This window comes from Acidimicrobiia bacterium (assembly GCA_040880805.1).
GTDB lineage: Bacteria > Actinomycetota > Acidimicrobiia > IMCC26256 > DASPTH01 > DASPTH01.
Map to the genome: position 1 here is coordinate 1 of JBBDHW010000009.1, position 46,647 is coordinate 46,647.

General features: G+C 67.8%; 42 protein-coding genes and 1 tRNA gene. 11 read left to right on the top strand and 32 right to left on the bottom strand.

All coding sequences use genetic code 11. From position 1 onward, the window contains the following. The 7 genes from secG to uvrC form a co-directional block, all read right to left on the bottom strand. A partial coding sequence (secG, locus tag WD271_01665) for a preprotein translocase subunit SecG (protein MEX1006534.1) occupies nucleotides 1–204 on the bottom strand: 204 nt, incomplete at its 3' end. Nucleotides 205–358: 154 nt separating this feature from the next. Next, complete coding sequence (gene tpiA, locus WD271_01670) at nucleotides 359–1,147, bottom strand: triose-phosphate isomerase (protein MEX1006535.1); 789 nt, start codon at nucleotides 1,145–1,147, stop codon at nucleotides 359–361. Next, nucleotides 1,147–2,331: a phosphoglycerate kinase gene (locus WD271_01675; GenBank protein MEX1006536.1), complete on the bottom strand. Its 1,185-nt coding sequence runs from the start codon at nucleotides 2,329–2,331 to the stop codon at nucleotides 1,147–1,149. Before WD271_01675 ends, tpiA begins: the two co-directional genes overlap by 1 nt. After that, on the bottom strand, nucleotides 2,328–3,356 hold the full coding sequence (gene gap, locus WD271_01680) for a type I glyceraldehyde-3-phosphate dehydrogenase (GenBank protein ID MEX1006537.1): 1,029 nt from the start codon (nucleotides 3,354–3,356) through the stop codon (nucleotides 2,328–2,330). The genes WD271_01675 and gap overlap by 4 nt, the downstream gene beginning before the upstream one ends. Before the next feature lie 25 nt (nucleotides 3,357–3,381). Continuing rightward, nucleotides 3,382–4,278: a gluconeogenesis factor YvcK family protein gene (locus tag WD271_01685; protein MEX1006538.1), complete on the bottom strand. Its 897-nt coding sequence runs from the start codon at nucleotides 4,276–4,278 to the stop codon at nucleotides 3,382–3,384. Continuing rightward, nucleotides 4,271–5,140 carry an RNase adapter RapZ gene (gene rapZ / locus WD271_01690; GenBank protein MEX1006539.1) on the bottom strand — a complete coding sequence of 290 codons (870 nt, stop codon included), beginning with the start codon at nucleotides 5,138–5,140 and terminating at the stop codon, nucleotides 4,271–4,273. Before rapZ ends, WD271_01685 begins: the two co-directional genes overlap by 8 nt. Then, the gene (gene uvrC, locus WD271_01695; GenBank protein ID MEX1006540.1) at nucleotides 5,137–6,996 is read right to left on the bottom strand and encodes an excinuclease ABC subunit UvrC; all 1,860 of its coding nucleotides are present in this window, start codon (nucleotides 6,994–6,996) and stop codon (nucleotides 5,137–5,139) included. Before uvrC ends, rapZ begins: the two co-directional genes overlap by 4 nt. Before the next feature lie 152 nt (nucleotides 6,997–7,148). Here uvrC and nadA point away from each other — a divergent pair, with 152 nt between their 5' ends. Both nadA and WD271_01705 read left to right on the top strand, forming a co-directional pair. Then, complete coding sequence (nadA, locus tag WD271_01700) at nucleotides 7,149–8,255, top strand: quinolinate synthase NadA (protein MEX1006541.1); 1,107 nt, start codon at nucleotides 7,149–7,151, stop codon at nucleotides 8,253–8,255. A gap of 68 nt (nucleotides 8,256–8,323) precedes the next feature. After that, nucleotides 8,324–9,166, top strand: a complete 843-nt coding sequence (locus WD271_01705) for a class I SAM-dependent methyltransferase (GenBank protein ID MEX1006542.1) — start codon at nucleotides 8,324–8,326, stop codon at nucleotides 9,164–9,166. A gap of 14 nt (nucleotides 9,167–9,180) precedes the next feature. Here the strand turns inward: WD271_01705 and WD271_01710 are convergent, their stop codons facing one another. From WD271_01710 to coaE, 9 genes are all read right to left on the bottom strand, one after another. After that, entirely contained in the window at nucleotides 9,181–10,068 is an 888-nt protein-coding gene (locus tag WD271_01710; protein ID MEX1006543.1) for a glycosyltransferase, read from the bottom strand. Next, nucleotides 10,065–11,321 (bottom strand): oligosaccharide flippase family protein, encoded by a 1,257-nt coding sequence (locus WD271_01715; GenBank protein MEX1006544.1) that lies wholly within the window; start codon nucleotides 11,319–11,321, stop codon nucleotides 10,065–10,067. The genes WD271_01710 and WD271_01715 overlap by 4 nt, the downstream gene beginning before the upstream one ends. Nucleotide 11,322: 1 nt before the next feature. Next, complete coding sequence (locus WD271_01720; GenBank protein MEX1006545.1) at nucleotides 11,323–12,321, bottom strand: glycosyltransferase; 999 nt, start codon at nucleotides 12,319–12,321, stop codon at nucleotides 11,323–11,325. Next, nucleotides 12,318–13,643, bottom strand: coding sequence for a sugar transferase (locus WD271_01725; protein MEX1006546.1), 1,326 nt, complete (start codon nucleotides 13,641–13,643; stop codon nucleotides 12,318–12,320). The genes WD271_01720 and WD271_01725 overlap by 4 nt, the downstream gene beginning before the upstream one ends. A 26-nt stretch (nucleotides 13,644–13,669) precedes the next feature. Continuing rightward, on the bottom strand, nucleotides 13,670–15,403 hold the full coding sequence (locus tag WD271_01730) for a hypothetical protein (GenBank protein ID MEX1006547.1): 1,734 nt from the start codon (nucleotides 15,401–15,403) through the stop codon (nucleotides 13,670–13,672). An 11-nt stretch (nucleotides 15,404–15,414) separates the two neighbouring features. Then, the gene (locus WD271_01735; protein ID MEX1006548.1) at nucleotides 15,415–16,137 is read right to left on the bottom strand and encodes a class I SAM-dependent methyltransferase; all 723 of its coding nucleotides are present in this window, start codon (nucleotides 16,135–16,137) and stop codon (nucleotides 15,415–15,417) included. A 643-nt stretch (nucleotides 16,138–16,780) separates the two neighbouring features. Next, nucleotides 16,781–19,708 carry an excinuclease ABC subunit UvrA gene (gene uvrA / locus WD271_01740; protein MEX1006549.1) on the bottom strand — a complete coding sequence of 976 codons (2,928 nt, stop codon included), beginning with the start codon at nucleotides 19,706–19,708 and terminating at the stop codon, nucleotides 16,781–16,783. A gap of 532 nt (nucleotides 19,709–20,240) precedes the next feature. After that, nucleotides 20,241–22,277 carry an excinuclease ABC subunit UvrB gene (uvrB, locus tag WD271_01745; protein MEX1006550.1) on the bottom strand — a complete coding sequence of 679 codons (2,037 nt, stop codon included), beginning with the start codon at nucleotides 22,275–22,277 and terminating at the stop codon, nucleotides 20,241–20,243. Between the two features lie 29 nt (nucleotides 22,278–22,306). Continuing rightward, nucleotides 22,307–22,921, bottom strand: a complete 615-nt coding sequence (gene coaE, locus WD271_01750) for a dephospho-CoA kinase (protein ID MEX1006551.1) — start codon at nucleotides 22,919–22,921, stop codon at nucleotides 22,307–22,309. Between the two features lie 139 nt (nucleotides 22,922–23,060). Here coaE and WD271_01755 point away from each other — a divergent pair, with 139 nt between their 5' ends. The 5 genes from WD271_01755 to WD271_01775 all read left to right on the top strand — a co-directional run bounded on the left by WD271_01755 (nucleotide 23,061) and on the right by WD271_01775 (nucleotide 25,641). Beyond that, nucleotides 23,061–23,255 (top strand): Flp family type IVb pilin, encoded by a 195-nt coding sequence (locus WD271_01755; protein MEX1006552.1) that lies wholly within the window; start codon nucleotides 23,061–23,063, stop codon nucleotides 23,253–23,255. Nucleotides 23,256–23,402: 147 nt separating this feature from the next. Continuing rightward, nucleotides 23,403–23,597: a Flp family type IVb pilin gene (locus WD271_01760; protein ID MEX1006553.1), complete on the top strand. Its 195-nt coding sequence runs from the start codon at nucleotides 23,403–23,405 to the stop codon at nucleotides 23,595–23,597. A 151-nt stretch (nucleotides 23,598–23,748) separates the two neighbouring features. Next, entirely contained in the window at nucleotides 23,749–23,946 is a 198-nt protein-coding gene (locus WD271_01765) for a Flp family type IVb pilin (GenBank protein MEX1006554.1), read from the top strand. 139 nt (nucleotides 23,947–24,085) lie between these two features. Further along, nucleotides 24,086–24,865 carry a GNAT family N-acetyltransferase gene (locus WD271_01770; GenBank protein MEX1006555.1) on the top strand — a complete coding sequence of 260 codons (780 nt, stop codon included), beginning with the start codon at nucleotides 24,086–24,088 and terminating at the stop codon, nucleotides 24,863–24,865. Nucleotides 24,866–24,870: 5 nt separating this feature from the next. After that, nucleotides 24,871–25,641, top strand: a complete 771-nt coding sequence (locus WD271_01775) for a phytanoyl-CoA dioxygenase family protein (protein MEX1006556.1) — start codon at nucleotides 24,871–24,873, stop codon at nucleotides 25,639–25,641. Nucleotides 25,642–25,645: 4 nt separating this feature from the next. Here WD271_01775 and WD271_01780 read toward each other — a convergent pair whose 3' ends face one another. From WD271_01780 to WD271_01825, 10 genes are all read right to left on the bottom strand, one after another. Then, entirely contained in the window at nucleotides 25,646–27,136 is a 1,491-nt protein-coding gene (locus tag WD271_01780) for a hypothetical protein (GenBank protein ID MEX1006557.1), read from the bottom strand. A gap of 4 nt (nucleotides 27,137–27,140) precedes the next feature. Further along, on the bottom strand, nucleotides 27,141–28,052 hold the full coding sequence (locus WD271_01785; GenBank protein ID MEX1006558.1) for a type II secretion system F family protein: 912 nt from the start codon (nucleotides 28,050–28,052) through the stop codon (nucleotides 27,141–27,143). Nucleotide 28,053: 1 nt separating this feature from the next. Further along, nucleotides 28,054–29,070, bottom strand: coding sequence for a type II secretion system F family protein (locus WD271_01790; GenBank protein MEX1006559.1), 1,017 nt, complete (start codon nucleotides 29,068–29,070; stop codon nucleotides 28,054–28,056). Further along, nucleotides 29,067–30,572, bottom strand: a complete 1,506-nt coding sequence (locus tag WD271_01795) for a CpaF family protein (GenBank protein ID MEX1006560.1) — start codon at nucleotides 30,570–30,572, stop codon at nucleotides 29,067–29,069. The genes WD271_01790 and WD271_01795 overlap by 4 nt, the downstream gene beginning before the upstream one ends. 19 nt (nucleotides 30,573–30,591) lie before the next feature. Next, complete coding sequence (locus WD271_01800; GenBank protein MEX1006561.1) at nucleotides 30,592–31,797, bottom strand: P-loop NTPase; 1,206 nt, start codon at nucleotides 31,795–31,797, stop codon at nucleotides 30,592–30,594. A 5-nt stretch (nucleotides 31,798–31,802) separates the two neighbouring features. After that, a complete protein-coding gene (gene cpaB / locus WD271_01805; protein ID MEX1006562.1) occupies nucleotides 31,803–32,555 on the bottom strand; it encodes a Flp pilus assembly protein CpaB in 753 nt (250 codons plus the stop codon). Nucleotides 32,556–32,658: 103 nt separating this feature from the next. Beyond that, on the bottom strand, nucleotides 32,659–34,002 hold the full coding sequence (gene rpsA / locus WD271_01810) for a 30S ribosomal protein S1 (protein MEX1006563.1): 1,344 nt from the start codon (nucleotides 34,000–34,002) through the stop codon (nucleotides 32,659–32,661). Between the two features lie 383 nt (nucleotides 34,003–34,385). Beyond that, nucleotides 34,386–37,064, bottom strand: coding sequence for a DNA polymerase I (gene polA / locus WD271_01815; GenBank protein ID MEX1006564.1), 2,679 nt, complete (start codon nucleotides 37,062–37,064; stop codon nucleotides 34,386–34,388). A 31-nt stretch (nucleotides 37,065–37,095) separates the two neighbouring features. After that, entirely contained in the window at nucleotides 37,096–37,692 is a 597-nt protein-coding gene (locus tag WD271_01820) for a response regulator (protein MEX1006565.1), read from the bottom strand. A 10-nt stretch (nucleotides 37,693–37,702) separates the two neighbouring features. Beyond that, entirely contained in the window at nucleotides 37,703–38,002 is a 300-nt protein-coding gene (locus tag WD271_01825) for a hypothetical protein (protein MEX1006566.1), read from the bottom strand. Nucleotides 38,003–38,120: 118 nt separating this feature from the next. On the opposite strand from WD271_01825, the gene WD271_01830 reads away from it, so the two are divergent. The 3 genes from WD271_01830 (at nucleotide 38,121) to WD271_01840 (ending at nucleotide 39,585) form a co-directional block, all read left to right on the top strand. After that, nucleotides 38,121–39,173 carry a peptidoglycan DD-metalloendopeptidase family protein gene (locus WD271_01830; GenBank protein MEX1006567.1) on the top strand — a complete coding sequence of 351 codons (1,053 nt, stop codon included), beginning with the start codon at nucleotides 38,121–38,123 and terminating at the stop codon, nucleotides 39,171–39,173. An 11-nt stretch (nucleotides 39,174–39,184) separates the two neighbouring features. Further along, nucleotides 39,185–39,268, top strand: a tRNA-Leu gene (locus WD271_01835). Continuing rightward, nucleotides 39,244–39,585 carry a PIN domain-containing protein gene (locus WD271_01840; GenBank protein ID MEX1006568.1) on the top strand — a complete coding sequence of 114 codons (342 nt, stop codon included), beginning with the start codon at nucleotides 39,244–39,246 and terminating at the stop codon, nucleotides 39,583–39,585. The genes WD271_01835 and WD271_01840 overlap by 25 nt, the downstream gene beginning before the upstream one ends. A 12-nt stretch (nucleotides 39,586–39,597) precedes the next feature. On the opposite strand, the gene WD271_01845 is transcribed toward WD271_01840, so the two are convergent. From WD271_01845 to WD271_01870, 6 genes are all read right to left on the bottom strand, one after another. Next, a complete protein-coding gene (locus tag WD271_01845; GenBank protein ID MEX1006569.1) occupies nucleotides 39,598–40,533 on the bottom strand; it encodes a sulfotransferase domain-containing protein in 936 nt (311 codons plus the stop codon). 11 nt (nucleotides 40,534–40,544) lie between these two features. Next, nucleotides 40,545–40,982: a MarR family transcriptional regulator gene (locus WD271_01850; protein MEX1006570.1), complete on the bottom strand. Its 438-nt coding sequence runs from the start codon at nucleotides 40,980–40,982 to the stop codon at nucleotides 40,545–40,547. A gap of 92 nt (nucleotides 40,983–41,074) precedes the next feature. After that, a complete protein-coding gene (locus tag WD271_01855) occupies nucleotides 41,075–41,530 on the bottom strand; it encodes a cyclic nucleotide-binding domain-containing protein (GenBank protein ID MEX1006571.1) in 456 nt (151 codons plus the stop codon). Nucleotides 41,531–41,543: 13 nt separating this feature from the next. Continuing rightward, entirely contained in the window at nucleotides 41,544–42,833 is a 1,290-nt protein-coding gene (locus tag WD271_01860) for a FecR family protein (protein ID MEX1006572.1), read from the bottom strand. Continuing rightward, on the bottom strand, nucleotides 42,775–44,745 hold the full coding sequence (locus WD271_01865; GenBank protein ID MEX1006573.1) for an adenylate/guanylate cyclase domain-containing protein: 1,971 nt from the start codon (nucleotides 44,743–44,745) through the stop codon (nucleotides 42,775–42,777). Before WD271_01865 ends, WD271_01860 begins: the two co-directional genes overlap by 59 nt. Nucleotides 44,746–44,755: 10 nt before the next feature. After that, the gene (locus tag WD271_01870; protein MEX1006574.1) at nucleotides 44,756–46,153 is read right to left on the bottom strand and encodes a hypothetical protein; all 1,398 of its coding nucleotides are present in this window, start codon (nucleotides 46,151–46,153) and stop codon (nucleotides 44,756–44,758) included. An 83-nt stretch (nucleotides 46,154–46,236) separates the two neighbouring features. Here WD271_01870 and WD271_01875 point away from each other — a divergent pair, with 83 nt between their 5' ends. Beyond that, nucleotides 46,237–46,551 (top strand): hypothetical protein, encoded by a 315-nt coding sequence (locus WD271_01875; GenBank protein ID MEX1006575.1) that lies wholly within the window; start codon nucleotides 46,237–46,239, stop codon nucleotides 46,549–46,551. The last annotated feature ends 96 nt before the right edge of the window (nucleotides 46,552–46,647 follow it).

The window sequence follows — 46,647 nt, forward strand, 5'->3', positions numbered from 1 at the left end:
CGTGAACAGGAAGATCGTGCAGGCAATCACCGTCAACCGGTCGAGGTTCCGCTCTACCACCGTGGAGCCCGCCATGGAGCCGCCCAGCGAGCCGCCTCCGAACATGTCCGAGAGGCCCCCGCCACGGCCTGAGTGCAGCAGGATCAGGAAGATCAGCATCAGTGCGACGGCGACGTCGATGACGACCAGGAGCGTATTGAGCATCGTGTCCCGTTTCTCCGGTTTTCGGCCTACTCGGGAGCAACCAGTGTACCCCCCACGCACCCACATTCCCGCTCACGGTGCTGCGCACCGGGCCGCTGGGCCACCCCTCGCTGCGCCCGCAGGATACCTGCGGCGCCGACGCTCGGGCCTGCTGTCAGCGGCGGTACTGCACGATGCGCGCGAAGTCGTCGGGGTCGAGGGAGGCGCCGCCCACCAGCGCCCCGTCGATCTCTGGCATGGCCATCAGATCGGCGGCGTTGCCGGGCTTCACGCTCCCCCCGTACTGGATGCGGACGGCCTGTGCAGTCGTGTCCCCGTAGAGATCGCGGAGCGCGCCACGGACCACGCCACAGGTCTCGTTCGCGTCGTCGGGCGTTGCGTTGCGACCTGTCCCGATCGCCCAGATCGGCTCGTACGCGACGACGCACTCGGCGGCCTCCGCGGCCTTCACCCCGGCGAACGCGGCACGCGCCTGCGAGCTCACGCGCTCCGAGGTCGCGCCGGCTTCTCGCTCGTCGAGCGTCTCGCCGACACAGACGATCGGCGTCATCCCGTGCTTCATCACCGCGCGCAGTTTCCGGTTGACCACCTCGTCGGTCTCCCCGAATAGCTGTCGTCGCTCGGAGTGTCCGACGATCACGTACCGCACGTTGAGCTTGGCCAGCATCACGGGGCTCACCTCACCCGTGAACGCGCCCTCGTTCTCCCAGTGGCAGTTCTGCGCGCCGAGCCGGATCGACAAGCGGTCGCTGTCGATCAACGTCTGGAGCGTGCGGAGGTCCGTGAACGGCGCGCACACCACTACCTCGTTCGCCTCGTAGTCGGCTTTGTCGAGCCGGTAGGAGAGCTTCTGCACAACCTGGATCGCGACGAGGTGGTCGTGGTGCATCTTCCAGTTGCCGGCAATCACCGGCATGCGTCCGACCGTCGATGACTGGCCCATCAGTCGCGTTCCTTCTCCCGCAGCGCGGCAAGCCCCGGCAGATCGCCGTGCTCGATGAACTCGATCGACGCGCCACCCCCCGTGCTCACGTGATCGATCTTGTCGGCGAGGCCCATCTGACGAATCGCGGCTGCGCTGTCCCCGCCGCCGACCACGGTGAAGCCGCGCGTCGCGGCGACCGCCTCGGCAACCGCGCGCGTCCCCGCCGCGAACGGGGCCACCTCGAACACTCCCATCGGTCCGTTCCAGAGCACCGTGGCCGCGCCGGCCAGCTCGTCGGAGTAGATCGCCGCGGTCTCGGGCCCGATGTCGAGGCCTTTCCACCCATCCGGGATCGCGCCGGCAGGGACGATGCGGATTTCGGCATCGGCGCTCGCGTCGCGGGCGATCACGATGTCGACGGGGATCCGCACGCGTCCGGTGTCGAGCACCCGACGACACTCGTCGACGAACTGCGGTTCAACGAGTGAGTCACCGAACCGCTTCCCCTGCGCGAGCAGGAACGTGAACGCCATCGCGCCGCCGACGAGAACGGTGTCGCAGCGGTCGAGCAACGCGTCGATCACGCCGAGCTTGTCACCTACCTTGGCTCCACCGAGCACCACTACGAAGGGGTGCTTTGCGCCGTCCAGCAGGCCCGACAGGACCTCCACTTCGCGGACAAGCAGACGACCTCCTGCGTGCGGCAACACACGGGGCGGCCCCACGATCGACGCATGCTCCCGGTGCGAGGCCCCGAACGCCTCGTTCACGTACACATCGGCGAGCCCGGCGAGGTTGGTGCAGAACGCGGGGTCGCACGCAGTCTCGCCGGGATCGAAGCGCAGGTTCTCGAGCATGACGACGTCACCCGCCGCCGACGACGCCACCAACGGCTCGACGCGCGGGCCGGTCACCCCGGGCGCGAGCAGCACCTCACACCGCAGCAGCTCGCCGAGCCGCGCCGCGACCGGTGCCAGCGAAAGGCGCGGGTCGGGTTTGCCGCCCGGCCGGCCGAGGTGACCGCATGTCACCACCACCGCATGCCGGTCACGTAGCCACTCGATGGTCGGGAGTGCGGTGGCGATGCGCAGATCGTCGTCGATCTGACCGTCGGTCAACGGAACGTTGAAATCGACGCGCACCAGCACCCGCGTCCCCCGCTCGATCGTGAGGTCTTCGAGGCGCGGGAGGTCGACGGTCACTCGCCGACGAAGGCGACGAGATCGACGAGTCGGTTCGAGTATCCCCACTCGTTGTCGTACCAACCGAGCACCTTCACCATGCGACCGTTCGCCATAGTGTCGACCGCGGAGAAGATGCACGACGCAGGGTTGCCGACGATGTCGGCCGACACGAGCTGCTCCTCGGTGTACTCGAGCACGCCACGGTACGACTTGTCGTTGGCCGCTTCCTCGAACGCGGCATTCACCGCATCGACCGATGCTTCCTCGGCGAGGTTCGCGGAGAGGTCGGTGATCGAGCCGGTGGGCGTGGGTACACGGAGTGCCGTGCCGTCGAGCCGCCCCTTGAGCTCCGGGAGCACGAGCCCGATCGCGCGCGCGGCGCCGGTGCTGCTCGGGATGATCGAGAGACCCGCGGCGCGCATGCGGCGCAGGTCGGGCTTGCCGCCTCCGCTCGGGCTGGCGAGGTCGACCAACGACTGGTCGCTCGTGTAGGCGTGGACCGTCGTCATGAGCCCCTGCTCGATCCCGAACTTGTCGTTCAGAACCTTGGCCAGCGGTGCGAGACAGTTCGTGGTGCACGACGCGTTCGAGATCACGACGTCTTTCGAGGGGTCGAACACGGCGTCGTTCACGCCCATGCAGATCGTCGCGTCGGCGTCACCGCTCGGCGCGGTGACGATCACGCGCTTCGCGCCACCCCTGAGGTGGCCTGCGGCTTTGTCCCGCGCTGTGAAATGGCGCGCCGACTCGATGACAACGTCCACGCCGTGCTCGGCCCACGGGATCTTGGTGGGATCGTCGTACTCGAGTTTGCGGACTTCGTGACCGCCGACGACGAAGCCGGTGCCGGTGACGGCGACTTCTTGAGCGAGGTTCCCGCCGATCGAGTCGTGCTTCAGGAGGAACGCCATGGTCTCGCTGTCACCGAACGGGTCGTTGACCGCGACGAGGTCGACGTTGGCGTCCGCTCGGCGGTCGAGCAGCGCCCGGTAAAACGAGCGTCCGATCCGCCCGAAGCCATTGATCCCGACACGAACCGCCATTGGTCCTCCCTTGGGTTCCAACCGACTACAGCAGAGCGTGCAGCGCCTGCGCCAACTGTCGCGGGCCGTGGGCGAGGCCATGGGGCCGCGCCACTCGGGCGCCAATCGGCTCGACACCGAGCGACCGCACCGCCTCGGTCGACACCGCAAGCGCGCCGTCCTGCGCGTACAGGAAGGTGTCCACCCGCGCGCCGTGGTCGAGGACGGCGCGTAAGTGGTCGGTACCGTCGAGACCGGCGGTCTCCGGGAGCTGCGGCCGCAGGTTGGCCACCTGGACGACCCGCGCCGGCGTAGCCGCGATCGCGCGACGCAGGTCGTCGACGCAGAGCACGGGCAGCAGGCTGGTGTACAGCGAGCCGGGCGCGAGCACCACCTGATCGGCACGGGCGATCGCGCTCACGGCGTCGACCGGTGCCGCCGCGTCGGCGGGCACGAGCTCGACCCGACGGATGTTGCTGCTGTTCTGTACCGCAACCTGCCCCTCGACCTCGTGGCCGCCGACCTCGGCCTTCAGCACGACGGGTTCCGTGGTGGCCGGCAGAACCCGGCCCACGGTGCGCAGCAGCCGGCCGGCCGCGTCGAGCGCGGCGGTGAAATCGCCGGTGGTGTCGGTGAGGCCGACGAGGACGAGATTGCCGAGCGCGTGACCGTCGAGCTCACCGGCGGCGAAGCGGTGCTCGAACGCGTTCGACCAGAGCTCGTCGTCCGCGAGGGCCACGAGGCACCGACGAAGGTCGCCCGGCGGAAGCACGCCCAAGTCGCGGCGCAGACGTCCCGACGAACCGCCGTCGTCGGCCACGCTCACGATCGCGGTGATCGACGACGCGTACTCGCGGATGCCGCGGAGCGCGGCCGCGAGTCCGTGCCCGCCTCCGAGCGCGACCACCGCAGGACCCCCCGAGTTGGTTGTGGTGTCAGTCACGATCGAGGTCCCGGTGATGGACGGTCGCCGGGAAGCCCAACTGCTCGAGCACGTCGGCAAACTCCGCCGCGATCACGACGCTGCGGTGCCGCCCACCGGTGCAGCCGATTCCGATCGACACGTAGGACTTCCCCTCCCGCACGTACGCGGGCAGGAGCAGCCGCATCATGCGCTCGAGCTCGCCGAGGAACTCGCGAGCCTCGGGTGCCTGCAACACGTACTCGCGCACCTTCGGGTCCGTGCCGGGAAGCGGCCGTAGCTCGTCGACCCAGTGCGGGTTCGGCAGGAATCGGCAGTCGAACACGAGGTCGACGTCGACGGGAAGTCCATGCTTGTACCCGAACGACACGACACTCGTTTGGAGCAAGTCGCCGGTGTTCGTGGAGTCGGCGAACAACTCGCGCAGCCGGTCGCGCAGCTCGTGCACGTTGAAGTCCGATGTGTCGACGACGATGTCGGCCTGACCCTTCAGGTCTTCCAGGAGCCGGCGTTCCTGCGCGATGCCATCCGACACGCGCTCTTCGGCGGCGAGCGGATGCTTCCGTCGAGTCGAAACGTAGCGCCGCACGAGCACGTCGTCGGACGCGTCGAGGAAGAGCACGCGCGTCCGTGCGCCGCGCTTGCGCACCTTGGCGAGCGCGGCCTCGAGATCGGCGACGAACTCACCCGAACGCACGTCGACGACAAGCGCGAGCCGCTGGAGTTCCTCTTGCCCGCGCGCAAGCTCACGCACGTTGGCGATGAGTGCCGGCGGCAGGTTGTCGATGACGAAGAAGCCGAGGTCTTCGAGCACGTCACCCGCGGCCGACCGCCCCGCGCCCGACATCCCCGTGATCACCGTGACGTCGAGCTGCTTCTTCACCGAAAGCCACCGTGCAGATGTTCGTGTACCGCGCGCGCCACCGGCTCGGGGAGCCACGGGATCGCGACGAGCTCGTCATCGGTGAGCTCGCGCAGCTTCTTCACGGACCCGAACTCTCTCAGCAACCGTGCCCGCCGCACCGGGCCGAGGCCAGGTACGTCGTCGAGCACCGACTTCGTCATCTTCTTGTCGCGGAGTTGGCGGTGGTACGTGATCGCGAACCGGTGTGCCTCGTCTCGGATCTGCTGGAGCAGGTAGAGCGCCTCCGAGTCGCGCGGGATGCGCACCGGCTCCGGCTCACCCGGCAGGTACACCTCTTCGAAGCGTTTCGCGAGCGACGCCACGCAGATGTCTTCCAGGCCGAGATCCTCGAGCACGCGGACCGCGACCCCGAGCTGCCCCTTCCCTCCGTCGACCAGCAGCAGGTTCGGTGGGTACGCGAACCGCTTGCCCGCACGCGCGCCTTCGTCGCGCTCGGCCAGGTAGCGGCGGAAACGCCGGCTGAGCGCTTCCTCCATGGCGGCGAAGTCGTCCTGGCCGGAAAGGTGGCGGATCTTGAACCGCCGGTAGTCGGAACGCTTCGCCAGACCGTCTTCCATCACGACCATCGACGCCACGATCTCGCTGCCTTGGAGGTTTGACACGTCGAAGCACTCGATGCGCAGCGGTGCCTCGGGCAGGTGCAGGGCGTCCTGGAGCGCGAGGAGCGTGCGTGCACGGGCGTTATGGTCGGACGCACGGCGCAGCTTGTGGTGCAGGAACGCCTCTTCGGCATTCTGCGTGACGGTCTGCAGCAGTTCGCGCTTCGCGCCGCGCTTCGGGACGCGGATCCGTACCTTCGCACGGCGCGCTTCCGTGAGGAACTGCTCGTACAGCGCCAGGTCGTCGGGCTCTACGGGGACGAGGACCTCGGGGGGGATGTCGGCCGGGTCGGCGCCACCGTAGAGCTGCTCCAGCAGGCGGCCGATCAACTCCGGCTGGCTGAGATCCTCGACCTTGTCGACGACGAGTCCCTTACGGCCGACCACCCGTCCCTTCCGCACGAGGAACACCTGCACCGAGGCTTCGAGCATGTCGTCGACCACGCCGATGGCGTCGTAGTCCTCTTCTTTGGCGTCGACCATCGTCTGGCGCTCGATGGCCTTGCGCACCGACACGATCTGGTCGCGCACGCGTGCCGCTCGCTCGAACTCGAGCGCGTCGCTCGACTCGTGCATCTGCTTGTCGAGTCGGTCGAGGATCGGAGAGCTGTCGCCGTCGAGGAACTGGAGCAGTTCGCGCACCAGCCCCTCGTACTCCTCGTGGGTGACCGCGCCGACGCAGGGCGCCGCGCACTTCTCGATGTGCGCGTAGAGGCAGGGCCGGCCGAGGCGCTGGTACCGGTCGAACTTGCCCTTCGTGCACGTGCGGATCGGGAACGTGCGGAGGAGCAGGTCGAGGGTCTCCCGGATCGCGTAGGCGTGTGCGTACGGCCCGAAGTAGCGGACGCCCTTGCGCTTCGCACCGCGGAGCACCATTGCACGGGGCCACTCTTCGTCGAGGGTGACCGCGAGGTACGGGTACGACTTGTCGTCGTTGTACCGGATGTTGAAGCGGGGGTGGTGCTTCTGGATGAGGTTGAACTCGAGGAACAGCGCCTCGACCTCGTTGCGCACCTGGATCCACTCGACGGCGTCGGCGGCGGCCACCATCTGCCGCGTGCGCTCCATGAGGCCGGTACCGAAGTACGACATCACCCGGCTCCGAAGACTCTTGGCCTTCCCGACGTAGAGCACGCGCCCGCGCTCGTCCTTGAACTGATAGGACCCCGGTGTTTCCGGGATCGTCGACGGTTCCGGCCGTTCCACGGGTCCCATTGTCGCAGGACACGCGCCGAGCGGCGTACAGTAGATAGGCCGGCCTGGAATTCCGGCGACATATCAAGCTCCGGGGCCGACAACCCCGCGGAGGGCGACCAGGCTGTCCCCGCCGGCCAACACCGGAGCCCATACCCCTCGGGGGAATCCACATGTTGCGAATGCAGGCCCCATTGCCGGACCGCTACACCCTCGCGTCCCCGGACGAGCTCGACGGCTGGATCGCCGCCGCGAAATCCGAGTTGGGTGAGCACCTCCTGATCCTCGGTCACCACTACCAACGCGACGAGGTCATCAAGTGGGCGGATGCCCGTGGCGACTCGTTCAAGCTGGCGCGGTTCGCGGCGGACAGCCACCAGGCCACCGACATCGTCTTCTGCGGCGTCCACTTCATGGCCGAATCCGCGGACGTGCTCACCGGCCCGCACCAGCGGGTCATCCTCCCCGACCTCAACGCAGGGTGCTCCATGGCGGACATGGCCGACATCGACCAGGTCGAGGAGTGCTGGGAGGGCCTCGCGTCGGTCACCGACGTGAGCAAGGTGGTGCCCGTCACCTACATGAACTCGTCCGCGGCGCTCAAGGCGTTCGTCGGTGAGCACGGCGGAGCGGTGTGCACGTCGTCGAACGCGCGGGCGATCCTCGAGTGGGCGCTCGCGAAAGGCATCCCCGGGGACATCAAGGTGCTGTTCTTCCCCGACCAGCACCTCGGTCGCAACACCGCCTACGACATGGGCTACGCCGAGGACGCGATGCGGGTCTGGAACCCGCGCTTCGAGCTCGGTGGGCTCGAGGAGCGCGATCTCAAGGAGTCGTCCCTCCTGCTCTGGAAGGGCCACTGCTCGGTGCACCAGCGCTTCCGGCCCGAACACGTCGAGGCGTTCCGGGCCGAGTACCCGAATGGCGAGGTGATCGTGCACCCCGAGTGCGCGCACGACCTCGTCGAGCTGGCCGACCGCGTCGGCTCCACGGAGCGGATCCTCGCCTGGGTCGAAGCGGCTGAACCGGGCTCGGTGATCGGCGTCGGTACCGAGATCCACATGGTGCAGCGCATGGCCGCCGAGCATCCGGACCTCACGGTGGTATCGCTCGATCCTTTGATCTGCCCGTGCTCCACGATGTTCCGCATCGACGGGCCGCATCTCGCGTGGGTGCTCGAGTCGCTCGTCGCGGGTGAGGTCGTGAATCAGATCACGGTCGACGAGCACACCGCCGAGTGGGCGCGAGTCGCGCTCCAGCGGATGCTCGACATCACTTGAGGCCCTGCCGAATCTGCGACTCGACGCGGTCGGCGCGCGCGCATGTCGCGACCGAGCGGATGTTCGGCATGGGCGGCACGTTCGTCTACGACGAGTGTGCAGGCTGCGAGAGCCTGAGCCTCCGCAGCGTTCCCGACGACCTCTCGGAGTATTACCCGGCCGGGTACTACAGCTACGGGACGAAGCCCGAGCTCTCAGTTGGTCGGCGGTTCGCCTTGCGCGCGTTGCTGTTCCGGGCCGGAGGCCGGCACCTGGCACCGCTGGCACCGGGGCGCTACCGCGCACTGGCGCGGGGCGGCGTGCACCGCGACAGTCGGATCCTCGACGTCGGCGGCGGCGACGGTCGGCTCGTCGACGAGCTTCGGTCAGCGGGACTCGAAGGCGACTCCACCGTGGTGGATCCCTACGCCACCGCCGATCGAACCGCGCTCGGATCACCCATCGTGCGCGACGAGTTAACGTCGGTCACCGGAACGTTCGACATCGTGATGTTTCATCATTCCCTGGAGCATCACGACGATCCGCGTGCGACGCTTCGCGCGGCGCACGGCCTCCTCGCTCACGACGGTGCGCTCGTCGTCCGAATGCCCACGGTCTCCTCCGAGTGTTGGAGACGGTACGGCGTGCACTGGATCGAGCTCGACGCGCCGCGGCACCTCGTCGTGCCGAGTGAACAGGGCCTCACACGACTGCTCGGCGACGTCGGGTTCCGCGTCGAACGAAGCTGGCGCGATGGCGAGAGCTTCCAGCTCTGGGGCAGCGAGCTATACCGGCGCGGCGTCGCATACGTCGGTGCCGACCCTCGCACCTACTTTTCTCCCAAGGAGTTACGACGCTTCGCACGAGAGACGCGCCGGCTGAACCGCATCGGCGAGGGTGGCCGCCTCGCGCTCATTGCACGCAAGGCATGAGCCTCGCTCAACCCTCAGTACGCGCGCTCGAGCAGCGTCCCTCGCGCCGCGCGCGCGACGACCGAAGGCGGTGCTCCGTCGCCCCACGCCCGGCGCACGATCGAGACGAGAGACGGGAGTGCCGCGACCCGTCGGAGAAGGGGACGGTGGACCGTTCGAAAGACGCGCCATCCGCATGCCAGATGGGTCTCGGCGAACAGCTCGACGCCCAGCCATCGGAGCAACTCCCGGGTTCCGCCGTCCATCTCGCTTCCCGCTGCGCCCGCGTGGGCCGCGACCACATCGGGTGCGAAAGCGTTGGAGTAGCCCGCGGCCCCGAGGCGATGCCACAAGTCCAGATCCTCTGCATACAGGAAGTAGCGCTCGTCGAAGCCGCCAATCGCGGCAAAGGCGTCGCGTGCGACGAGCAGCAGCGCCGCGGTGCCGAATCGACGGCCATGCCCGCGAACTCTTCGAGCCATGCCCTCAGAACCCAACGCGTTGTTTCGTGGCCCCCGACGGACAGACCGACGCGACAGGTATGCCTCCCGCGCGGGCGACGGGTAGTGAAAGCCGCGCTCACGGATGAAGCGACCGGTGGAGATGGCGGGCGCGAGCGCACCGGTACCGGGCGTCACGAGCTCGGCGAGGCTGACAATCGCCTCGGGCTCGATGTCAACGTCGGGATTGTGCAGGCAGACGGTTCGGACGGTCGACGGCAGCGCGGCGACTGCACTGTTGCAGGCAGCGCCGAAGCCGACGTTGCCTCCGGTCGGAACACTCGGGACGTGTGGCGCGTGGAATTCGCCACTGTTGTCCGCGACCAAGACCGGTACGCCTTTCGCCAGCAGGCGCGCCGCGCGCGGTTCGATCATCTCGCGGCATCGGTAGTTGACGAACACGACCGCCACGTCGTCTCTCATGCGAGCACCTGCCAGAGTGCCGTCGCGGCGACGGCAAGTACACACGCAAGGACGGCGGCCCGTTCGAGCCATGTCGGTGCAGCGATACCGTCGGTTCGCTCCGCGGTTCGGCGCAGCAACGTGATACCCACGATCCACGCGATGCTCACGCTGGCGACGAATGCCGAGAAGCCGAACCAGGCTGCGATCGAGTAGGCGACGCTGAATCCGAGCAGCCGCTCCAGCTCCCAGCCCACGAGCCGACGTGTGTTCCCTCCGGTGATCGCGAGCGCGCCCGCCTGACCGGCGATCATCCGCCACGGCAGCGCGATGGCGAGCACGGCCGCGGTAGGTCCCACCTGGGCCCACTGCTGCCCGAGCAGGTTGGCGAGCACCGGGGCGCACACGGCCACGGCGAGCCCCGCCGCGGCGCCGAGCACGAACAGCGGCCTGACATAGCGCCCGTAGCGCAGCTCCCGCGCGGCGGCGTCGTCAACACTTGCCAGTTCCGCGACCGCCGTTCGCGAAGCCACGTAGGCCACCGTCGCCGGTACGCCGACGGCCAATCGATATGCAATCGAGTAGACGGAGAATGCGCTGGGCCCGAGCATGATGGCGACGAGGAGATAGTCGACGTTGGCGATGGCGAACGCGAGTGCCTGCGTGACCCACAGCGCGCCGATCTCGCCGGCAACGCCATCGCGAGCAAACACATCTTCATGGCTCCGCGCGATTAGTGCCTCGAGCACGTGCTTGGTGACGAGCCCGCCGCCGATGACGGCCAAGGCGAGCGAGCCGTGTGCAAACGCCACGGCCAAGCCGGCGAAGCAGACGGAGCCGACCAATTCCGCGCTCGCTGCACGCGCCCCTCTCCCCCGATTGATCGCCGACGCCTTCTCCACGAACGCTTCCGAAGAGCTCCACCAGATCGCCGCGCTCGCGGCGATCAGCAATCCCGTGTCACCCGCAACTGCCGATCCGACGAGCACCCCGACGACGAGCACGACCCCGTTCAGCAATCGCATGCGGCGCCGAACCGCCGTTGCCACGTGCAGCTGAACCGGGCAACGCAGCGCGGCAAGCCCGACCCCGAAGTCCGACAGGGTCACTGCCGCCGAGTTGACGACGAACAGCACACCGATGGGCGCGAAGGCGAGCGTGCCGAGCCGCGCCGCGAGGAGCAGCGACACACCACCCAGTGCGCACTGCTCCACGACCCTGCTGACGAGAAGCGCGGGGAACCGCGTCGGGCGCGCGGCGGTCCGGGTCTTCATCTCATCGACCACTGCGACGCGGCCGCACCGCTTCCGTCCAGGCGCCCACGAGCCAGCCGGCCGCGACCGCGCCCATCGCGGCCACTGCGCACGTCCGAACGCGCGGCCCACCCGACGGCCCGCTCGTGCCGACTTCCTCGACGAGAAACGCCGCCGCCACCGCGACTGCGGCCACGCCCAGGCGCCGGGGGACGACAGCCAGCGCCGTGAGACCGCCCACTGCGAGGATCGGCGCGCCGACCATGAGCACAGCTTGTCGAGGCCGCGGCCGATCGTGCGCGTGTCGCCAGTACTGCACCTTCGATCGCCCGAATCGCAGGTATTGACGGAACAGCCCGGCCAGCGATACGCGCGGTACGTACTCGACCGGGATCTCCGCGTCGAACCACACCATGCCGTGCTTCGCCAACCTGCGGTTGAGGTCGAAGTCCTGGTTGGTGGCGAAGCGCGGTGCCCACGATCCCAGCGAGCGAAGGTCGGCGGTCCGGAAGGCGCCGAGATAGACGGTGTCACTCTCACCGCTCCGCGCCCCCCTTCGATAGCGCGACCATCCCATCGCGTAGCGATTGTTGAGTGCGCGGGCGATACCTCTCGCGACGACGCTCTCGTCGGGCGGCACCGCGACCTGTGCGCCGCCGGCGACGATCACGTCGGACCGCTCGAGAATCGACACACACCGGCGCACGTAACCACGAGGGATCCGACTGCGCGCGTCGACCCGGCACAGCACCTCGCCACGAGCCAGCGAGAGTCCCGCGTTCAGGTTTCCGGGCGTGCCGCCGTGAGGACTCCGCACAACCTCGGTGCGCGCGAAGTCGGACCGATCGAGGAACTCCTTCGCGCGGACGTCGGTGGCATCGGCGCTCATGCCGTCGACCACGACGATGACTTCGAGGAGATGGTGCGGATAGTCCTGCCCGAGGATCGACGCCAGGCAGTCGACGATCGAGCGCTCCTCGTCGCGCGCCGGAACGACAACGGTGACGAACGACGCGGTCATCGCCCCTCCCTGCCGATGACCGACCGAAGCGTGCGCCCGACGATGCGCAGGTCGAGACTCAGGCTCTGGCGCCGGAGGTAATAGAACTCGTACTGGAGCTTCTCGAGCGTCTCTTCCTCGCTCCCTGCGTATCCCAACTTCACCTGGGCCCAGCCGGTGAGACCCGGCCGCACAAGATGGCGGAGCCGGTAGAAGGGAAGCTTGTCGGCAAGCTCGCTCACGAGCTGCGGTTGCTCCGGCCGCGGGCCGACAACCGACAATTCGCCGCGCAGCACGTTGACGATCTGCGGGAGCTCGTCGAGGTGCGTTCGGCGCAGGACACGACCGAACGGCGTCACACGCGCGTCGTCCTCCGCGGTCCAGTTGCTGGCCTGCTCGTCGGGCACGCACCGCATCGTCCGAAATTTCAGGATCTCGAAGGTCGTCGCGTTGCGTCCCGTCCGCGGTTGCCGGAAGAGCAATGGCCCACGGTTGGCGATGAGATCACCGACGAGCACGATCGGCGTGAGAACCGCGAGTGCCACGAGCCCCAGGGTCGCGAGCGCGACGTCGAGCAGACGCTTCACCCGTGCGTAGCGCGCCGCGTGCAGCTCGCCGATGTCGAAGAGAAGCGAAACGCGTTCGAGCTCGCCGATCGGGAGCTTGCCGAGCCACTGCTCGTAGAACAACGACAGCGTGCGGATGCGCACCCCGTCTTCGTGGAGGATCGATGCCTGGGTGACGATGTCGTCGTCGGCCTGCGCAGCTCGACTGAGCACGACGACCGTCGCGTCCTCGGCGCGCGCAGCCTCCAACAACGGCCGCCGCGGCGGCATGCTCGTCGACGCCGCCGCACCGACGGGCAGGCATCCCAGGAGCACCGCCGCGCGCTCGGGCGCGCGCTCGAGCTCGGCTTCGAGGGTACTGACCTCGTCGGGCTCCGCCACCACGACGACCCGATCGCGCGCGCTCGCGCGTGTGTGCGCGTCGCGAGCGAGAAAGGAACACAGCACGTACCAGGGAACGAGAATCACGGCACTACCGAGCACGACGAACCGAGGGAGCAGCGCGTCTCCCGCGAACAGCTGGACCACCGATACCGTGATCGCCGCCGTCACGGTCGTGCCCACGGCCGCGACCAGCGCGGCCCGACGCGTGCGCGCCTGCTCGGGAAGACCGAACCCGTACGCGGTGATCGACAGGAGAAGCACATACCCGAGCGACCACGCGAACCGCGACGAACCGGACCACGAGTACGCATGCGCGACCGCGTGCGCCTTGCTCAGACCGGCGACGCAGACCGCCGTCCCGAGATAGAGCGCGATGCGTGCGGGTCGGCTCACCCCTGATTCATCGACGGCCAAGGCCTTCAGGGTGAGGTCAAATCGCGGTAGGTCACGACCTGGAGCCGCAGGATCCGGCGTATCTCGAGCGGTTGGGTGTCGACCCGTGAGAACCGACCGAGGCGGCCCGGCAGTTTCCGCCCGGTCGGCGCAACCACGGCCACCTCACGGTCACCCGCACCCTCGACGATGCGAGCGGCCCGGCGCAGTTGCTCGTCCGACACTGCCGTGAGCCAATGCCGGTTGGGCTCGTAGAAGGCGCCGCCTTCCCGGAGGAGATGTCCCTCGAGCGAGATCACCGCCTGGTCGTGCCGGTCGACCAACGTCTCGATCCCGTCGGCGACCGCATGCGACCTCTCGGAGAGCCAGCCGAGCCCAAATGCAGTGACCAGCACCGACATGGCGACGAGCGCCGCGAAGGCGAAACGGCTCCGAGCGACCACCACCGTCGCCACAACGGCCAACAACGCACCTGACAAGAGCTCGTAGCGGCCTCCCCATTGAGGCGCCGCGCCTCCTGAGTACTGAAATGCCCACACGAGAGGAAGTGCCGCGCACGCGACGACCATCGGAAATCCGCTGCGTCGTCGCCATCCGAGCGCGACACCGGCCGCGGCGAACGGTGACGCGGTCAGCACGCCCGGAACGAAGCCGAGCCCGGCACGGGCGCGCAGCAGCACGAATGCGCCCGCGACGGCAAGTGCAGCAATCCCGACCAGGTCGACGCGCTCGTTGCTGTTCAGCAGCCGCCACGCTCCGTACGCCACGAGCAGTACCACCAGCCCACCGATGATCCAGTCGAGCGGAGTGGCGAAGCCGTCGAGGCCAATGAGGGTCGTCAGTGCCTCGCGGCCTCGCGTGGCCAGTGCCCCCGCTGCTGCTCGAGCCGTGCCGGTCACTCGGTTCGAGCGGAGCCCGGTACCAATCGTCACGTGCTCGAGGATCTGGTTCAGGAGGAGTATGACCGCGGCACCTCCCACGATCGCGAACCCAAGCGCGGTACTCCGGGCTATCGAGCGACGACGCATCGCAACGGTCGCGCACGCGACGGCTGTGCCGACGCCCAGGTACACGAGGGCTTCGGTCCGCATCGTCGCGGCGGCGCCGAACAACGCTCCGGCGGCCAAAGCTCCCCAGCAGCCCGCACGCGCCTCGGTAATGTCGAAGAGCAGCACGACACCCCAGAGCATGAGCGCAAGACCGAGCGAATGCTCCCAGAAATCGAGCGCGTAGATCGCAACTGGGCTGGCGAGGCCGATCACCCAGAACGCCGTCCACCCACTCCCGGCGCCGAGCCGACGCGCCAGGGCACGCGCCGCGAAGGCGCTGAACACCGCACCCAGCATCGGCAGGAGCAGGATGGCACGGTCTCCCCCGATCCGGTACAACGGATATGCGGCGTACAGCATCGGCAAGGTTGTGACATTCACCCACTTCCCGCCGGTGCGGAACGTGTAGTAGAGCGGATGGAGCACGCCTGCCGGGTTTTCTCGCTCGGCCCAGTACCCGACCGCCGGATCGAGACCACCATGGCGTTCCATCATGTGAAGCGTCGCGAGCTTCCCGCCCGTGTCGGTCCCGAGCGTGCCGCGGGGATCGTTGAGCGTCAGCGACAAGCCGGCGTACACGACCAGGAGCAGGAGGCCGGCGATCACAGGGCGCTGCAACCAGTGCATCGAGTCGGGCCGCGGACGCGCAGCCCCTGGGGTCGCGACGTGTAACTGCTCGTTGGCCGAGGCCTTGCTCCGCGGTGTCTCCACCGCGGCGCCGGTCACTCCACGCGACGGGCGCGGATCAACATCAGCCGCGGGATTGCGGCCGCGTCGCGGTACTCCTGCGCCGAAGCGAGGAAGCCCGGCGGAGGCGGTGGTTCGTCCATGTCTTCGATCAGCAGACCCACCTCACCCATCACGTGTACGTATCGGCCTAATGGGCGGTGCATGAAGGGCAGATCGATTCCAGGAGCTACCTGCTCGAGGGTCCCGTCGTCATGGATGTACGGGCCCACCCGCCAGTACTGCTCCTCGAGGATGTGGTCGTCGATCCAGCCGCTGCCGGGGGTTTGGAGGAGCGGGTGGTTCAGCAGGAGGAGGAAACGGCCACCCGGGGCGAGAACCCGAGCGATCTCGTGGATGCAGGGTTCGATCGGATCGATGTGCTCGATCACGAGGCACATCACGACCGCGTCGAAGGCGCCCGACGGGCACGGCAGGTCGTCAGCGACGGCTCGGGCGTAGAAGGGCCCGCCCGCCCGTTGCTTGGCAACCGTGATCTGCGCGTGAGTGGGATCGACGCCGACGACCACCGCGCCGAGCGCCGCCGCGCGGCGCGCGACCTGTCCCTCACCACATCCGATGTCGAGCACCCGACGCGTGCCGGCCAGGTGCCGGTCGATCAGCGGGAGGATCTGCTCCTCGTACTCGGGGTCGGCGCCGTCGGTGAACTCGCGCTGCCACCACTCCGCGTGCTGCTCCCAGAGGGACGGGTCATCCACGTTCACCACGCCATTCTCATGCACGCAGGTACGGTTCACGGAACTCCGCAGTTCCGTACGCAGCGCGGCGTTCTTTTGGCCTTCAGTCGCCGCTGAGCACATTGACGGCCAAAAGAATCGAACCCGTCTGACCGAGCGGTTCTGGCGCGTGGTTCGGTGACCTACGAGTCGTCTCCGCTCCGGCAATCGCATGAGATCGACGCCGCAAGATCGATCTCTTGCTGAGATCAGATTGTCGCACCGCGGAATGAATCGGGTGAGGTCTGCGAGGTGAGCCTCGTTTCAGTCGCCGAGTTTCGCGACCACTCGGCTCGTGATCCATCCGGCAGCCGATACGTGCGTGTGACGATGGGCAAGTGGCCCGCGTAGCCATCGACTTCGCGAAGCAACTCCCATCGCGTGATAGCCCGTTCGCCGTCATCGGCCACGCGCACGTGATTGCCCGATCTGGAGCGGGCCTGCTGATCCACTGACATGGCGCTCCCGGGACGTCGGAGATTTGTGACGAAGGCGACGGTCGAGGTCGCGGAAGAGCGACTATGGAGGCGAACCTCACGCCGCCGCAGGCGGCCTTCTCGGCGAGCGGGACGACGTCGGAGCGATGAGGTGAGCTCGTGCCGGCGCCGTTGAGGCAGCAAGCGGGCTACGTGATCCCGAGCACCGGCGCGAGAAAACGGCCGGTGTGGCTCTCGGCCGTCTTCGCCACGTGCTCGGGGGTGCCCTCCACGACGACGGCGCCGCCGGCGTCGCCGCCTTCGGGGCCGAGATCGACGATCCAGTCGGCCGACTTCACCACGTCGAGGTTGTGCTCGATCACGATCACCGTGTTCCCCTGTTCGACGAGCCGTTGGAGAACACCGAGCAGCCGTCGAACGTCTTCGAAGTGCAACCCGGTGGTGGGCTCGTCGAGGATGTACAGCGTCCGCCCCGTCGCGCGCTTGCCCAACTCCGACGACAGCTTCACGCGCTGCGCTTCACCACCCGAGAGGGTGGGTGCGGGTTGGCCGAGACGCACGTAGCCGAGCCCGACGTCGACCAGCGTCTGCAGGTGCCGCGCGATGGTGGGCTGGTTGGCAAAGAACTCGAGGCCCTCCTCGATCGAGAGATCGAGCACCTCGGCGATGTTCTTGCCCTTGAACGTGACGTCGAGCGTGTCGCGGTTGTAACGGGCGCCCTTGCACACCTCGCACGGCACGTACACATCCGGGAGAAAGTGCATCTCGATCTTGATCGTCCCGTCACCGGCACACGCCTCGCACCGGCCGCCCTTCACGTTGAACGAGAACCGGCCGGGGAGGTAGCCGCGGACCTTCGATTCCTGCGTGGATGCGAACAGGGTGCGGATCTTGTCGAAGACACCGGTATACGTGGCGGGGTTCGAACGCGGCGTGCGACCGATCGGCGACTGGTCGATGTTGATGACCTTGTCGATGTGCTCGGTGCCCTCGATGCTCTTGTGCCGGCCCGGAACGTCACGCGAGCGGTAGATCTTCTGCATCAGCGACGGGTACAGGATGTCGCTCACGAGCGTGCTCTTGCCGCTGCCGCTCACACCGGTGACGGTAATGAAGCACCCGAGCGGGAACTCCACGTCGATGTGCTGGAGGTTGTGCTCGTGCGCGTCGCGCACGGTGATCCACGCGTCGCCCGGCGTGCGGCGGATCTCGGGAATCGGAATCGTGCGCTTCTTCGCGAGGTACTGGCCCGTGATCGACCGCGGCTCGGCGAGCATCTTTTTCAACGTGCCTGCTACGACGATCTCACCGCCGTGCTCGCCGGCGCCGGGGCCGATGTCGACGACGTGGTCGGCCACGCGGATCGTCTCTTCGTCGTGCTCGACGACGATCACGGTGTTGCCGATGTCGCGCAGCCGCACGAGCGTGTCGATGAGGCGCTGGTTGTCGCGCTGGTGGAGGCCGATCGACGGCTCGTCGAGCACGTAGAGCACACCGACGAGGCCGCTCCCGATCTGCGACGCCAAGCGGATGCGTTGTGCCTCACCCCCGGCGAGCGTGGCCGAGGAGCGGTTGAGCGTGAGGTAGTCGAGGCCGACGTCGAGCAGGAACCGCAGACGCTCGTTCACTTCCTTCTCGACGCGCTCGGCGATCATCCGATCGCGCTCGGACAGATCGAGCGAGCCCAGGAACTTCGAGGCCTTGCTGATCGAGAGCTCGCCGACCTCGTAGATGTTCATGTCGCCGATGGTCACCGCGAGCGACGCGGGGCGGAGTCGGGCACCGTTGCACGCCGCGCACGGGACCTCGCGCATATAGCCCTCGATCTGCTCGCGTGCGCGATCACTCTCGGATTCCTGGTGGCGCCGCTCGAGCCACGGGACGACGCCCTCGAACTGGGTGGTGTACGAGCGTTGCCGGCCGTAGCGATTGCGGTACGACACCTTGATCTGCGTGCCGCCGGTGCCGTGGAGCACTCCGTTCTTCGCGCTCTTCTTCAACTTCTTCCACGGCGTGTCGAGCGAAAAGCTGCTCTCCGCCGCCACCGACTCGAGCACCCGCTCGAAGTAGTGACTCCGGAACCCCGCCCACGCCGCGATCGCGCCCTCACTGATCGACAGGTCGTCGTTGGGCACGACGAGCTCCGGATCGACCTCGAAGCGCGTGCCCAGACCTGCGCACCGCTCGCACGCGCCGTACGGTGAGTTGAACGAGAAGTTGCGCGGCGCGAGCTCGTCGAAAGAGATCCCGCAGTGCGTGCACGCGAGATGCTCGGAGAACGTCATCCGCTCCTGCTCTTGGTCGCGCTCACTCGACGGGCGGGATACCCGCCCGTCGCCCTTCGGGCCGTTCGCTGCTCCGGCGAGCTCGTTCGCTTCCGCTCCCTCGCCGCTCTGCGTCGGGACGATCTCCACTTCGGCGACGCCTTCGGCGAGGCGCAGCGCGGTCTCGAGCGAGTCGGTGAGCCGGCGCTCGATTCCCGGTCGTCGTACGAGACGGTCGACCACGACCTCGATGGTGTGGTTCTCGTAACGGGCGAGGGGGCTGCCACTCCCGAGGTCGACGATCTCACCGTCGACGCGGGCGCGGGTGTAGCCCTGCTGCGCGAGCTCCTTGAGCATCCCTTCGTACTCGCCCTTGCGACCCCTCACCACCGGCGCGAGCACCTGGAACCTGGTGCCTTCGGGAAGTTGCAGCACGCGGTCGACGATTTGCTGGGGCGTCTGGCGCGTGATCACCCGTCCACAGGTCGGACAATGCGGCACGCCGATGCGCGCGTAGAGGAGGCGGAGGTAGTCGTAGATCTCGGTGATCGTGCCGACGGTGGACCGCGGGTTGCGCGAGGCCGACTTCTGGTCGATCGAGATCGCCGGCGAGAGGCCTTCGATGAAATCGACGTCGGGCTTGTCCATCTGGCCGAGGAACTGCCGCGCGTATGCCGACAGCGACTCGACGTAGCGTCGCTGGCCCTCCGCGTAGATCGTGTCGAACGCGAGCGACGACTTCCCCGATCCCGAGAGACCGGTGAAGACGATCAGCTTGTCGCGCGGCAGCTCGACGTCGACATTGCGGAGGTTGTGCTCACGCGCTCCCCGGATCCGGATCGACCCACCCACAGGCCGTCACAGTACCCGCTCCGGCAGCTCATCGAACGGATGTTCGGAGGCAGAGAAGCCACCCGTCGGTCCAGGTCGGCGCGCAACGTTCGAGGTGCTCCGCCGACAGTCCGCGATCCATCCACACGAGGACCCAGACGCGGCCACCGAATCCCCGACCGACCACGAACGCATCAACATCGTGAAGGCCGCTCGCGTTCACTGCCGTCGCGGGATATTCGCCGCGCACTCCGATACGCCAATCGACCAGCGCACCGAACCGCGCCGGGTACGACGCGACCACGGCGATCACCGCGAGCGTGACGCCAACGGGTCGCGTGTGCCCTGCGCACCGAGCTTGATCGGTAGCCGGCGGACCGCACCGGTCACTTCGAGAGGATGCGCCCGCCGGCGGAGACCCGGCTCGAAGAGCCGGCTTCCGACGCAGGAGGAAGCCGCAGGGGCTCCGCCGGATCCAAGGGCGCCCTCGAGAAGTGCAACCGGTGCGAGTGCGCCGGCGACAACCCCGACGAGGACACGCTCCGACAAGGAGTCAGGACACGGCGCGCAACTCGCGCTTCAACTCCTGGATCTCGTCGCGCAACCGGGCCGCCTCTTCGAACCGCAGATCCCGCGCGGCATCGGCCATCTCGTCTTGCAACGTCTGGATGAGCCGTCCGAGATCGTCCGGCGGCACGTCGGAGAGGTCGAACACAGCAGACCGCTGCCTTTGGTCACGACCGCCGCGTGCACGCCGGCCGCGACCGCGCGACGGCGCGGCGTCACCGTCGGAACCGCGCAACATCTCGAGGATGTCGGTGACCTTCTTGCGCACGGTCTGCGGGTCGATGCCGTGCGCAGCGTTGTACTCGAACTGCTTCTTGCGTCGCCGGTTCGTCTCCGAGATCGCGTGGCGCATCGAGTCGGTCATCTGGTCGGCGTACATGATCACTTGGCCGTCGACGTTGCGTGCGGCGCGTCCGATCATCTGGATGAGCGACGTGCCGGAGCGGAGGAACCCCTCTTTGTCGGCGTCGAGGATGGAGACGAGCGACACCTCGGGCAGGTCGAGCCCCTCACGGAGCAGGTTGATGCCGACCAGCACGTCGAACTCGCCGAGCCGGAGCGAACGCAGGATCTCGACGCGTTCGAGGGTGTCGACCTCGCTGTGCAGGTAGCGGACGCGCAGGCCGAGCTCGACGAGGTAGTCCGTAAGGTCCTCGGCCATCTTCTTGGTGAGCGTGGTGACGAGGACGCGCTGGTCGCGATCGGTGCGCGTGCGGATCTCGGCGACCAGGTCGTCGATCTGGCCACGCGTGGGGCGCACGACGACCTCGGGATCGATGAGCCCGGTGGGCCGCACGATCTGCTCTGCGACCTGCGTGGACACCTCGAGCTCGTACGGGCTCGGCGTGGCCGACAGGAAGACGACCTGGTTCACCACCTCCGTGAACTCCTCGAAGCGGAGGGGTCGGTTGTCCATGGCGGAGGGCAGCCGGAACCCGTGCTCGACCAATGTCTCCTTGCGGGAGCGGTCACCCTCGAACTGGCCGTGGAGTTGCGGCACCGTGACGTGCGACTCGTCGACGACACAGACGAAGTCGTCGGGGAAGTAGTCGAGGAGCGTGAACGGTCTCTGGCCGGGGCTGCGGCCGTCGAGGTGACGCGAGTAGTTCTCGATGCCGGAGCACACCCCGATCTCACGCATCATCTCGAGGTCGTAGGTAGTGCGCATCCGGAGCCGTTGCGCTTCGAGCAGCTTCCCGTGCCCCTCGAGATACGCAAGCCGTTCTGCGAGCTCCACCTCGATGCCCTCGATCGCGGCCCGCATGTGCTCGTCGTCGGTGACGTAGTGCGAAGCCGGGAAGAGGACGAGCCGGTCCACCTCCTCGACGACCTCGCCGGTGAGCGGGTCGACCGAAGCGATGCGTTCGACCTCGTCACCGAAGAGCTGGATACGGACGGCCCGCTCCTCGTACGCGGGGAACACCTCGATGGTGTCGCCCCGCACCCGGAACTTGTTGCGGGCGAAAGCGATGTCGTTGCGGTCGTACTGGAGCTCGACGAGCCGGGCGAGGATCGCGCGCTGGTCGCGCTCCTCCCCCACGTCGAGGATCAGCGACTGCTTCGCGTACTCGTCGGGACCGCCGAGCCCGTAGATCGCCGACACCGACGCGACGATCACGACGTCGCGCCGCGACATCAGCGCGCTGGTGGCGGAGTGGCGCAGCCGGTCGATCTCGTCGTTGATCGACGAGTCCTTCTCGATGTAGGTGTCGGTGGACGGCAGGTACGCCTCAGGCTGGTAGTAGTCGTAGTAGGACACGAAGTACTCGACGCGGTTCTTCGGGAAGAGCTCGCGGAACTCGCTGGTGAGCTGCGCCGCAAGGCTCTTGTTGGGCGCGAGGACCAGCGTGGGCCGGTTGACCTTCGCGATCACGCCGGCGGTGGTGAAGCTCTTGCCGGAGCCGGTGATGCCGAGCAGCGTCTGGAACTTGTCGCCGCGTTCGATTCCGACCGCGAGCGCGTCGATCGCTTCCGGCTGATCGCCGGCAGGTGACAGATCGGAGACCACTTCGAGCGCGGGCACGGGACGACTCTAAACGCGGGGTACGACGCTCACTCCCCGTGCTGTTCCTCGCGCAGGCGCTCGAGGTCCGCCCACACCTCGTCGACCTGCCGGGCGAGCGCCTCGACATCGCCGGAATTGTCGAGCACGTACGTGGCGAACACCCGCCGTTCGTCGTCGCCTGCCTGCGCGGCCATCCGGCGTTCGCCGTCGTCGCGGGCGATGCCACGTTCCTCGAGTCGAGCGAGGCGGATGTCGCGCGGTGACTCAACCACGATGACGGCCGCGAACTCGCGCTCGCGCCCGGGGCCGCCCTCGGCCAAGAGCGGGGCGTCGCAGACGACGATGGCGTCGGCGGGTGCCTCCGCGATGCGCTCCGAGAACTGTTCCACGATGGCCGGCCACGTGATCCCGTTGAGGGCGAGGCGGCTCTGCTCGTCGGTGAACGCGATCCGCGCGAGGCCGGCTCGGTCCAGACGACCGTCCAGGAGGAGGATCCCGCTGCCGAAGCGCTCGACCAGGGCCGCCAGGGCGGGCTGCCCGGGCTCTACGATCGCCCGGGCAGCCTCGTCGGCGTCCACCACCGTGGCGCCCTTGTCCTGCAGCATGCGGCCGACGGTCGACTTCCCGGACCCGATGCCCCCCGTCAGCCCCACCAGCAACATGCTGTGACGGATGCTACTTGACCGCGATTCGCGCGCAGAGTGCTCAACCCTCGGCCCATCGGTGCCGATAGCTCTCTCCAGCGGGCAGCCAAGCCCGTTCCCAGACCCGTACGGGGTTGAGACAAGAAGGGGCCAGTACATGAATCTGTTCGTGTTGCGGACCTGGCTGCAGGCCAAGTTCACCAAGGACGAGCGTGGCGCAAGCATGGTGGAGTACATCCTGCTCGTCGCGTTGATCGCACTCGCCGTGATCGCGGCGGTTGTGTTCCTGCGTGGCCAGGTGTCAAGCAAGTTCGACGACGCCGGCAGCAAGATCAGCTCGAACGGTAGCTGAACCGGCTACCAGCGAGACCGCTCTGCTTCGGCGGGATCCTTCCCAGGACTTTTTCAAGTCTCGGGAGGGTCCCGCCGATTCTTTGTGTGACAGACACCACAGTCCAGCCCCGGGCATGGCCTCGAAACGATCGGAAGGGGTCGGTTGATGAACATGTTCGTATTGCGGACCTGGCTGCAGGCCAAGTTCACCAAGGACGAGCGGGGCGCCAGCATGGTGGAGTACATCCTCCTGGTGGCCCTCATCGCCCTCGCGGTGATTGCAGCAGTGGTCTTCCTCCGTGATCAGGTGAGCACCAAGTTCGACGACGCCGGCAGCAAGCTCAGCTCGAACGGCAGCTGAACACCCGTCTTCGAAAAATGTGACGTTCGTCGGCGGATCCCAGCGGGGCTTCTTCAAGTCCCGACGGGATTCCGCCGATGTACTTGTGGGGCAAGACCACGGTGATGGCCGGGCAGCCGACACCGTTGACACGAGAAGAGGGGCAAACCGAATGGACCTGTTCGTAGTGCGGACTTGGCTTTCTGCCAGGTTTACGAAGAGTGAGCGCGGGGCCAGCATGGTCGAGTACATCCTGCTCGTCGCGTTGATCGCGCTCGCGGTCATCGCGGCGGTCGTGTTCCTCCGCGACCAGATGAGCACCAAGTTCGACGAGGCCGGCAGCACGGTCAGCCGGCTACCGAACCCGTAGTTCGCAAAGAAGCCAGTCGAGACGGAGAGGGCTTCGGACTCGGTCCGGGGCCCTCTCGTCGCGTCCGGACGAAATTCACGGCCGGCTGCTCGATGCCGAGCGCTGGCCAGATGATCCGCCGGTTCCGGCCGACGCAGTCATCGCCTTCCGACGCGCGCAGCCGGCGCGGGTCCGAGATCACGTCGTTCGGGCCCGGGATACGCGCGGCGAGCTCGTCGGGCACGCCTTCTGCCGGATCGATCCCGAAGACGACGAGACGCCCGATCTGCTCGGTGTCAGCGTGTGCGTGCACCCCGATCACCGTCGGCGAGGCGTGGGCACTTTGCTCCTCGAGCATCTCGTCGCCTTCGGGCGGGCGAACGGCCGCACGCGCCTGACGTCTTGGACCACGTCGCAGGTACCCGCGGGCTCGGCGTTCGCGGAGGCCCACGGCGCCCGGGCGGTCTCGCTCGGGCGCGTCAACCATCTGGCCGTAGCCGACGTCGACCGCGCCGAGCTCGAGCGCTGGGTCCGGGAGGGCCCCGCGCGTGCACCGGGCTACGAGCTCATCGGCTGGGACGGCCCGACCCCCGACGAACACCTCGCCGCGTTCGCCGATCTGTACCACGTCATGAACGACGCGCCACTGGACGACCTCGAGACCAACGACAGCATCTTCACGCCGGCGCTGATCCGCGACTGGGAGCAAGGAGTGGCCGCGCTCGGCGGCGAGGTCTGGACCCTGGTGGCGCGCGCGCCCGATGGCGGGCTCGCGGGTATGCACAGCATCCGCATCATGCACGACTGGCCGGAGGTCACCGACATCCGAACCGGGAACGCCGACAGCAACGCCGCGATGATGGGTATCAACACCGCGATGGGCTACGTACCCCTCATGGCGACCACTACGTTCGAGCTCGTCGTCAAACCCGGGGTGTAGCAACCGTGGCCAAGGTTCTCTCCACCGACGACATCGAGCGGTTCCTCGACGACGGCTACGTCGTGGTGCGCAACTGCTTCCCGCGTTCCGTCGCCGAAGCCGGACAGCAGGTCGTGTGGGATGCACTGGAGCTCGCTCTGGACCAACCCGAAGCCTGGACAGAGCCGACGGTCCATCTTCGCTACGGGTTCTCCGACGGACCCTTCGCGAGCGTCATGAACGATCGCCTCGTCGACGCGTTCGACGACATCCTTGGCGCCGAGCGATGGTCGTTCGACGAGGGCTACGGCTGGTGGCCGGTGCTGTTCCCGGGATTCGCGGCCGGATGCGCGTTCGACCAACTCGGGTGGCACGTCGACGGCGAGGGGTTCCACCACACCCTCCGCGTCCCCGAGAAGGCCATGGTGAGCATCTTCATGTTCTCCGACATCGAGCGAGGCGACGGCGGGACTGCAATCTTTGCTGGGTCACACCGGCGCGTTGCCCGGATCATCGCCGAGGCGGAGCCCGACGGCATCGACCAGGCTGCCCTGACCAGCGAGCTACCGCTCCCGCTGAGCGCGATCGAGGTCGTCGAGATCACCGGCCGAGCCGGCGACGTTGTGTTCATGCACCCGTTCATCGTCCACGCGAGCGGCGCCAACACCGGTTCTCACGTGCGCTTCGCGTGCAACCCCCACGTGGCACTGCTCCACCCCATGGATTTCGAGCGTCCGCCCGAACAACTGTCACTGACCGAGCTGGCGATCGTGCGAGCGCTCGCGGAGTCGCAGTAAGCGATCAGCGGGATCGCACCCACACGGCGCGGGTCTTGTCGCGGTGGACGCGGCGCCAGTCGGGTGAGGCGTTGAGCTGCGCCGCGAATGAGCTGCCGCGGTTCCATACGACGGTCTCGACGTCGTAGCGGTCGAGGACCTTGCTCCACCCGGGCTTCCCATCGTCGACAGTGAAGTAGTCGTAGATCAGCTTGGTCGGGTACATGTCGTAGCGGTCGTCGATGAACACTCGCTGCTCCGGGTAGTACTCGAGGATCACGTAACCCGAGTCGGAGTCGCTCGTGAGGAGTCGGGTCCCCAGCAGGCCGTTGTCCTTCACGTAGTCCATGGCCTTCACCGGATACGTCGCGAACGCGAAGTCGCGCTGCTGCGACGCTCGCAACCCGATGACGAGACCCAGGAACGCGATCAGCGAGAGCGCGCCCACGACAATCGTGCGACGCGTCCCGTCGGAACGCTCCTCGTCACGTGCGAACGCGCGCGCCACCACCGGTAGACCCACCAACGGTGCGATCGCGACGTTGCGCAGCGCCCACAGCGCGAGGAAGAGCATCGGCAGCGTGACGACGAGATCGCGCCGTGACACGCGGTTGCGACCACGGGCCAGCGCGCCGACGTACACCGCGATCCAGATTCCGAGTGCGAACCCGTAGATCTTGCGGAAGTCCGGCGACCGCCACTCGATGATGTGCGAGAGGATGTCGCCCCTCGACAGGAGCGAGATCGGGAAGGTCACCAGCTCGGCGCCGTACGGGTTCACGAACGCCACCGCAAAGCCGACCGCCGCACCGGCGAGCAGCAGGCGCTCCCGCCCCTCCCACGGACGCGCGCCGTCGATCCAACGACCGAGGAGGTGCAGCCCGAGGTAGGTGAATCCGAGCGCGAAGCTTCCGTGCACGTTGGCCCACAACCAGAAGACGACGGGCAGCACGATCATCGGGTGTCGGCCGACGAGGCTGTCGGGTACCTCGACCGTCCAGAGCAGCACGAGGAAGAAGAGCACGCCGATCAGCAGCGGCCGCTCCGACCACAGCGCGTAGATCCCCGCGAGCGCGGCCAGCGTGATGCCGCACGCGACGGCCCGGTCGCGTACCAGCCGCAGCGCGAGGCGGTACGCGAGCACACCGATACACGCACCGACCAGCCCCACGAAGAGCCGCACGCCGAAGGCGCCGGAGATTCGGAACAAGGCGCCGTAGGTGACCTCGGCGAGCCACGACTGCGCGACCCATGGCGTGCCGGCTGCGGTGTAGGAGAACACGTCGTGATGCGGGATGCCGTGGTCGAGGATGTACTCGCCGGTGCGCAGGTGCCAGAAGAACGAGTTGTCGGACAGGCCCGAGATCCCGACCGCCCAGCCGAAGAGCCCGAACACCGCCGAGAACACCACGCCGAGTCCGAGGGTGTGCCGGTCTGGCGTCTGCTCGTCGACGTGCTCCGGGGAACGCGCCGGGGCAGCCGCCTTTGCTCGCGCGAGGGTGGGCGTTGCAGTCATGACCTCAGAGCGAGCGCGAGATCTGGATGAACGCGGGCCCGATGATCACGACGAAGATCGACGGGAAGATGCAGAACACCAGGGGGAACAGCATCTTGACCGGTGCCTTTTGCGCCTGCTCCTGCGCCCGGAGGCGGCGGCGGATGCGCATCTCGTCGGCCTGCGAGCGCAGCAGGCGGGAGATCGACACACCGAAGGTGTCGGCCTGGAGCATGCCGAGGATGAAGGCCCGCAACTCGCGGACGGCGGTGCGGTCGGCCATCGCGCGGAGCGCGTTGGCCCGCGACGAACCGATGCGGATCTCGTGCAGCATGCGGCGGAACTCGTCGGACAACGCGCCGGGCACCGCAGTACAGGTGCGATCCAGCGCCTGCTCGAAACCGAGACCGGCTTCCACAGAGATCACGAGCAGGTCGAGGACATCGGGAAGCTTGCGCGAGATCTCTTTCTGGCGCTCGTCGATCTTCCGGTTGATGAGCACGTCGGGATACAGGAACGACGCGCCCCAGAGCAGCGCGATCGCAACCAGTGCCACGAGACCCTTGAGGCCCAGCGCGAGGACGAGCGGCGCCCAGACCAGCACCGACACGATCCCGAGGAGCTTCATCACGAGGATCTTGTCGACGTTGAGGTTCGGCGGACTGCCCGCGAACACGAGCTTGCCGGCCACTCCCTCGCCGAACCCGGCGGGCGTGAACCGTCGCGCGACTCCGGTGAGACCCTCCAAGAGCGGCGTGAACACGCGCTCGCTGATCGGCGCCAGCATCTCCTGGTCGCGCACGTCCTGGATCTGATAACCCTCGAGCCGGCGCAGCGACTCGCGCACGTCGGCGCGCTCGGCGGTGACCGACCCCACGACGAAGGTCAGCGCGGCGATCGACGTCGCCAGCACGAGCGAGATCATCACGGGAGTCACGTCACACCTCGATCGCCAGGATCTTGCGGAGCCACAGGAAGCCGAAGAACGTCATCACGCCCGACGCGATGATCGCCATGATGCCGATCGAGTTGTGGAACAGCTCGCTGATGTAGTCGGGCTGCACCAGGTAGAGCACACCCGCGAACGCGATCGGGAAGATCCCGAGGATGATTCCGGAGAAACGTCCCTCGGCGGTGAGGGCCTTGATCTCGTGACGGATCCGCTCGCGCTGCGTCATCGTGTCCGCCACGGTGTCGAGCAGCTCGGCGAGGTTCCCACCCACTTCCCGCTGGATGCGGATGGCCATGACCGCCCACATCAGGTCGACGCTCGTCATGCGGTTGGCCGAGTCTTCGAGCGCGTCCTCGATCGGCCGACCGAGGCGCGATTCGGTGAACACGCGCTGGAGCTCGCGCCGCGTGGGTTCGGTCGCCTCGTTCGCCACCGACTCGAGGCCCTGCGCGAACGAGAAGCCGGCTCGCATCGACCCGGAGAGCAGGTTCAGCGTGTCGGGCAGCTGCACCTGGAACTCACGCAGGCGCTTCTTGCGGCGGCGGTGCAGCAGCGCGACCGGCACGATCGCGGCGGCAAACGCGAGGATCATCGCCAGACCGAGCGGGAAGACCATGATTCCGAACAACGCGACGACGAACACTCCGGTGAAGTAGAAGAACAGCGCTTCGGGAGGCCGTAGCGGCAGGTCCGCCTGTTCGAGCGCGTCCTCGGTGCGACTCAGGAGCCCGGCACGATCGGCGAGCCGTCCGGTGAGTCCGACCATGCGCTTGAGCACGGCCGTCTCCGCGAACACCTGGTCGGGTCGCTGGTGCGGGTTGAAGTCCTCGACCTCCTGCGACTGGTCGGGCACGAGCTCGCCGAGGCGCTCCTCGATACTCCCCCGCTTCGGCGGAGACATGAACAGGAGCGAGAGTGCGAATGCGAGTACCGCGACCGCGAGCAAGCCGGCGAAGACGACCTTCGTCGGGGCGGCGATCGCCAGTAGCTCGACAGTGGTCACCGACCTCCTCCCGGCCTGCCCACGGACTGGCCTACGGACTGGCCCCCGGACTGGCCCCCGGACTGGCCCGCGGACTGGTTCGAGAAGAGCGACGGGTCGAGGGAGATGCCGTAGTCGGCGAGACGTTCCGAGAACGACGGGCGGATTCCGGTGCTCTTGAGGTGTCCGCGGAACTTGCCGTCCTCGTCGATCCCCATCGAGAAGTCGAACGTGTAGATGTCTTGGAGCACGACGACGTCGCCCTCCATGCCCATCACTTCGCTCACCTGGGTGATCCGACGGGTGCCGTCCCGGAGGCGCGCGAGGTGGACGACGAGGTCGAGGGCGGATGCCATCTGCTCACGGACGACTCGCACGGGCAGGTCCATGCCCGCCATGAGCGTCATCGTCTCGATCCGGGACAGCGTGTCGCGCGGTGAGTTCGAGTGGACAGTCGTGATCGAACCGTCGTGACCGGTGTTCATGGCCTGGAGCATGTCGAGGGCCTCGCCGCCACGGACCTCACCGACCACGATGCGGTCGGGGCGCATACGGAGGGCGTTGCGCACGAGCTCACGGATCCGGACCTCGCCCGCGCCCTCGATGTTCGGTGGGCGCGCTTCCAGCGGGAGCACGTGCTCCTGGTGGAGCTGGAGCTCCTTGGCGTCCTCCACGGTCACGATGCGCTCCTCGGCGGGGATGAAGCTCGAGAGCACGTTCAGCAGCGTCGTCTTCCCGGTGCCGGTACCACCGCTGACAACGGCGTTGAGACGACCGCGCACGCAGAGGTTGATGAAGTGCGCCACTTGTGGGGTGAGGGTTCCGAAGTTGATCAGATCGTCGACCATGTAGGGGTCCTTCGCGAACTTTCGGATCGTCATGAACGGCCCGCCGATTGCGAGCGGGTGCACGATGACGTTCACACGGGAACCGTCGGGGAGTCGCGCGTCGACCATTGGATTCGCTTCGTCGACGCGGCGGCCAACCTGGCTCACGATCTTGTCGATGATTCGGCGGACGTGCACCTCGTCGACGAAGCGCACGCTCGACTGCTCGATGCGCCCCGCGCGTTCGACGTACACATGCGTCGGGCCGTTCACCATGACTTCGGTGATGTCCGGGTCACGGAGCAGCTGGTCGATGGGCCCGTACCCGAGGACGTCGTCGGTGACCGACTGCACGAGCTGCTGGCGCTCCGCGCCCGTGAGGGCGAGCCGCTCCTGCGAGAGCGCGCGATGGAGCTGCTCGTCGACCTGGCGCCGCAGGTCCGCCTCGCTGACCCGTTGGTCGTAGAGGAGCGGCCCCAGTTCGTGGATCACGAACTGGTGCATCTTCTGGCGCATCTCCTCGAGTGCCTGCTCGCGCTGCGAGCTGCCGGGGCCGCGGTCCGCCCACCGGTTGGGCGCCGGACGGTTGGGCGGCGGCTGCTGTGCCGGAGGCTGCTGTGCCGCAGGCGGCGGTTGGGCCGGCGGCGACTGCGGTGCTGCAGGCGGTTGCCCTTGTGGGTGCTGGGTCTGCGTCATGGTGTGAGGTCCTCAGTCGTCACTTGCCGCGCCTTCCGCTTCCGTTCTTGCTCCGCGCCCCTGCTCCCAGCAGCGACTCGGCGATGCGGTCGAGCGCGCGCGCGACCGGCGCCTTCGGGTCGTCGAGCAGTACGGGCACGCCTGCGTTCACCGACATCGGGACGGCGAGGTCGTCGGGCACTGCGAAGTTCGCGCTCAGACCGAGCACGCGCTCGATCTCCTTCACGTCGAGCTTCACCTTCGCGTTCGCGTGGTTCAGCACGAGGCGGAGCTTCGAACCTGCGAGGGCGTTGAGGTCGAGCGTCTGCATCCCGATCTTGAGGTTCTTGATGCTCGGGATGTCCATGCTCCCGACCAGGAGCACCTCGTCGGCGGCTTCGATGAGTGCGAGCACGTACTCGTTGAAGACCGAGGGGAGGTCGACGATCACGTGCCCCGCCATCGCTTGCAGCGCACCGCAGATGTTGACCATCTCGCCCGGCAACATCGCGTCGGTCGGCATCGGCTCGATGGGCGCGGGGAGCACGAGCAGACCGCTCTCGTGACGCGCCGCGAGGGTCTGCACGAGCTCCACGTCGCCGTACTGCGCGGCTGCTGCGGCATCGAGCACGGTGTGCTGCGGCGGGAGTCCGAGCATGACCGAGACGTCGCCGAACTGCAGGTCGGCGTCGACGAGCACCACCGGATTCGCCGATCGGATGGCCATCGCGACCGCGACGTTGATCGCGATGCAAGTCTTCCCCACCCCACCCTTCGGTGAGAACACCACGATCAAGCGTCCCGGATCGCTCATGCGCGTCGCAGGTGTCTGCGACGTGCGCGTGACCGAGCCGGCGAGCAGCTCGCCCACGCGATCGACGGACTGGTGCAGACTCGCCTCGCCGCCGATCACGACTGCGTCCCGAGCGCCCGCGCGGAGCGCTTGCTGCAGCACGTCGGTCGAGAGCTCGTTCACCGCGAACACGGCGCCCACCTCGGGGTGCGCGCCGGTGAGCCGATGCACGTGCTGGAAGCCCATCGTGCTCACGAAGCTGGGCCCGAAGACCGCTACGACGGGTCGCGCGCCGCGCAGGTTCTGGACGAACTCTTCGATCGTCTCGAATTGCCCGGCCTCGGCCAGCTCGACCGCGAGTCTCGTCCGGAGCGTGTAGTCCGGTTCGATGACCGCGACGTCGAAGCCGGCAGTCTCGACGCCTACAGGCGCGACCGTGGCGAACGACTCCACCGCGTCTACCGAGAGCCGCTCGCCGGCGCCGCCGTACCACCGCTGCTCGAGCCGAGCTTCGGCGGCAGCAGCACCAGGTACATCTTGCTCTGCCCGTTGTTCGCGTCGATGACACTCAGCGCGTCTTCGGACGTGACCTCGAAGGTCAGCAGCCCGGACTGCACCGCGGGCGGCGCGGTCGCGCCGTCGCTCGTTTGCGCGACCGGCTGCTGTTGCACGGTCAAGGCCCCGACCGCGAGCACCTTCACGTTCCGGAGGAACCACGTCGTGGTCGCGACGCCGTTCTCGTCAGTGGTGGTCGTGGCGATATCGACGTGATCGCCCGGGGCAATCTGGTTCGCGACGCCGCGCTCCGCGTCCACGTTGACGGTGACCGCGACAAGATCTTGTTTCGCGATCGCCTGCGCGAACGGCCCGCCGACACCCTCCTCCGCGGAGACGAACGTCTGCGCGGTGATGAACTGCTTCGTGTCGATACGGCCGGGCGTGACTTTGTCGACCAGGTCGTTGACGTTCGTGACGATCGACGACGGCACCGACCCACGCGCGACCTTCTCCTTCTGGATCAGGCCGGCTTGCAGCGCCTCTCGGCCGGTCGTGCCCTTCGCGATGTCGCTCGTCGCGACCAGCGCGTCGACAAAGCGCGCGTTGTCTTGCGCGCGCTTGTCGGCGTTCGAGGCGTACACGTACACCCCGATCCCCGCGACAGCGGCGAGGACGATGGCGGCGGCGGCCATCAGCGTTCGGCGATTCGACACCGCGACTCCCCTCGAAGAAAACCTTCTCTCGCAAAGGAATCGTCGGCCTGACCGCAGCCGGTCTTGAGTCGGATGTGAGGCGGGGACGGGAGTCCCGGGGCAATTAGGGCCCTTCGACCTCGTTGTCGCCGCTCGGAGCGCCTTCCGCGACCTCGGTAGCGACCGCGACCTCGGTGGCCACCGAGTCCTCGGGTGCGACGGTGGTCGCTCCGGCCTCTGGCGATCCGGCCTCGGGGCCTTCCTCGTAGACCGGGCCGATGTAGTTGCCCTGCTCGTCGTAGGCGTGCTCACCGAAGTGGTCCTGGTACTCCGCGGCGACGACACCGCCCTCGGCAGCCTGCTTGATCGACAGCGAGATGCGGCGCCGATCGAGGTCGATGTCGATGATCTTCACCCAGAGCTCCTCACCCGGGGTCACGACCTGCTCGGGCGCCTCGACGTGATGCACCGCCATCTCCGAGATGTGCACGAGACCTTCGATCCCCTCGCCCACCTGCACGAAAGCGCCGAACGGGACGAGCTTGGTGACGCGGCCGTACACGAGCTCGCCGACCCCGTGACCGCCGGCGAACTCCTGCCATGGATCCTGCTGCGTGGCCTTCAAGGACAGGGAGATGCGCTCTCGTGACAGATCGACGTCGAGCACTTGCACTGTGACTTCGTCGCCGACCTGCACGACGGAGCTGGGGTGATCGACGTGCTTCCACGACAGCTCGGACACGTGGACGAGACCGTCCATGCCACCGAGGTCGACGAAAGCACCGAAGTTCACCACCGACGACACCACGCCCTCGCGGATCTCGCCGGGCTTCAGGTTGGTGAGGAATTCGTCGCGCTGCTCGCGCTGGGTCTCTTCGAGATACGCGCGCCGCGAGAGCACGACGTTGTTGCGGTTCTTGTCGAGCTCGATGATCTTGCACTCGATCTCGCGGCCGACGTAGGGCTGCAGATCGCGCACGCGGCGAAGGTCGACGAGCGATGCGGGCAGGAAGCCACGCAGGCCGATGTCGAGAATGAGGCCACCCTTGACGACTTCGATGACCGGCCCCTTGACGATGCCGTCCTTCTCTTTGATCTCCTCGATCGTCCCCCACGCGCGCTCGTACTGCGCCCGCTTCTTCGAGAGGATGAGTCGGCCGTCCTTGTCTTCCTTCTGCAACACGAGCGCTTCGAGCTCGTCGTCGAGCGAGACGATCTCGTGGGGGTCGACGTCGTTGCGGATCGAGAGCTCGCGCGACGGGATGACCCCTTCGGACTTGAAACCGATGTCGAGCAGCACTTCGTCGCTGTCGATCTTGACGACACGCCCGGTGACGATGTCGCCGTCGTCGAACTCGACGATCGTCGCGTCGACGGCGTCGGCAAACGAGAGCCCGCCGAGGTCGTCGAGCACGACGAGACCGTTCGGCTCCGGCTGTTCCTCGGAATCGGCTTCGCCGGTGTCGATGTGGGCGGCTGTATCGGTTGTTTCGGGGGTGGGCGTCTCCGCCGTGGCCCCGCTGTCCTCGGGGACGGAGGCTTCCGATGCCTCCGTCGCGTCCTGCTGCGACAACTGTGCTCCTCGAAACGGATGAATGCTCGGGCGCCGGCATACAACCAAGCGCGAGTGACGGGCCCCGGAACGAGGCCCAACGCGCCAGGCTACAGCTTGGAGCCCCTATTCCGAAAGCGCAGGTTCCGAAAGTGCAGGTCGCCGCGCGAGGAGCAGCAACGGTGACGGCGAGGCATTCGGCCTCCGCCACCTCACGCGCGAGCTGCAGGAAGTCAACCGAACGACCCACGCCCACGTGCCCTTCGTGAACGCGTTGCGGAGGTACGCACCGGGCGCCCTTACTTCGCTTCGGCCCAGGTGGGGCCGAAGCCGATGTCGACGACGAGCGGCACGCGCAGTTCGGTGACGTTCTCCATCACCTCGCGCACGATCGACTCGGTGCGCTCGCGCTCGTCGACCGGGACTTCGAGCACCAGCTCGTCGTGCACCGTGAGGAGCATCTGCGCGTTCGACCCGGTTTCTTCCAGCGCGTGGTCGAGCTGGATCATGGCGAGCTTGAACACGTCGGCAGCCGATCCCTGGACCGGTGCGTTCTGCGCCATGCGCTCCCCCATCTGGCGGATGCGGAAGTTGTCGGACGCGAGCTCGGTGATCTGACGCCGGCGACCGAAGATCGTGGTGGTGTAGCCGCGCTCGTGCGCCTCCCGCACGGTCTCCTGCATGTAGGTCTTCACGTTGGGGAAGCCCTCGAAGTAGGCCTCGAGAATCTTGGCGGCTTCCCCGGTGGGGATGTCGAGGCGCTGGCCGAGCCCATACGCCTCCATGCCGTACGCGAGCCCGTAGTTGACGACCTTGGCGAACCGACGCTGCGCGTCGTCGACCTTCGACTCGGGTACATGGAACACCGCGGCCGCGGTGGCGGTGTGCACATCGGCGCCGCGCTCGAACGCGTCGATCAGCCCGGGATCTTCCGCCAGGTGCGCGAGCACCCGCAGCTCGATCTGCGAGTAGTCGGCGGTGAGCAGGCCGTTGCCCTCCTCGGCGATGAACGCTCGGCGCATCTCTCGCCCGTCAGCGGTGCGTACCGGGACGTTTTGGAGGTTGGGCGCCTCACTCGAGATGCGGCCCGTGGTGGTGTCGGTCTGCTTGAAGGTCGCGTGGATTCGGCCGTCGGCGCGGATGAGCGGCGGGAGCGCGTCGGCGTAGGTGCTGCGCAGCTTCTCGACTTCGCGGTAGCGGAGCAGGTCTTCGACGATCGGGTGCTCGTCGGCCATCTTCTGCAGCGAATCGGCATCCGTCGACGGGCCGGTCTTGGTCTTCTTCACCGGGACGAGACCGAGCCGCTCGAAGAGGATCGCGCGGAGCTGCGGCGTGGAGTTCACGTTGAACTCCTCCCCCGCGTGCGCGTGAATGCGCCGAACCAACACTTCGCACTGCTGGGACAAATCGGCTCGGAGCGCGTCGAGGAACTCGCGGTCGATACGGATTCCCGCCGTTTCCATCTTCGCGAGGACGCGCACGAGGGGAAGCTCGAAGCGCTCGTAGAGGTCGGTGAGCTCGCGCGCGTCGAGCGCAGACGCGAGCGCGTCGGCGAGGCGAAGTACCGCGACGGCGCGACGCCCGGTTTGCTCCGTCTCCACGTCGCCGTCGAGGTCGAGCGTTCCCGGCTCGGCGTCGGCCGAGCGGACTTCGAGCGACAGGTAGCGAAGCGCGAGGTCGTCGAGGACGTACTTCCCCTCCGCGGGATCGAGCAGGTACGCCATCACCGCGGTGTCGTGACCGAGCGAACGGACGTCGAGGTCGAGGCCGTGCATCAGCTCCTTGGCGCGGTGCGCGATCAGCGGCGGGCCACTCAGTGACACGAGCCGGGCGAGGGACTCGCGGACCGACGGGTCGGTGAGCAGCTCGGCGTCGACATACGCGGCGCGGTTCCCGTGCGCGACGCCAAGCGCGCGCAGAGCGCTCGTGACCGGCGCACCGTCCCAGCGCGGCTCCAGCGCGTAGGGCTCGCTGCTCACCGCGAGCTCGTCGAACCGCGACACGACGGCCGCGGCGTCGCGCAGCACCTCCACCTCGACGTCGAGCGTGTTGGCCCCGGCTTCCACCGCGGCGGCGGTCTCACCCAGGCCAACGAGGAGGCGCGGCATCAACGTGCGGAACGCGAGTTGGTCGAACAGGACCCGCACCTGCTCGCGGTCCCACGGGCCTTGCCGCAGCTCGCCGGGTGTGACGTCGAGGGGCACGTCGCGCACGAGGAGCGACATCTCGCGGTTCAGGAACACGCGCTCACGCGCCTCGCCGAGGTTCTGGCGTTGCTTGGGCGGCAGCTCCTCGAGGTGCTCGAAGATCCCTTCGAGGCTGCCGTAGGTGCACACGAGCTTCGCTGCCGTCTTCTCACCGATCCCCGCGACGCCGGGCAGGTTGTCGCTCGGGTCCCCGCGCAACGCCGCGTACTCGGGATACTGCGAAGCCGTGACCCCGGTGCGCTCGACGATCCCGGCTTCGTCGTAGAGCACGTAGTCGGACACGCCGCGGCGGTTGTAGAGGACCTTGACGTGCGGATCGTGCACGAGTTGGTAGGCGTCGCGGTCGCCGGTGACGACGATCACATCAGTTCCGGCTTCCGCCGCGCGCGTTGCCAACGTGGCGATCACGTCGTCGGCCTCCACCCCGTCGATCTCGAGGGTCGGGATGCGGAGCGCGTCGACCACTTCGTGGATGAGGGGAAGCTGCGGCACGAAGAGATCGGGCGTCGCTGTACGGCCCGCCTTGTAGTCGGCGTCGAGATCGTCGCGGAAGGTGCGACCCGGCGCGTCGAATACCACCACGATCTCGTCGGGACGCTCGTCGGTGAGCACCTTCACGAGCATCGACGTGAAGCCGTAGACCGCGTTCGTGACCGTGCCGTTCGGAGTGGCGAGGTCGGTAGGGAGCGCGTAGAACGCCCGGAACGCGAGCGACAGGCCGTCGATCAACAGGAGCTTCGGTGCGTCTTCCGCCGGAGTCTTCCGCGCCATGCGCGCAGCGTACGCCCGGCGTACGACCGTTTCAGGGTGTGAGCTCACCCTCGACGACTTGCCGCGCGATCTCGCCGATCTGCACCCGGTTGCTCATCGCCTGCTGCTGGAGGAAGCGCCACGCCTCCTGCTCGGTCATGCGGTGTTCGTCCATCAGCCGCCCCTTCGCGCGGTCGGCGGTCTTGCGCGCCTCGAGCCGGCCCTGGAGGTCCCCCACTTCCTGTTCGAGCAGGGCGAGCTCCGCGAATCGGCCGAGCGCGATCTCGATGGCGGGCACGAGGTCGGTCTTCTGGAACGGCTTGACCAGATAGGCCAGTGCGCCGGCGTCGCGTGCCTGCTCCACAAGGTCGCGCTGCGAGAACGCGGTGAGGATCAGCACGGCGGCGAGACGCTCGCCCGCGATCTGCCGGGCCGCGGAGAGCCCGTCGAGACCGGGCATCTTGATGTCGAGGATCGCCAGCTCCGGCCGAAGCTCCCGAACCAGATCGATGGCTTCGTCGCCCCGACCGGTCTCGCCCGCGATCTCGTAGCCCTCTTCCTCGAGCAGCTCCCGCAGATCGAGGCGGATGATCGCCTCGTCCTCGGCGATGACGACGCGCGTGGGCCGAGAGGCCCGGTCCGCCGCCACTCGGTCGCCGTCAGCGAGCCGACAGCTCGGCCGAGATGCGATCGAGGAGCTGGTCCTGCTCCCCCTCGAGCTCCTGCACCGTCTTGCGCAGCGAGTCCCGGTGCCGCGCGAGCGCATCGGCGTGACGGCGTGCGTCGCGAGCCTCGACATCGGCCAGGGGGGTCTCGGCCACGAGGGCACGCAGGCGGACGTCGTCTGCCTCCTCCTCGAGGAACACGAGCTGCTCCTCGGTGACGCCGAGCTCGGCGCGGATGCGCTTGAGCCGTTCGCTGACGTCGACGAGGCGCCGTTGCAGGATCGACTGCGACATGGGCCGGGAGTCTACGACCCGGCCCCGCCACCCGTCGGGCCGCGGACTACCAGCCTTCAGTGGAACCGGCAACTTGGTCGATAGGTGGTCGCGGGCCGGGCGCCACTGCTTTTCGGAAATGAGAGCGGACGACATGAACCGGCGACGCCGACGGATGCTCATGGCACTCGTCGTCTTCGCGACGGCCTCGGGCGCGGTCGCGCCAAATCGGGTGACCGCCGACGATCAGCAGAAGCGCGACGCGCTCTCTCTCGCGCGCGATCGGCTGGAGGCCGCCCGCGCGCAGGCCACCGAGCTCTCCGACAAGATCTCGGCCGCTCAGTCAGAGCAGGCGAAGCTCGAGGACGAGATCGCCGACGCCGAGCGGACCATCCCCGCACTCAGGGACAGGGCCGACCTCCTGCGCCTCGCGATGAAGCAGCGGGCGGTCCAGCTGTACGTGGGGCACGACCAGCGGATCGACGCGCTCCTCCAGACCGACAGCGTCGTCGACGGTGCGCGCGCTGCCCTTCTGACCGGCAGCATCGCCACCCGCGATCGCGATCTCGCGGCGGAACTACGCACGACGGCGCACGAGCTCGAAGCACGCGAGGAGCAGCTCCGCTCCCGACGAGCCGACCTGGCCCGCACGATCGACAGCTTGGCTCCGCTCCAAGACCTGCTGCAGAAGCGGCTCACGGTCGCCGGCGCCGCGTACGAGAAGGTGAAGCAAGTGGTCGACGACCAGCGCCGACGCGGCGCGACCTCGGACATACCGACGGGTGCCACGCGATGCCCGGTCGACGGATTCGTCGTCTTCGCCGACGACTTCGGTGAGCCCCGCCCCGGTGACATGGTGCACGAAGGCATCGACATGCCCGCGGTCACCGACACGCCGGTTGTCGCGGTGGTCGACGGGATCGTGCGTCACGACGACGGTGGCCCCGGTGGGCACGGCGCGTGGCTCATCGGCACTGACCAGGTCGCGTACTACTCCGCGCACTTCTCGCACTACGAGGGCGACGACCGCCTCGTGGCCGCGGGTGACGTCATCGGCTATGTGGGCATGACCGGCGACGCGACCGGTCCGCACCTCCACTTCGAGGTGCATCCCGGTGGGGGGCCGGCGATCGACGGGTATCCGCTGCTCCTCAGCCTTTGCGCGGAGGAGACCGCCAGGCCACTCGGGTAACGTCACCGGAGGCCCGGGTGGCGCAATTGGCTGACGCGAGCGGCTCAAAACCGCTTGTCCTTCGGGACGTGTGGGTTCGAGTCCCACCCCGGGCACGCGAGCGGCTCACCAAGGCGCCACGTCACTGCAACCTCGGAAGCATCGTCTGCACTACTCGGTGATCACACGCGCCGAGCTGCTGGCCGGAACAACGGCGAGCAGCACGATCGCGACGCTGCTCGCGCCGTCTCGAGAACTCGTCGTAGACCGAGCCGTCGCCGATCGCGCCGGCCGTCTCCGCCGCGAGTCGGACATTCGCCTTCCCGATGCCCTGATCGCGGCAACGGCGATCGAACACGGGCTCGGCTTGGTCACCCGAAACCGACGCGACTTCGCACCCGTGCGCGGCCTGCGGCTTCGGGCGTTGTCGTAGCGGACGTCGGGACTACGTGGAGAGGCTGCCGTTCTCCAACCAGGCGCGGAGTGCGGGATCGAGCGGCGCGACGACCTGCTCGTACAGCGTGAGGTCTTCTGAAGTGAGCACGTCGCGCCAACGGCCGTTCGTGCCTTTGAAGAAGAAGGCCTCGGCGCCGCCCTTCCAGAGCATGGGCAGCATCGACCTGCCCGATGAATCGTGTTCGAGGGCTTCCTGCTTCATCGACTCGAAGCGCGCCCCCTCGACCAGCGACGGCCAGTCGTCTTCCGGGACGTCGATGCCGGTGAACGCGGCCACCCGCCGCATCTGTCCTTCGAGATCGGCGGTGAGGTCGTTGTAGTGCACCGCCAGCACGTTCGGAAGGTCTCGGAACGGCCAGAACGACTCGGCGTGGTAGTGGTGTGACCAGTACGGCCAGCCGTCGCGCTCCCACGGGAAGGACGCGCGCGTCATCCACGGCGCCCAGAACTCGCGCGGGTCCTCGGGACAGCGCGGCAAGGGCCCGCCCTCCGGGTCGCCGCTGGCGAACATCTCGTATGCCTCGTCCGTGTGCGAGTGGTAGTGGTTGAAGATCGACATGAACACGTCGCGCGTGTCGCGTGCGACCCAGATGTACCGGACGTCGGGGTAGTACGGCAGCGCGTCGAGCGGCAGGTGGCTCTTGACGAAGCGCTGGTGCTCTTGTGCCTCGATCCCGGCGATCACGCCGTCGAGTGGGGTCACGCGAAGGTCGATCCACGGCGACAGCGCACCGAGATCCTCGGTGAGCGGAGCGGCACCGAACACGAGAAGGCTCATGATGCGCTGCATCCACGTGGTACCCGACTTGTACGACGTGGAGATGATGACGTCGCCCGCTCGCGGCCGGTAGCTGTCCCAGCGCGTGCTGTCGAGATGGTGGTGGCGGTATGTGCGTACCCTCTGCGGGAGCTCTGTGCCGGCCACCGGGGTTCGCGCTACGGCGCCGGGGGCTCCACGATGCGGTCGAGCAGGTCGAGCAACTGCCGCTGCTCATCGGCATCGAGCCGGTCGAACACCGTGCCCCCGGCAAAGACCGCGTCGATGATCTCTTCGCTCAAGTGCACGCCCTTCGGAGTGATCACCAAGCGCTTGACGCGACGGTCGTCGGCGTCCGCCTGGCGCTCGACGAGGCCGAGGTCTTCCAGTCGGTCGACGAGCGCGGTGAGATTCGAGGGGTCGAGGTACAGGCGCTCTGCGAGCTCACGCATCGACGACGGTTCGCGCAGCGCGTACAGCGCCCGCACCTGAGTGATCGACATGTCCCACTGGGCTGCCCGGCGCGCGGTGTCTTGCTTGATGCACTGCACCACGCCGAACAGGGTGGCCGTGAGCGCGCGGGCGAGATCTTCACGCGCCTCGACCGGCATCGCCATGGCCCGCGAGTGTAGTTGGTCCCCGAGATAGTTGGCGAGTACCATGGTCGTTGCTCACCGGCATTCGACCGGCCAATCACGGGCTGCGTCCGCTACAGGCCGAGGGTCGACTCCACGCCCGCGTGACGCTCGATCGTGCGCATCCGAGCGCCCACCACCGCAAGCAGCTTCGGCGCGACCGACGGCATTGCGATCTCGAGCATCTCGTTGAACTCGTGACGTCCGAGCACCAGCAGGCTCATCGCGCTCGCCGCGGTGACAGTGGCCACGCGCTCTCCGCCGTCGAGCAGCGCCATCTCCCCGAAGAATCCGCCGGCGACAATCCGCCCGACCTCATCACCGTCGATGGTCGCGATCGCGTCGCCGGCAACCACCACGAAGAACTCGAGTCCCGGATCGCCCTCACGTGCCACCTCGGTGCCGGCCTCGACGGCTCGCGGCTTGGCCATCGCCGCGATCCGCTCGATCTCGCCTTCGTCGCACGCCGAGAACAGCCACACGCCCCGCAGCAGCGCGATCCGGTGCTCGAGGTCGACCGTGTCGCTCATGGTGAGCCGAGGCTCATGCCGACGGCCGTCGAGCCCCCCGGCGCATCGAACCCGAGTGGCGACGCCGTGAGCCGAGCACGAACGCGCTCCCGATGACGACCGCCGCAGCGCCGGCGAGGACGTAGGTGGACGTATGGCTGGAAGCGCCGGTGAATGCAAGGGCGGCCGCGCCGAGCACGTTGATGACCGCGTTGAGCTCACAGGACGCGCCCCGCACGGTCAGCAAGTGCTGACCGGGTGTGGTGCCCCGCGGGATCGTGATCGTGCCCGCGAAGCTGCCCGTGCTGTCGGTGGGCAGCGTGCCCACTTGCACACCGTCGAACAGCACGGCGACGGTCTCGCTCGGCTTACAGCCCGAACCGCGGAAGGACTCCTGGCCGCCGACCTCGATGTTCGGGTCGTCGACGGTGAGCTCGCCGTCGGGCGGGTACTGCGATATCTCGATGTCGTCGGCCTGGACGACCGGCTCCGGTGGCGGCGGGGGTGGTGGCGGCGGGACCGGCACGGTCTGCGGCTCCGGGTTCGGAGGGGGCTCGCTCGGGGGCGGCAATTCGGAGAAGCCCCCGAGCTCGAGGAGGTCGTCGAGGAACAGGTTTCCCGCAATGAAGAGGTTGCCGGTGAGGTCTTCGTACGTGAGCTGCTTCAGTTCGCTGAACTGGCCCTGGTCGAGCGTGACGTTCGTGGCCGAATCGAGCTGCACCGGCGGGGCGTTGCCGAGCTGCACGGTGATGGGGTCCTTGATGTCGATGAACTGACACGAGACCTGCGTGCCCAGTTGCGTGCAGATCACGACGAACACGGTGCCCTCGACGGCAGCGGTTGCGCCGCCCGCTTTGATCTCGAACGCCCCGGTCTCGGAGACCTTGGCGGCGCGGTTGAACGCAGAACCGACCGTCAGCGACCCTTGGGTCTGGCGCGCCCCCTGCTTGTTGGTGAGCTTGGAGATCGAGAACTCGGTACTCGGACCGAGGCGCGTATAGGAGCCGTCGGTATAGCTGATCTCGGCCAGGCCGGCGACGTCGGTGCGGAGCGCGTCGCCCTGGCGCAACGTCTGGCCGTTCTTCCCGGCCTTGTAGGAAGGCTTGCCCTTTGCCTTGACCGCGACGTTCGGCGTCCGGATCGTGAGCGTCGCCAGCACGGTCGCGGTGGAGGTGGCCTGCTTCGGCTTCGCAGGCTTCGCGGCGAGCGCGGGCGAGGCCAACGCGAGCAGGCACACCGATACGCCCAGCAGGGAGAGCGCGGCCTTACCCGCCTGCTTCCCCAGCACCGACCCGTGCTCCCCCAGGTTCACCGGTTGTCTCACCAGTTGTCTCACCGGGTCCTTCACTGGCCGAGTCCCGCACATCATCTGCGTCGTGTCCTGCCATGGTGTCGGCTGATTGGGCCAAGTTACCTGAATCAGAAGTCACTACTCGCCACAGTCGCAACTCCCGGCTCACGCCCTTCAGCTCCACGGGGCCGACCGGCTCGACCGGCGGGGGCGACGGCACCCGGCGCAACACCTGGTCCGAGAGGATGATCTCGCCGCGGCCGGCCGTGGAGCACAACCGCGCGCCGATGTTCACCGTGTCGCCGACCACGTCGTACTGGCGGCGACGGCGCCCGCCGAAGTGCGCGGCAACGGCTTCGCCGGTGTTGAGGCCGATACCGAACGACACCTCGGGCGCACCACGCTCGAGCAGCTCGCGGTTGAGCTGGGGCGTGAGCTCCTGGATTGCGATCGCGCACTCGAGTGCCTGCGCCGGATGGTCACTGGTCGGGATGGGCGCCCCCCAGACCGCGAAGACCTCGTCGCCGACGTACTTCATCAATGTGCCGCGCATCGCGAGCACGAGTTCGGTGACCCGGTCGTAGTAGTGGTCGAGCATCACGCGGACGGTCGCCGGCGACAGGCTCTCCGACAGCGCGGTGAAACCTCTGAGGTCGCAGAACAACACCGTCATGTCGAGCCGTTGGCCCTCGGCCGCGGTCTCGGCACGATCCTCGTCGACGAGCCGCTTCGCGACGGTCTCGGGCACGTACTGCGAGAACAGCGCGGTGACACGACGCCGTTGCCGAGTCTCACCGAAGTACCGGAGGACCACAGCACCGAGGAACGCGAGCGCAACGGCAACGAGCGGGTAGATGATGTTGTTGATGGTGCCCGCGTCGAAGCGCGCGACAACCAGGACGAGGCAGCCAAATACGAGCAGGAGTGTGACCACGGGCGAGAGCCACAACGGCAGCATGAGCACGAGCAGCCCGACCAGCATCGTGAGGAGCGCCACCCACATCAACGTCGTGGTATCGCTTGCTGTCTGGAGATACGTGCCGGTGAGCATCGTGTTGGCCGCGTTGGCGTGCAGGAACACACCCGGGAGGCGCGACGACTTGTTCGTCGGCACGAGCCGGACGTCACCCGACAGTGGATCGGTGGCACCGATGAACACGATCTTGCCCGCGACACGACTCGCATCGAGACTCCCGTCGAGCACGTCGAGTGCGGAGATCGCGCTCGTGGGCTCGGAGAGCTTGGCGGAGAAGTTGAGCACCATCGACGTCTCGGACCCCGTGGGGATGAAACGGTCCGCTGCGACGACGCCGCCAGGCCGAACGATCGCCGGTGCTGTGACGCCGCGCAGTTTCATCACCGCAACAAGCGCCAACGCGGGAAGGAAGGCGCCCTTCTTGGTGTCGAAGACGAGCGAGACGCTCCGAACCACACCGTCGGCGGGATCCTGGTTCACCTGGACATGCCCGATCCCGGCGGCGTTCTCCGCGAACTTGTCGTACACATTCGTGCCCTCGAGTGCAAGCGGCGGCCGACCGTTCTTTCCGGAAATCGCGTTGGTCACGCCTTCCCCGAAGACCACGTTGCCCGCCTGCTTCACAGCCGCCGCGAAGGCGTCGTCGCCGGCAGGATTGTCCGACTGCTGCGAGAACACGAGGTCGAACACAATGACCGCGGCACCCGCCTGCGACAGACGATCGGTAAGGTCGGCCATCCGCCCGCGCGGCCAGGGCAGCGGGTCGTCGAAGAAGTTGATCGCCTTGCGGTCGATCCCCACGACCACGACGCGCTTGTCGGTGGGCGCGCCGGGGAAGAGCGCATCGGTGGCGCGGCGCTGGAAGCCCCCGAGCACCTCGGCCGACAGCCCGGCCCAGGCGATACCGGTGACCACAACGGTGAGCAGGAGAACCGACACCAAGCGCCGGATCAGCACGTGTCGCTTCACTCGCGCGACCTTAGGGCTCGCGGCTTCTGGGATTGGTCCGCCCGCCCCGCGGTCCCTGTGGGCGGAACACGGCGGTCACCGCCGGACGCTTCGCGCTGAGCGAGACCGCGATGGTGCACGTGAGCTTCGTACCGGCGCAGAGACCACGCCAACCAGCGAAGCGCGCGCCCGGCCCCGGAGTCGCCACGACACGAACTTGCGAGCCCGGAATCAGGTCCCACGAGCAGTTCCCCTGACACGGCCCGCCCTCTAGCCGGGAGATGCTCCCTTGGCCAACAGCCGACGCAACGAGCTTCACGGCAGGGCCGAAGGTCGCGGTGACCGTCGTGCCGTCCTCGTTCACGGTCGTGTCGCAGGAGTCGCTGCTCCCGGAGCACGCCCCACCCCACCTGAGGAGTCGATAGCCCGCCTGCACCACCGCTATGAGCCGCACCGGAGTTCCGCCGTCGTAGCGCTGCGCGCACTCGTCCGGGCACACCCTCAGGAAGGGAGCGATCGAGACCTGGCCTCCGGGCCCTGCGGCTACCACCGAGAGCACACCCGGGGGGCTCTCCAGGTGCATGAGCCAGGGCGAATCGCGCACGTCCCACCATGTGCCGGGATGGTGGTAGTAGTCGTCGTTCCCCACGTCGAGGGTCGAATCCGACAGCCGCGGTCCCGGGTGGATGGACCCGGTGGAGAGGATGTCCGCGGTGCTCTCGCACACGTGCCCGCGGTCCTCGCACGCGTTCGGCGCTCCTCCGGCAGTGAAGAAGTCGTTGAACGCGTGGATGAGCTCGTGGGCCACGGTACGCGCGGGCCACCCGTTGCCGGCGCCGTATCCGCCGACCGCGCACCCCGAGGCACCCTGCAGGAAGACAAACGAGACCAACCGGGGCCCACCGCGCACCGAGCTGCTCGCCGACCGACCGCAGAAGTTCTCGGGTGCCGGACCGTCGTAGAACACGAGGTACTTCTTCGTCGCATCCGTGAAACCGGCGTTCATGAGGTCGTCACCGACCGAGTCTGCGAGGTCGACTCCGTTCTCGACGTCGAGCGCGCTGCTGTCCTGAGTGAGCGCGAGGCTCGACAGGTCGAGCGCGCCGAATTCCGAGTCGCAGCCGGCGAAATCCGCGAAGTCGAAGCGGGGAGCGCGAGCGGGATCCTGCGATCGCCACCACGTGTCGACACCCGCCAGGTCGCGGACGATCGCCCGCGACAGGTCCCCGAATCGGTCAGCGGTGTCGGTCGGGTAGGCGTAGATCACGTGGACCTGCCTCGGCGCCACGACATCAGGACGATCGCCCGCGAGCTCGCCGGGGCCACACCAGCCACCCGGGAGCGGTGCCGCGGCGGCGTGCGGGATCGGAACGAGCAGGCATGTGACGGCGGTCACGAGGGCGAGAGCCAGGCGTCGCTTCGTCTCCACCACTCGAACGGTAGGGGTGCGGCAGACCCGGAGACGCGCGCGAATACCGTCGCCGGACGCGCGCAGCGGCGATAATGCGGAGGATGTCCGCTCCCCTCGCGCTCGAGTTCACCACCACAGTGCTCGTGATCATTGCGATCGCGTCGGTGCTCATCCTGGTGCTCATCGTCGTCGCGCCGTGGCGACGCGTCCGCGAGGAGCCTCCGCTCGATCCTGACGTCGAGACGCGGTTGCTCCTCCACCGTCCCAACCCCGAAGAGGAGACGGGCGAGATTCCCACGGGGCGCGTCACCGATCTCACCGACGCCGGTGAACCGGCCAATGATCGTGCCAATGATCGTGCAGGCGGCGAGCCCGAATCGGGAGACTTCGCCGAGCTCCACGACCTCGACGACTAGAGCTGAGCGCCCGCGAGGCGGGTATCCCGCCGAGCAGCGAAGCGTGGCCTCAGCGGCCCGGCAATCCTGCAGATATCGTCCTACTGGCGGCCGGGA

Coding starts and splice junctions, on each gene's coding strand:
- WD271_01765 (MEX1006554.1), top strand. CDS start 23,749: ATGGACCTGTTCGTAGTGCGGACTTGGCTTTCTGCCAGGTTTACGAAG.
- WD271_01795 (MEX1006560.1), bottom strand. CDS start 30,572: ATGACGCAGACCCAGCACCCACAAGGGCAACCGCCTGCAGCACCGCAG.
- WD271_01825 (MEX1006566.1), bottom strand. CDS start 38,002: ATGTCGCAGTCGATCCTGCAACGGCGCCTCGTCGACGTCAGCGAACGG.
- WD271_01755 (MEX1006552.1), top strand. CDS start 23,061: ATGAATCTGTTCGTGTTGCGGACCTGGCTGCAGGCCAAGTTCACCAAG.
- WD271_01875 (MEX1006575.1), top strand. CDS start 46,237: ATGTCCGCTCCCCTCGCGCTCGAGTTCACCACCACAGTGCTCGTGATC.
- WD271_01760 (MEX1006553.1), top strand. CDS start 23,403: ATGAACATGTTCGTATTGCGGACCTGGCTGCAGGCCAAGTTCACCAAG.
- WD271_01830 (MEX1006567.1), top strand. CDS start 38,121: ATGAGAGCGGACGACATGAACCGGCGACGCCGACGGATGCTCATGGCA.
- coaE (MEX1006551.1), bottom strand. CDS start 22,921: ATGTTGCTGGTGGGGCTGACGGGGGGCATCGGGTCCGGGAAGTCGACC.
- WD271_01780 (MEX1006557.1), bottom strand. CDS start 27,136: ATGACTGCAACGCCCACCCTCGCGCGAGCAAAGGCGGCTGCCCCGGCG.
- polA (MEX1006564.1), bottom strand. CDS start 37,064: ATGGCGCGGAAGACTCCGGCGGAAGACGCACCGAAGCTCCTGTTGATC.
- WD271_01720 (MEX1006545.1), bottom strand. CDS start 12,321: ATGACCGCGTCGTTCGTCACCGTTGTCGTTCCGGCGCGCGACGAGGAG.
- WD271_01855 (MEX1006571.1), bottom strand. CDS start 41,530: ATGAGCGACACGGTCGACCTCGAGCACCGGATCGCGCTGCTGCGGGGC.
- nadA (MEX1006541.1), top strand. CDS start 7,149: ATGTTGCGAATGCAGGCCCCATTGCCGGACCGCTACACCCTCGCGTCC.
- gap (MEX1006537.1), bottom strand. CDS start 3,356: ATGGCGGTTCGTGTCGGGATCAATGGCTTCGGGCGGATCGGACGCTCG.
- WD271_01850 (MEX1006570.1), bottom strand. CDS start 40,982: ATGGCGATGCCGGTCGAGGCGCGTGAAGATCTCGCCCGCGCGCTCACG.
- tpiA (MEX1006535.1), bottom strand. CDS start 1,147: ATGGGCCAGTCATCGACGGTCGGACGCATGCCGGTGATTGCCGGCAAC.
- WD271_01710 (MEX1006543.1), bottom strand. CDS start 10,068: ATGAGAGACGACGTGGCGGTCGTGTTCGTCAACTACCGATGCCGCGAG.
- WD271_01705 (MEX1006542.1), top strand. CDS start 8,324: ATGGGCGGCACGTTCGTCTACGACGAGTGTGCAGGCTGCGAGAGCCTG.
- uvrC (MEX1006540.1), bottom strand. CDS start 6,996: ATGGGACCCGTGGAACGGCCGGAACCGTCGACGATCCCGGAAACACCG.
- WD271_01715 (MEX1006544.1), bottom strand. CDS start 11,321: ATGAAGACCCGGACCGCCGCGCGCCCGACGCGGTTCCCCGCGCTTCTC.